Source organism: Nocardioides marmoraquaticus, from assembly GCF_054777915.1.
Genome location: NZ_BAAHAA010000003.1, coordinates 57,672 through 111,790 on the forward strand (window position 1 = coordinate 57,672; position 54,119 = coordinate 111,790).

General features: G+C 72.7%; 58 protein-coding genes and 4 tRNA genes (2 of these 62 cut by a window edge). 30 read left to right on the forward strand and 32 right to left on the reverse strand.

Annotated elements, in window-relative coordinates:
* The 5 genes from ACYU8I_RS03115 to ACYU8I_RS03135 form a co-directional block, all read left to right on the forward strand.
* Positions 1 to 359: the 3' portion of a hypothetical protein gene (locus ACYU8I_RS03115; RefSeq protein ID WP_460837342.1), read on the forward strand. The gene continues 25 nt to the left of window position 1, outside the view; the window shows 359 of its 384 coding nt (coding positions 26-384); its start codon lies off the left edge, out of view; the stop codon is at positions 357 to 359.
* The gene (locus tag ACYU8I_RS03120; protein ID WP_460837343.1) at positions 356 to 808 is read left to right on the forward strand and encodes a hypothetical protein; all 453 of its coding nucleotides are present in this window, start codon (positions 356 to 358) and stop codon (positions 806 to 808) included. Before ACYU8I_RS03115 ends, ACYU8I_RS03120 begins: the two co-directional genes overlap by 4 nt.
* A gap of 110 nt (positions 809 to 918) precedes the next feature.
* A complete protein-coding gene (locus ACYU8I_RS03125; RefSeq protein WP_460837345.1) occupies positions 919 to 2,835 on the forward strand; it encodes a phage tail protein in 1,917 nt (638 codons plus the stop codon).
* A gap of 40 nt (positions 2,836 to 2,875) precedes the next feature.
* Positions 2,876 to 3,685: a hypothetical protein gene (locus tag ACYU8I_RS03130; RefSeq protein WP_460837346.1), complete on the forward strand. Its 810-nt coding sequence runs from the start codon at positions 2,876 to 2,878 to the stop codon at positions 3,683 to 3,685.
* Between the two features lie 190 nt (positions 3,686 to 3,875).
* Positions 3,876 to 4,385, forward strand: coding sequence for a hypothetical protein (locus tag ACYU8I_RS03135; protein WP_460837348.1), 510 nt, complete (start codon positions 3,876 to 3,878; stop codon positions 4,383 to 4,385).
* An 8-nt stretch (positions 4,386 to 4,393) separates the two neighbouring features.
* Here the strand turns inward: ACYU8I_RS03135 and ACYU8I_RS03140 are convergent, their stop codons facing one another.
* The 4 genes from ACYU8I_RS03140 to ACYU8I_RS03155 all read right to left on the reverse strand — a co-directional run bounded on the left by ACYU8I_RS03140 (position 4,394) and on the right by ACYU8I_RS03155 (position 5,643).
* On the reverse strand, positions 4,394 to 4,660 hold the full coding sequence (locus ACYU8I_RS03140; RefSeq protein ID WP_460837350.1) for a hypothetical protein: 267 nt from the start codon (positions 4,658 to 4,660) through the stop codon (positions 4,394 to 4,396).
* A gap of 44 nt (positions 4,661 to 4,704) precedes the next feature.
* Positions 4,705 to 4,977 (reverse strand): hypothetical protein, encoded by a 273-nt coding sequence (locus tag ACYU8I_RS03145; protein WP_460837352.1) that lies wholly within the window; start codon positions 4,975 to 4,977, stop codon positions 4,705 to 4,707.
* A 163-nt stretch (positions 4,978 to 5,140) separates the two neighbouring features.
* A complete protein-coding gene (locus ACYU8I_RS03150) occupies positions 5,141 to 5,464 on the reverse strand; it encodes a hypothetical protein (protein ID WP_460837355.1) in 324 nt (107 codons plus the stop codon).
* A gap of 107 nt (positions 5,465 to 5,571) precedes the next feature.
* Positions 5,572 to 5,643 (reverse strand) — tRNA-Val (locus tag ACYU8I_RS03155).
* A gap of 343 nt (positions 5,644 to 5,986) precedes the next feature.
* On the opposite strand from ACYU8I_RS03155, the gene ACYU8I_RS03160 reads away from it, so the two are divergent.
* On the forward strand, positions 5,987 to 6,415 hold the full coding sequence (locus ACYU8I_RS03160; protein WP_460837358.1) for an SsgA family sporulation/cell division regulator: 429 nt from the start codon (positions 5,987 to 5,989) through the stop codon (positions 6,413 to 6,415).
* 143 nt (positions 6,416 to 6,558) lie between these two features.
* Here the strand turns inward: ACYU8I_RS03160 and ACYU8I_RS03165 are convergent, their stop codons facing one another.
* Positions 6,559 to 7,398, reverse strand: a complete 840-nt coding sequence (locus ACYU8I_RS03165) for an aminotransferase class IV (RefSeq protein WP_460837361.1) — start codon at positions 7,396 to 7,398, stop codon at positions 6,559 to 6,561.
* Between the two features lie 138 nt (positions 7,399 to 7,536).
* Here ACYU8I_RS03165 and ACYU8I_RS03170 point away from each other — a divergent pair.
* The 3 genes from ACYU8I_RS03170 (at position 7,537) to ACYU8I_RS03180 (ending at position 7,798) form a co-directional block, all read left to right on the forward strand.
* A tRNA-Gly gene (locus ACYU8I_RS03170) sits at positions 7,537 to 7,609 on the forward strand.
* 29 nt (positions 7,610 to 7,638) lie between these two features.
* Positions 7,639 to 7,709, forward strand: a tRNA-Cys gene (locus tag ACYU8I_RS03175).
* A 14-nt stretch (positions 7,710 to 7,723) separates the two neighbouring features.
* Positions 7,724 to 7,798: transfer RNA gene (locus ACYU8I_RS03180), tRNA-Val, on the forward strand.
* A gap of 164 nt (positions 7,799 to 7,962) precedes the next feature.
* Here the strand turns inward: ACYU8I_RS03180 and ACYU8I_RS03185 are convergent.
* A complete protein-coding gene (locus ACYU8I_RS03185; RefSeq protein ID WP_460837363.1) occupies positions 7,963 to 8,220 on the reverse strand; it encodes a hypothetical protein in 258 nt (85 codons plus the stop codon).
* Positions 8,221 to 8,374: 154 nt separating this feature from the next.
* Between ACYU8I_RS03185 and ACYU8I_RS03190 the strand changes: the two genes are divergently transcribed.
* Complete coding sequence (locus ACYU8I_RS03190; protein WP_460837366.1) at positions 8,375 to 8,749, forward strand: lipopolysaccharide assembly protein LapA domain-containing protein; 375 nt, start codon at positions 8,375 to 8,377, stop codon at positions 8,747 to 8,749.
* Between the two features lie 20 nt (positions 8,750 to 8,769).
* Here ACYU8I_RS03190 and ACYU8I_RS03195 read toward each other — a convergent pair whose 3' ends face one another.
* The 7 genes from ACYU8I_RS03195 to ACYU8I_RS03225 all read right to left on the reverse strand — a co-directional run bounded on the left by ACYU8I_RS03195 (position 8,770) and on the right by ACYU8I_RS03225 (position 14,551).
* Complete coding sequence (locus ACYU8I_RS03195) at positions 8,770 to 9,117, reverse strand: hypothetical protein (RefSeq protein WP_460837367.1); 348 nt, start codon at positions 9,115 to 9,117, stop codon at positions 8,770 to 8,772.
* 103 nt (positions 9,118 to 9,220) lie between these two features.
* The gene (locus ACYU8I_RS03200; RefSeq protein ID WP_460837369.1) at positions 9,221 to 10,549 is read right to left on the reverse strand and encodes an AI-2E family transporter; all 1,329 of its coding nucleotides are present in this window, start codon (positions 10,547 to 10,549) and stop codon (positions 9,221 to 9,223) included.
* A gap of 72 nt (positions 10,550 to 10,621) precedes the next feature.
* Entirely contained in the window at positions 10,622 to 11,317 is a 696-nt protein-coding gene (locus ACYU8I_RS03205; protein WP_460837370.1) for a maleylpyruvate isomerase N-terminal domain-containing protein, read from the reverse strand.
* Positions 11,314 to 11,820, reverse strand: coding sequence for a PGPGW domain-containing protein (locus ACYU8I_RS03210; protein ID WP_460837372.1), 507 nt, complete (start codon positions 11,818 to 11,820; stop codon positions 11,314 to 11,316). The genes ACYU8I_RS03205 and ACYU8I_RS03210 overlap by 4 nt, the downstream gene beginning before the upstream one ends.
* Before the next feature lie 79 nt (positions 11,821 to 11,899).
* Positions 11,900 to 12,982: a potassium channel family protein gene (locus ACYU8I_RS03215; RefSeq protein ID WP_460837374.1), complete on the reverse strand. Its 1,083-nt coding sequence runs from the start codon at positions 12,980 to 12,982 to the stop codon at positions 11,900 to 11,902.
* A gap of 45 nt (positions 12,983 to 13,027) precedes the next feature.
* Positions 13,028 to 13,309, reverse strand: coding sequence for a hypothetical protein (locus tag ACYU8I_RS03220; protein ID WP_460837375.1), 282 nt, complete (start codon positions 13,307 to 13,309; stop codon positions 13,028 to 13,030).
* 96 nt (positions 13,310 to 13,405) lie between these two features.
* Complete coding sequence (locus tag ACYU8I_RS03225; RefSeq protein ID WP_460837377.1) at positions 13,406 to 14,551, reverse strand: YihY/virulence factor BrkB family protein; 1,146 nt, start codon at positions 14,549 to 14,551, stop codon at positions 13,406 to 13,408.
* A 20-nt stretch (positions 14,552 to 14,571) separates the two neighbouring features.
* Between ACYU8I_RS03225 and ACYU8I_RS03230 the strand changes: the two genes are divergently transcribed.
* On the forward strand, positions 14,572 to 16,218 hold the full coding sequence (locus tag ACYU8I_RS03230) for an acyl-CoA dehydrogenase family protein (RefSeq protein WP_460837379.1): 1,647 nt from the start codon (positions 14,572 to 14,574) through the stop codon (positions 16,216 to 16,218).
* Between the two features lie 250 nt (positions 16,219 to 16,468).
* The gene (locus tag ACYU8I_RS03235) at positions 16,469 to 16,774 is read left to right on the forward strand and encodes a GIY-YIG nuclease family protein (protein ID WP_460837382.1); all 306 of its coding nucleotides are present in this window, start codon (positions 16,469 to 16,471) and stop codon (positions 16,772 to 16,774) included.
* A 260-nt stretch (positions 16,775 to 17,034) separates the two neighbouring features.
* On the opposite strand, the gene pgm is transcribed toward ACYU8I_RS03235, so the two are convergent.
* Positions 17,035 to 18,672: a phosphoglucomutase (alpha-D-glucose-1,6-bisphosphate-dependent) gene (gene pgm, locus ACYU8I_RS03240; protein WP_460837385.1), complete on the reverse strand. Its 1,638-nt coding sequence runs from the start codon at positions 18,670 to 18,672 to the stop codon at positions 17,035 to 17,037.
* Positions 18,669 to 19,916: a glucose-1-phosphate adenylyltransferase gene (gene glgC / locus ACYU8I_RS03245; RefSeq protein ID WP_460837386.1), complete on the reverse strand. Its 1,248-nt coding sequence runs from the start codon at positions 19,914 to 19,916 to the stop codon at positions 18,669 to 18,671. The genes pgm and glgC overlap by 4 nt, the downstream gene beginning before the upstream one ends.
* Positions 19,917 to 19,989: 73 nt before the next feature.
* On the opposite strand from glgC, the gene glgA reads away from it, so the two are divergent.
* A complete protein-coding gene (glgA, locus tag ACYU8I_RS03250) occupies positions 19,990 to 21,177 on the forward strand; it encodes a glycogen synthase (protein ID WP_460837388.1) in 1,188 nt (395 codons plus the stop codon).
* 1 nt (position 21,178) lies between these two features.
* Here glgA and ACYU8I_RS03255 read toward each other — a convergent pair whose 3' ends face one another.
* Positions 21,179 to 21,613, reverse strand: a complete 435-nt coding sequence (locus ACYU8I_RS03255) for a MarR family winged helix-turn-helix transcriptional regulator (protein WP_460837390.1) — start codon at positions 21,611 to 21,613, stop codon at positions 21,179 to 21,181.
* 58 nt (positions 21,614 to 21,671) lie between these two features.
* Between ACYU8I_RS03255 and ACYU8I_RS03260 the strand changes: the two genes are divergently transcribed.
* On the forward strand, positions 21,672 to 22,898 hold the full coding sequence (locus tag ACYU8I_RS03260) for a phosphotransferase (protein ID WP_460837392.1): 1,227 nt from the start codon (positions 21,672 to 21,674) through the stop codon (positions 22,896 to 22,898).
* An 80-nt stretch (positions 22,899 to 22,978) separates the two neighbouring features.
* Here the strand turns inward: ACYU8I_RS03260 and ACYU8I_RS03265 are convergent, their stop codons facing one another.
* On the reverse strand, positions 22,979 to 24,352 hold the full coding sequence (locus tag ACYU8I_RS03265; RefSeq protein ID WP_460837396.1) for a cation:dicarboxylate symporter family transporter: 1,374 nt from the start codon (positions 24,350 to 24,352) through the stop codon (positions 22,979 to 22,981).
* A gap of 131 nt (positions 24,353 to 24,483) precedes the next feature.
* Between ACYU8I_RS03265 and ACYU8I_RS03270 the strand changes: the two genes are divergently transcribed.
* The 3 genes from ACYU8I_RS03270 (at position 24,484) to ACYU8I_RS03280 (ending at position 27,581) form a co-directional block, all read left to right on the forward strand.
* Positions 24,484 to 26,061: a sensor histidine kinase gene (locus ACYU8I_RS03270; protein ID WP_460837398.1), complete on the forward strand. Its 1,578-nt coding sequence runs from the start codon at positions 24,484 to 24,486 to the stop codon at positions 26,059 to 26,061.
* Positions 26,058 to 26,741 carry a response regulator gene (locus tag ACYU8I_RS03275; RefSeq protein WP_460837400.1) on the forward strand — a complete coding sequence of 228 codons (684 nt, stop codon included), beginning with the start codon at positions 26,058 to 26,060 and terminating at the stop codon, positions 26,739 to 26,741. The genes ACYU8I_RS03270 and ACYU8I_RS03275 overlap by 4 nt, the downstream gene beginning before the upstream one ends.
* Before the next feature lie 168 nt (positions 26,742 to 26,909).
* The gene (locus ACYU8I_RS03280; RefSeq protein ID WP_460837402.1) at positions 26,910 to 27,581 is read left to right on the forward strand and encodes a GNAT family N-acetyltransferase; all 672 of its coding nucleotides are present in this window, start codon (positions 26,910 to 26,912) and stop codon (positions 27,579 to 27,581) included.
* A 3-nt stretch (positions 27,582 to 27,584) separates the two neighbouring features.
* Here ACYU8I_RS03280 and ACYU8I_RS03285 read toward each other — a convergent pair whose 3' ends face one another.
* Positions 27,585 to 28,775: a RimK family alpha-L-glutamate ligase gene (locus ACYU8I_RS03285; protein ID WP_460837405.1), complete on the reverse strand. Its 1,191-nt coding sequence runs from the start codon at positions 28,773 to 28,775 to the stop codon at positions 27,585 to 27,587.
* Between the two features lie 29 nt (positions 28,776 to 28,804).
* On the opposite strand from ACYU8I_RS03285, the gene ACYU8I_RS03290 reads away from it, so the two are divergent.
* Both ACYU8I_RS03290 and ACYU8I_RS03295 read left to right on the forward strand, forming a co-directional pair.
* Complete coding sequence (locus ACYU8I_RS03290; protein ID WP_460837408.1) at positions 28,805 to 29,299, forward strand: ATP-dependent zinc protease family protein; 495 nt, start codon at positions 28,805 to 28,807, stop codon at positions 29,297 to 29,299.
* Position 29,300: 1 nt separating this feature from the next.
* Positions 29,301 to 30,269, forward strand: coding sequence for a succinylglutamate desuccinylase/aspartoacylase family protein (locus ACYU8I_RS03295; protein ID WP_460837411.1), 969 nt, complete (start codon positions 29,301 to 29,303; stop codon positions 30,267 to 30,269).
* Here the strand turns inward: ACYU8I_RS03295 and ACYU8I_RS03300 are convergent.
* Entirely contained in the window at positions 30,211 to 31,446 is a 1,236-nt protein-coding gene (locus ACYU8I_RS03300) for a fatty acid desaturase family protein (RefSeq protein WP_460837414.1), read from the reverse strand. The two genes, ACYU8I_RS03295 and ACYU8I_RS03300, sit on opposite strands and share 59 nt — an antisense overlap.
* Positions 31,447 to 31,526: 80 nt before the next feature.
* Entirely contained in the window at positions 31,527 to 32,984 is a 1,458-nt protein-coding gene (locus tag ACYU8I_RS03305) for a glycine hydroxymethyltransferase (protein ID WP_460837416.1), read from the reverse strand.
* A gap of 339 nt (positions 32,985 to 33,323) precedes the next feature.
* Here ACYU8I_RS03305 and ACYU8I_RS03310 point away from each other — a divergent pair, with 339 nt between their 5' ends.
* The 4 genes from ACYU8I_RS03310 to ACYU8I_RS03325 all read left to right on the forward strand — a co-directional run bounded on the left by ACYU8I_RS03310 (position 33,324) and on the right by ACYU8I_RS03325 (position 36,824).
* A complete protein-coding gene (locus ACYU8I_RS03310; protein ID WP_460837419.1) occupies positions 33,324 to 35,069 on the forward strand; it encodes a nitrite/sulfite reductase in 1,746 nt (581 codons plus the stop codon).
* Entirely contained in the window at positions 35,066 to 35,266 is a 201-nt protein-coding gene (locus ACYU8I_RS03315; RefSeq protein WP_460837421.1) for a hypothetical protein, read from the forward strand. Before ACYU8I_RS03310 ends, ACYU8I_RS03315 begins: the two co-directional genes overlap by 4 nt.
* A complete protein-coding gene (locus tag ACYU8I_RS03320; RefSeq protein WP_460837422.1) occupies positions 35,263 to 36,009 on the forward strand; it encodes a phosphoadenylyl-sulfate reductase in 747 nt (248 codons plus the stop codon). Before ACYU8I_RS03315 ends, ACYU8I_RS03320 begins: the two co-directional genes overlap by 4 nt.
* 71 nt (positions 36,010 to 36,080) lie before the next feature.
* Entirely contained in the window at positions 36,081 to 36,824 is a 744-nt protein-coding gene (locus tag ACYU8I_RS03325; RefSeq protein WP_460837425.1) for a sirohydrochlorin chelatase, read from the forward strand.
* Between the two features lie 354 nt (positions 36,825 to 37,178).
* Here ACYU8I_RS03325 and ACYU8I_RS03330 read toward each other — a convergent pair whose 3' ends face one another.
* From ACYU8I_RS03330 to ACYU8I_RS03340, 3 genes are read right to left on the reverse strand one after another with little or no spacing between them, the layout of a single operon-like run.
* Positions 37,179 to 37,598 (reverse strand): DUF3037 domain-containing protein, encoded by a 420-nt coding sequence (locus tag ACYU8I_RS03330; RefSeq protein WP_460837427.1) that lies wholly within the window; start codon positions 37,596 to 37,598, stop codon positions 37,179 to 37,181.
* Positions 37,586 to 38,350, reverse strand: coding sequence for a HipA family kinase (locus tag ACYU8I_RS03335; protein ID WP_460837428.1), 765 nt, complete (start codon positions 38,348 to 38,350; stop codon positions 37,586 to 37,588). The genes ACYU8I_RS03330 and ACYU8I_RS03335 overlap by 13 nt, the downstream gene beginning before the upstream one ends.
* Positions 38,347 to 39,210 carry a PPK2 family polyphosphate kinase gene (locus ACYU8I_RS03340; protein ID WP_460837430.1) on the reverse strand — a complete coding sequence of 288 codons (864 nt, stop codon included), beginning with the start codon at positions 39,208 to 39,210 and terminating at the stop codon, positions 38,347 to 38,349. Before ACYU8I_RS03340 ends, ACYU8I_RS03335 begins: the two co-directional genes overlap by 4 nt.
* A 40-nt stretch (positions 39,211 to 39,250) precedes the next feature.
* On the opposite strand from ACYU8I_RS03340, the gene ACYU8I_RS03345 reads away from it, so the two are divergent.
* Genes ACYU8I_RS03345 through ACYU8I_RS03355 form a run of 3 tightly spaced genes read left to right on the forward strand, consistent with a single transcriptional unit; the run spans position 39,251 to position 41,268 of the window.
* Complete coding sequence (locus tag ACYU8I_RS03345) at positions 39,251 to 40,354, forward strand: ATP-dependent DNA ligase (protein WP_460837432.1); 1,104 nt, start codon at positions 39,251 to 39,253, stop codon at positions 40,352 to 40,354.
* Positions 40,355 to 40,375: 21 nt separating this feature from the next.
* Positions 40,376 to 40,900 (forward strand): hypothetical protein, encoded by a 525-nt coding sequence (locus ACYU8I_RS03350; RefSeq protein WP_460837434.1) that lies wholly within the window; start codon positions 40,376 to 40,378, stop codon positions 40,898 to 40,900.
* Entirely contained in the window at positions 40,900 to 41,268 is a 369-nt protein-coding gene (locus tag ACYU8I_RS03355) for a hypothetical protein (RefSeq protein WP_460837437.1), read from the forward strand. Before ACYU8I_RS03350 ends, ACYU8I_RS03355 begins: the two co-directional genes overlap by 1 nt.
* Before the next feature lie 597 nt (positions 41,269 to 41,865).
* Here the strand turns inward: ACYU8I_RS03355 and ACYU8I_RS03360 are convergent.
* From ACYU8I_RS03360 to ACYU8I_RS03380, 5 genes are all read right to left on the reverse strand, one after another.
* Entirely contained in the window at positions 41,866 to 42,942 is a 1,077-nt protein-coding gene (locus ACYU8I_RS03360; RefSeq protein ID WP_460837439.1) for a DNA polymerase domain-containing protein, read from the reverse strand.
* A gap of 9 nt (positions 42,943 to 42,951) precedes the next feature.
* Positions 42,952 to 44,130: a heparan-alpha-glucosaminide N-acetyltransferase domain-containing protein gene (locus ACYU8I_RS03365; protein ID WP_460837442.1), complete on the reverse strand. Its 1,179-nt coding sequence runs from the start codon at positions 44,128 to 44,130 to the stop codon at positions 42,952 to 42,954.
* Positions 44,131 to 44,194: 64 nt separating this feature from the next.
* A complete protein-coding gene (locus tag ACYU8I_RS03370; protein WP_460837444.1) occupies positions 44,195 to 44,593 on the reverse strand; it encodes a hypothetical protein in 399 nt (132 codons plus the stop codon).
* A 58-nt stretch (positions 44,594 to 44,651) separates the two neighbouring features.
* Positions 44,652 to 45,851: a fatty acid desaturase family protein gene (locus ACYU8I_RS03375; RefSeq protein ID WP_460837446.1), complete on the reverse strand. Its 1,200-nt coding sequence runs from the start codon at positions 45,849 to 45,851 to the stop codon at positions 44,652 to 44,654.
* An 88-nt stretch (positions 45,852 to 45,939) separates the two neighbouring features.
* Complete coding sequence (locus ACYU8I_RS03380; RefSeq protein WP_460837448.1) at positions 45,940 to 47,019, reverse strand: ferredoxin reductase; 1,080 nt, start codon at positions 47,017 to 47,019, stop codon at positions 45,940 to 45,942.
* Positions 47,020 to 47,175: 156 nt separating this feature from the next.
* Between ACYU8I_RS03380 and msrB the strand changes: the two genes are divergently transcribed.
* Entirely contained in the window at positions 47,176 to 47,595 is a 420-nt protein-coding gene (gene msrB, locus ACYU8I_RS03385; protein ID WP_460837449.1) for a peptide-methionine (R)-S-oxide reductase MsrB, read from the forward strand.
* Positions 47,596 to 47,675: 80 nt separating this feature from the next.
* Here msrB and hemQ read toward each other — a convergent pair whose 3' ends face one another.
* The gene (gene hemQ, locus ACYU8I_RS03390; protein ID WP_460837451.1) at positions 47,676 to 48,383 is read right to left on the reverse strand and encodes a hydrogen peroxide-dependent heme synthase; all 708 of its coding nucleotides are present in this window, start codon (positions 48,381 to 48,383) and stop codon (positions 47,676 to 47,678) included.
* A complete protein-coding gene (hemG, locus tag ACYU8I_RS03395; protein WP_460837453.1) occupies positions 48,380 to 49,810 on the reverse strand; it encodes a protoporphyrinogen oxidase in 1,431 nt (476 codons plus the stop codon). Before hemG ends, hemQ begins: the two co-directional genes overlap by 4 nt.
* Positions 49,811 to 49,867: 57 nt before the next feature.
* Here hemG and ACYU8I_RS03400 point away from each other — a divergent pair, with 57 nt between their 5' ends.
* Positions 49,868 to 50,791: a DUF4349 domain-containing protein gene (locus ACYU8I_RS03400; RefSeq protein ID WP_460837455.1), complete on the forward strand. Its 924-nt coding sequence runs from the start codon at positions 49,868 to 49,870 to the stop codon at positions 50,789 to 50,791.
* Between the two features lie 4 nt (positions 50,792 to 50,795).
* Here the strand turns inward: ACYU8I_RS03400 and hemE are convergent, their stop codons facing one another.
* Positions 50,796 to 51,860 (reverse strand): uroporphyrinogen decarboxylase, encoded by a 1,065-nt coding sequence (gene hemE, locus ACYU8I_RS03405; protein WP_460837457.1) that lies wholly within the window; start codon positions 51,858 to 51,860, stop codon positions 50,796 to 50,798.
* A 69-nt stretch (positions 51,861 to 51,929) separates the two neighbouring features.
* Between hemE and ACYU8I_RS03410 the strand changes: the two genes are divergently transcribed.
* Positions 51,930 to 52,541, forward strand: a complete 612-nt coding sequence (locus tag ACYU8I_RS03410; protein WP_460837459.1) for a DUF3000 domain-containing protein — start codon at positions 51,930 to 51,932, stop codon at positions 52,539 to 52,541.
* Positions 52,541 to 53,866, forward strand: coding sequence for an HRDC domain-containing protein (locus tag ACYU8I_RS03415; RefSeq protein WP_460837461.1), 1,326 nt, complete (start codon positions 52,541 to 52,543; stop codon positions 53,864 to 53,866). Before ACYU8I_RS03410 ends, ACYU8I_RS03415 begins: the two co-directional genes overlap by 1 nt.
* Here the strand turns inward: ACYU8I_RS03415 and ACYU8I_RS03420 are convergent.
* Positions 53,863 to 54,119, reverse strand: partial view of an ABC transporter substrate-binding protein gene (locus tag ACYU8I_RS03420; RefSeq protein ID WP_460837462.1) — the end only. 1,171 nt of this gene lie beyond the right edge of the window; only the last 257 of its 1,428 coding nucleotides appear in the window; the start codon falls outside the window, past its right edge; its stop codon occupies positions 53,863 to 53,865. The genes ACYU8I_RS03415 and ACYU8I_RS03420 overlap by 4 nt on opposite strands.

The following is a 54,119-nucleotide window of genomic DNA, read 5'->3' on the forward strand; positions in this document are numbered from 1 at the left end:
TCGAGGGTCTGTCTCGCGTCGTACGCGAGCTCAAGGCCCTCGGCCTCGACGTCGACGACCTCAAGAACGCCTTCTCGAAGCTCAGCGCCCTGGGTGCCGAGACAGCCGCACGCCACGCACCGAAGAAGTCCGGACGCCTGTCCGGATCGGTGCGCGGCAACCGCGCCCAGTCGAAAGCCGTCGTCGTCGCCGGCCGCGCAGCGGTGCCGTACGCCGGGCCCATCAACTACGGCTGGCCCGCCCGCAACATCAGCGCCTCCGGCTTCATGCAGAAGACGGACGAGGAGCTGCGCCCCCAGGCGGTGCAGCTCCTGCAAGACGAGATCAACGCCGCAGCCCGTAGGAGGGGCCTCACATGACCGAGCACTTCGACCCGACCGCACCCCAGCCGTACGGCGGGTTCACCGCCCCGCCCGTCGACCCCGCCACGGGCGCACAGCCCGACCCTGCCCCGGCATCGCTGGCGACGCCGGCGACCTCGGCGAAGCTGACCGGCCAGGAGGTCGCCAACAGCCTCACCGGCTTCGACGAGATCGCCATCAAACAGGCGTTCGGCAACAGCCTCGACCAGCTCGACCCCATCACCGTGGCCCGCGCCTGCGGGTTCGTGCTGATGCGCCGCAGCGGCCAGGGCGACCGCGACGCCTACCACAGCGTGATGAGCATGACCCAGGGCTCGCTGCAGGACCTCTTCGCCGTCGAGGACGACGTCGACGACCGCGACCCCTTCGCCGAGAGCAGCGCCTTGGGAAAAGAGCCGCAGCCCAGCGCGACGCCGATGACGAGTTCGCCGCCTTCTGCCTCGTGACCGGCGTCTCGCCCCGGGACTACCCCCACCTCACCCGGGGCGAGCGCCAAGCGTTCCTACGCGCCGCCCGCCGCATCCGCCGCTGACCACCAAGCCGAGAGGACCCCGCGATGAGCAACGCGATCACCATCGCGATCCTCGCCAACGGCAAGCAGGCCCGCGCCGAGTTCGAGCAGACCGCCACCGCCGCCCAGAAGATCGGGGGCGGCTTCAAGAAGGCCCTCGTGCCCGCCCTCGCGGTCGGGGCGGGCATCGGTGCCATCGGTGCCGGGGCGCTCAAGGCCGTCTCCAACGTCGAGCGCATCAACGCCCAGACCCAAGCGGTCGTGAAGTCCACCGGCGGCGCAGCCGGCGTCACCGCCAAGCACGTCGAGAACCTCGGCAACAAGCTCGAGGGCCTCACCACCACCGAGGCCGAGGCGACCCAGGAGGGCGCCAACCTCCTGCTGACGTTCACGAACATCCGCAACGAGGCCGGCAAGGGCAACGCGATCTTCGACCGGACCACCGGGGCGATGGTCGACCTGGCCCGCGCCATGGGCACCGAGCCGAAGGCCGCCGCGATCCAGCTCGGCAAGGCCCTCAACGACCCCATCAAGGGCGTCGGCGCGCTCTCCCGGGTCGGCGTGTCCTTCACTGAGCAGCAGAAGAAGACCATCAAGTCCCTGGTCGACGGGGGCAACGTCATGGGCGCGCAGAAGATCATCCTCAAGGAGCTCGAGAAGCAGTTCGGCGGCTCCGGCGAGGCGTTCGCGAAGACCACCGAGGGCAAGACCGAGCGGATCAAGAACGCCTTCGGCACCGTCACCGAGGGTCTGGTGGTCGGGCTGCTGCCCACCTTCACCAAGCTCGCGGACGCGGGCGTAAAGGGCCTCGCGTGGGCCGAGGAGAACCAGGGCAAGGTCAAGACCTTCGCGGTCGCCGTACTGGCCCTGGTCGGCGCCGTGGTGGCCGTCAACGCGGTCATGGCCGTCTCGGGCGCCGTGATGGCCACCTACCGCGGCATCGTCACCACGATCAGTGTCGTCACCAAGGTGTGGGCCGGTGTGCAGTGGCTCCTCAACGCAGCCCTGACCGCCAACCCCATCGGCCTCATCGTGCTCGCCATCGTGGCGCTAGTCGCGATCTTCGTGATCGCGTGGAAGAAGTCCGAGACCTTCCGCAACATCGTCACCGGGGCATGGAACGGCATCAAGACCGCCGCTGTCGCCGTGTTCGGCTTCCTCCGCGGCTACCTGGCCTTCATCTGGGGCGCGATCAAGACCGTCGTCACCACCCAGGTGCGGATCGTGCTGGCCGTCGTCCGCGGCGTCTGGAACGCCGTGAAGGCGGTGACCTCAGCGGTGTGGCGCGGCATCAAGGCCGTCGTCTCAACCGTCATCAGGGTCGTCGTCACCGTGGTCCGCACCCAGGTGACCATCGCCAAGACCGTCCTGCTCGCCGCTTGGAACGCCGCCAAGTCCGGCACCACCCGGGTGTGGAACGGCATCAAGAACGGCGTACGGACCGCCATCACCGCCCTGGTCGGTTTCGTGCGCGGCATCAAGGCCAAGGTCACCGGCGTCTTCTCCGCCGCCGGCTCCTGGCTCCTCTCGGCCGGCCGCCGCATCGTGCAGGGCCTCATCGACGGCATCACCGGGATGATCGGCACCGTCCGGTCCAAGCTGAGCGAGCTGACCAACCTCATCCCGGACTGGAAGGGCCCCGCCCAGCGCGACGCGAAGCTGCTGCGCCCCGCTGGCGAGCTCATCATCGGCGGCCTCGTCGACGGCTTCGACCGCCAGACCCCCAAGGTCAAGCGGTTCCTCGGGGACCTGTCCAAGGAGATCTCGACCTTCGACGCCGCTCCCCGCGGCGAAGTCCAGCTCTCCGCCCGCAGCGTCCACGCCTCCGTGACCGCCGCCAGCGCCCAAGACCGCACCATCACCGTCAAGCTCACCGCCGAGCAGATGACCGCCGTCCAGCGCGGACGAGCCCTCACGCTTGACCTCCGCGAGTACCAACGCGCGGGAGGCAGGACGCCGTGACCAACGTTGAGCAGCAGTCCCCGACCGGCAAGGAGCAACGATGACGTCCCTCGCGAAGACCGCCACGCTCACCCACGGATACACCCTGGACGACGTTGATCGGGCCACCCGCATCGCCCAGACCAAGCACAAGCGCTCGCTCGGCGTCATCGACAACGGCGACCGCTACGAGATCGCATGGGGTGCGATCGTCGAGCGGTTGTACGAATGCGGCTGCGGCCGAGGCCAGTGCACGCGCAACTACGACGTCACTTTCGGCGAGCTCCTCATCGTCGCTGCCAGGGCCCTAGACGAGGAGGTCAACGCCGAACGCCGAGACTCGGGCCACGACCCCGTCACAGGGGACGAGCGGCCTTCTTTCGTCGAGTACTGGCTGCCCGTGCGGAAACCGAAGCACCACAGTGACGACGGCTTCAGCGACAGGATGTGCGACCGCCTGATGCTGCGACACGCTCTCAGCACGCTGTCAGGGGAGCAGTACGAAGCGCTCGCCGCCCTCGCGGCGTTCGACAACGTGCAGACCCAGGCGGCTGAGGCACTAGGGCTTACCCGAGATGCATACCGAGGGCGCGTGACAAGAGCCCGGGCCCAGTTCAGGGAGGCGTGGCTAGGCGAGGTGCCGCCGACCCGCGACCCGTCGGTCGAGTGCCAGCGCGGCCACCTGTGGGCAGAGCACGGCGAAGCGAGGGTCGACGGCAAAGGCAAGTCCTACACCGGCTGTCGGAAGTGCAAGGACGAGCGGGAGATCATCGCGCAGCGTCGCCGGCGCTCCATGGCTCGAATGCAGGCGCAGCAGGAGGCCGAGGCCGCGCTGCTGGGCATCGAAGAGACCGCCACACCGGCCGCGTGATGGGAGAGCCACCCACACCTGCTCGGCGTCAACGTCACCCGATCGCGGCAGGACACCACCGCGGTACGGGATCGATGGCAGCGAGGGCCCTCCTCCTTTCACGGCCCAGAGACCTGACCAGCGTCGAGTCCAGTGAGACCCCGCCCGCGTGACCATCCCGCCGGCGGGGTCTCTGACGTACGGTCCCGGCATGAACGAGTCTTCGCTGAGGCAGGCGCGCGACCGATGCAAGTCCTATGAGGGCTCGACCGCGCCCGTGCAGGTGATCGGCGGCCTCGCCGCTCTCGTCGAGCCGTCCAAGGTCACGTCCTGGCTCGCGATCAAGGCGCAGATCAACAAGGACGAGGATCACGGAAGTGGTGGCACCAAGGCGATGACCTGGTCGGTCACGTGGCTGACGGACGACCACATCGCTCACGCCACGGCTCGACGATCTGGCGACGCGGATTGGACGTTGCGAGACTCTCGCAACAAGGTCGCTGACGAGCTCGCCGTCTCTGTCTGGCCCATCGGTGACCTGAGCCGAGTCTCGGTGACCCAGGTAGACGCCTACTACAACTACGAGGAGTGGTCGGTCTACCCCGTCTACGAGGCCCACCTGCGAGACGGGACAGTTATCGCCATCCCGTCACTCGCCGAGTCCGCTGAGCAGCCTTTCGTGAAGGCACTGCTGGCAGTGCTCGGTCGTCAGTCGTCCTAACGGCCGCATCACGGCTGCGCCTCGAGCCACGCGATGGCCTTCTGCACGTCCTGGGCCAGCTCCCGCAGCTCGGCGGTCGACAGCTCGGGGTCGGTGTCGGCGTACAGCGACACGATGGGCCGCAGCGGCTGCTCGGCGCTCTCGTCGGCCTGGGCTCGGAGGAACCTCCCGAACTTCGGGCCCTCGTGGAGCCGGTACGTGGACCCGGGCAGCCACTCCCTGTCGTGGTCGCGCGGCAGGGTGCAGTAGCTGGGGCACGTCGGCAGGGTCGTCACGAGAGCGGTGACCGGCTTGGAGGCCCCAGGAGACGCTGGGCGCCTCACGCGACTCGCCGCCGCGAGCGCGCGTCACACGACGGGCAGGTGTGCAGGCTGCCAACGATCCCCGCCAGCGCTGGGACCGGTGGGATCGGGGTCCCGTCGATCAGGTTGCGGCGCGTCAGCCCGTGGTCGAAGTCGTCGGAGTAGGGAGCGATGCTCCACCCTCGGGGCAGGTCAAACAGGGTCAGCCGCGGGCCGTGATCGAGACGGTCGCGGCGACCGGTCGACCGCCGGCCACAGCGGCTGACCTCGCCGGTGATCGGGTTCGTCACCGGGTCGTCGCACTCGACGTACGGCCGTCCGGTCGGGGTCGTGTAGTTGCTCATGCCGCACCCTCCACAGCATCCGTGGCGTTGACGAGGCGCTCGATGCCCTGCCGCATCGCGCGCAGCTCCAGGTGCAGGTCATGGTTGGAGACGGCCTCGGTCTCGGCGCTCACTTCTGTGCTCGCAGCCACTCGGCGGCCTTGCGGGCGTCGTCGGCGAGCTGGTCGAGCTCGTCGGCCGTCACCTCGACGCTGTCGTTGCCCGTGACGACGTCCACGCCGGTGATGAGCGTGCCGGGCGCTGCGGCGTACTCCTCCGCCCACCCGTCGAGGAACCGGCCGAACTTCGGGCCGTTGTGGATCCGGAACCCGCCCTTGCCGTCGAGCGGCTGGTTGTCGATCGGGTGCATCGGCGGCAGGTCGCAGTAGTCCGGGCAGGGCGTGGCGATGTAGGTGACGAGCTCGGTCACCACACGGGGGTCGGGGTTGGTCATCGTGCTGGTCCTCTCGGTGAGGCCCGTGCTGCACGCTGTGGCACGTACAAGGCACAGGGCCGGTTTCCTTGTTCTGGAAACCGGCCCTGACCTGGTGTTTCTTCGGGTGGGCGATACTGGGTTCGAACCAGTGACCTCTTCGGTGTGAACGAAGCGCGCTACCACTGCGCCAATCGCCCCGAGCCGGCGCCGGCGGACCATCCCGCACGGCTGCTCAGGCGACGTGAACTGTAGCGCAGGCGACCGGTCCGGCCGAACCGGGGGGACCCGTCGGTCGGCCCGCCCGCTGCATACCGCGGAACGACGACATCGGGTGCAACTGGTCCACTCGCGACTAGACCACCGACGCCCCGAAATAGACCACCCCAGGTCAGGGAGTAGACCACCTGGAGGATAAAGCGGATATTTCGGAAGATCAGCCGACGCTCAGTCTTGATTGCGGGCACTCTTTCCCCATCGCGTTGAGGGGCGCGAGGAGGTCCCGTGGAGGGGGCCTCAGGGAGATCTACGAAGGACACCGAGATGAGCAAGCAGACCCGCACCGCCCAGGCCGTCACCGAGAACGTCGAGCTGGAGTTCGTCGACCAGCAGGGCGAGGCCACCGCGCTGGAGGCCGACCTGGTCTTCGACCCGGCCGACCCGTTCGCCGTGACCATGGTCTTCCGCAACTCCACCCAGGAGGTGCGGTGGACCTTCGGCCGCGAGCTCCTCGTCGAGGGCCTCTACGAGCCCACCGGTGACGGAGACGTCCACGTCTGGCCCTGCCTCAGCTCCAACGGCACCGCCGTGGTGATCATCGAGCTCTGCTCCCCCGACGGCGAGCTGCTCGTGCAGGCCCACTCGCGGGTGGTCAACCAGTTCGTCACCCGCATGCTGGCCGCCGTCCCCGACGGCCAGGAGAGCGCGTTCGTCGACTTCGACGGCGAGCTCGCCCGCATCCTCAGCGTCTGACCCGAGCACCCGACCGGCCTCCCGGTCGACCCGCTCGGCGGGAGGTCGCGCCCTGCGGGGGTCCCTTCTGCGACCAGCACCACCGCTTCGCCCGAACGCCCGGTCCTCCGCCAGGACCGGGCGTTCGCGCGTGTCCGGCGCGTTCACGGGTCGGCGTGCTCGGCCTCGCGCTCGCGCCACAGCCGCTGCAGCCCGCGGGTGACGGGCCCTGGAGCGGGCAGCTCCCGGCCAGCCCAGCGGCGTACGGGCTGCACGTCGCGGGTGGTCGACATCAAGAACACCTCGTCGGCGCCGGCCACCACCTCGAGCGGCTCGTCGACCTCCACCACGTCGCCCCACTCCAGGACGAGCTCGCGCGTGATGCCCGCGAGGCAGCCCGACGCCAGCGTCGGCGTCCGCGCCTGGCCGTCGACGACGTAGCCGACGTTGGACCCCGTGCCCTCGCACAGGTGGCCCGCGAGGTTGCCGAGCACGGCCTCCTGGGCGCCGTGCCGCGCCGCCTCTGCGAGCGCGACGACGTTCTCGGCGTACGACGTCGACTTCACGCCGGCCAGCGCCCCCCGCTCGTTGCGGGGGAACGAGACCACGTGCACGTCGACCGCCTCCGCGGCCGGCGCCAGGTCGGACACCGCGACCACGAGCGTCGGTGAGTGGTCGCCGCGTCCCGACCCCATCGGTGCGGGGCCGCCGGTGAAGGTGATCCGCAGCCGCCCGGTCTCGCGCCGCTCCGCGCCGAGCACGGCGGCGACCCCCTCGCGCACGAGCGCGTCGTCGGGCTCGGGCAGCCCCAGCGCCGTAGCCGACCTCGCGAGGCGGCGCAGGTGCCGCGTGAGCGCGAACGGCTCGCCCCGGACCACCTTGACCGCCTCGAAGACTCCGTCGCCGACCGTGAACCCGTGGTCGGCGACGCTGATCGCCGGCGCCTCCGGGTCCTCCAGCAGCCGTCCGCCCGCGCCGTCGCCCGCACTCACCCACACCTGCATCCGGCGACCCTAGCCCCCGCGACGGACGTCGCCGGGCCACCTCCCGGCCGGTGCCGCACCCCCGAATTTGTGCTCCCGGCAGGGTCCGCTATGGTTCTGTTCGCACCGAGGGAGACCCCCGAGTCACCCAGGTCGCAAGCGGACGTAGCTCAGTTGGTAGAGCGCAACCTTGCCAAGGTTGAGGTCGCGAGTTCGAGCCTCGTCGTCCGCTCGGGGAAGCCCCGTCTGCCGGGACTCCACGGTGGGTTGGCCGAGAGGCGAGGCAACGGACTGCAAATCCGTGTACACGGGTTCGAATCCCGTACCCACCTCAAACTCAACACACGGGCGATTGGCGCAGTGGTAGCGCGCTTCCTTGACACGGAAGAGGTCACTGGTTCAAACCCAGTATCGCCCACCAACGTTCCAGCAGGTCAGACCCCGTTTTCGACGTCGTCGGAGACGGGGTCTTCCGCTCTCCCTCTCCTGCAGCACCGGACCGCGACGCGAGGGACGGATCGCGGACGTCGTGCGGTGCGGTCGCCCGAGCGACCGGAAACGATGACGTTCCGCTGGTGACCGCGCTCAGCTGGGGTCGTCGGCGCCCGCGTGGTCGTCGGTCGTGAGGGCGACCCGTCGGGGCGGACGGGGCCGAGGAGCCTCCTCGGTGTCGCGCAGCCGGAACACCCCGCTCCGGACGCCGTCGAGGTCGGCGCGGTGCACGGGGACGTCTTCCAGGCGCCTGACCGCCCGGTCGACCTCGTCGGCCGCGGCGGCCTCGCCGCGCGCCCGGAGCGCGGCCGCGCTCCGGCGCAGCAGCGCGAGGTCGCGGCTCGAGGACATGGCTGCAGCGTAGTCGCGAACTCGGACGTTGCCCACTCGGACGCGCACAACCGGTCGCCCCGCGCCACTCCGGGGCACGCATCCGCCCGCACGGGGGTACAGGTCGGTGAGACGCTGCCACCGACGCGTCCCGACCCGACGAGGAGCACACCCCGTGACCAGCCAGCAGCCGGTGCCCACCAACACCCCCGACGACGAGCCCGGTGCGTCGGCGGGCGCTCCCGCCGAGGAGCGGTCGCCGCAGCAGCGTGCCGCCGGCAGCAGCAAGGACCCGCTGCGCGGGTCGCGCACGAGCGGCATCTGGGTCGCGGTGATCGCCCTGGTGCTGGTGCTCATCCTCACTGCCGTGTTCATCCTGCAGAACACCCAGGAGACCGAGGTCAACTTCCTCGGCTGGAGCGGCACCGCGCCCGTGTCGGCCGCGTTGCTCATCGCCGCCGCCGGCGGGGCGCTGATCGTCGCCGCCGCGGGCATGCTGCGCATCCTGCAGCTGCGTCGCCGCGTCAAGAAGGAGCGCAAGCGCCGCTGACCGGCCGGTGACGGGTCGGCCTAGGACAGGCCGAACGGCGGCGGGTCGTGCGTCGGCCCGAAGCCGTTATGGCCGTCGACGCGCGGGAAGAGGTCGATGACGTCGGCCTGCTCACCCACGGTCGCGGCCGGACCCGGTCGCTGGTCCTCCACCGAGACCACCCTGACCCGAGCGCCCTGACCGTGGGGCTCGATGGACGCCTCGAGGCGAGCCGGGCCCCGCGCGCCCTGGTCGACCTCCCAGATCACGCAGTCGCCGGCCTCGGAGACGTGCACGAGGTGCCACCCCGCCGACTCGATGGCGTGCGACAGCACCGCCGCGACGACCCCAGGGGGCTCGTCGAACATCTCGTCGAGCTGCACGGACACCGGGCGCTCCGTTTCATCGGGTCGCCTCCTTCGTGCCCGATGCTGCGCCGCACATGCGGCACACGGCGACCGGGCTCAGTCCGACCTGCTCAGTCCGACTTGCTCAGTGCGACCTGCCCGAACCCTGCTGGTCCTCGTCGCGCACGACGTGCTCCGCGACGTCGTGCCGGTCCTGCTCCACCGGGTCGTCGGCGTCGACGTCGCGCAACGGCCGCTCGGCGTGCACGGCCGGCGGCCGCTCGTTGTCAGCGAGCCCGTCGACGTACGGCGGGTCGACCGCCGGGCGGGTGCGGGCGGTGACCACCTCGTCGAGGTAGCGCAGCACCACGGCGGCGACGGCGACCACGGGCACCGCCAGGAAGGCGCCCGTGATGCCGAACAGCGTCGAGCCGAGCGTCACCGACAGCAGTACCACGGCCGGGTGGAGCTGCATCGTCTTGGACTGCAGCCACGGCGAGAGCACGTTGCCCTCGAGCTGCTGCACCGCCACGATGATGGCGAGCACGATGAGCGCCCCGGTGATGCCGTTGGAGACCAGCGCGACGAGCACGGCCAGCGCGCCCGCGGTGATGGCACCCACGATCGGGATGAAGCCCGCGAAGAACGTCAGCACCGCCAGTGGGATCGCCAGCGGGACCCCGAGCACGAGCAGGCCCGCACCGATGATCACGGCGTCGATCAGCGAGACCAGCGCCTGCGTGCGGATGAAGCCGCCCAGCGTGCGCCAGGCCCGGATGCCGACCTCGACGAGGTGGTCACCGGCGTGGGGGCCGGCGACCCGGCCGACCCAGGGCAGGAAGCGGCGACCGTCCTTGAGGAAGAGGAACGTCAGCACGAGCGCGATGACCAGCGTGATCAGCGCGTTGGTGACGGCCGAGACCCCGACGATCAGGCCGGAGGCGATCGAGCTGGCCGAGCCCGTGACGACGTCCTGCAGGCCCTGCACGGCAGCGTCGATCTGGTCGGCGCTGACGAACTCCAGGCTCTGCACGAAGTCCTGCACCTGCTGCAGACCGGTGTTGACGTCCTGGGCGATCTCGGTGGACTGCCCGGCGACCTGGGGCGCGACGGCGAACCCGGCGCCCACCACGACGCCGATCGCCCCGAGCAGCGCGAGCCCGGCGGCGAGCCCGGCCGGCAGCCCGAGCCGCTCGCGCAGCACGAACCCGACCGGTGCCAGCACCGTCGCGAAGATGAGGGCCAGCAGGACCGGGAAGATGACGTACCAGCCGTACTTGACCAGCAGCCCCAGCACGACCGCGCCGGCCGCGATGAAGACGAACCGCAGGCTCCAGGTGGCGACCCACGTCAACCCGTGTCCGATCACCTCGGCCCGGGCAGGCGGCGCGTCGCGCTTCGTCGGCGCCGCGGGGTCCGGAATCGCCTGCGCCCGCGTGCTGACGGCGGCGGGGTCGCGGGAAGCGTCACTCATGGCGGCCAGCCTGTCAGTTGTCGTCGGTCGCGCCCAACTCCGCGGGCTCCTGGCCCCGAGCTCGCCGGATCGTCACTCGGGCAGCGGCTCGAGCGGGAGGGCGCCGAGGCCGGCGAACGCGTCGAGGTAGGGCTCGACGTCGCCGCGCGTCACCCACGACCGCAGCTGCTCCGCCGTACGGCGGGACGTCAGGGCACGACCGAGGTCGTAGTCGCCGGCCGACAGCACCGTCTCGGCGTCGTCGACCGGCCCCTCGGAGCACCACTGCCAGTCGGCACCCACCAGCGCGATCGGCGGCCGCCCCTCGACCGCGGTGCCGAAGCGACCGGCCATCCGCTCGCGCACCAGGGCGAAGCCCTCGGTGTCGCGTGCACCGGCGCGGCCCAGGGCGCTGCGGAGGTCCTGCTCGTGGATGACCAGGTCGCCGAGCGGACGGGTGCCGTGCTCCAGCATCCACCGCACCAGGTCGTCGGCGAGGTCGTCCCACTCCTGGAGCACCTCGTCGGCCGGGCTCTCCTGCCGGCGGTCGACGTGTGCCTGGGTCCAGCTCGGATCGTGGTCGTCGGGCTCGTCGCCGCCGAGCACGTCGGCTCCCAGCCCGACCACGTGCCGCACGAGGTCGAGGCAGGTCCAGTCGGGACAGGCCGGCACGGGCTGGTGCAGCTCGCTGTCGGAGGCAGCCCTCACCAGCTCGGCCACGCGGGCGCGGGCGGCGGCCCACTCCCGCACCTCGACGGGCGCGTCGGCGCCGCCGCCGGCCGCGCTCACGAGCTCGCCCGCTCGCTGTGCTCGTCGGTGTGCTTGTCGGGGGTGTTGGCCTCCGCCTCGACGTCGCTCTTGAAGTCCTCGACGTCCTTGCCGCGGAGCTTGACGAAGCTGTAGACGATGAGCGCGAGCGCCACGGCACCGGAAAAGATCAGCGTGCCGCCGACACCCCAGCCGCCGTAGAGCCACAGCGTCTCCGAGACCGGCCACCAGCCGGGGGCCGGGGGCTGCAGGCCCCACACGACGCCGAGCCCGACGACCCAGACCACGCCCAGCAGCGACAGCGCGACGCGGGGCCAGGTCTCGACGCTCTCGGCCGCGCCCTTCAGCGCCCAGACCTTGACGCGCTCGAGGCGCTGCTCGGCCCACTCGTACTGCGTGGAGAGCACGAACATGGCCAGCAGGATGATCATGGCGCCGGGGCCCGGGGCCGGAAGCGCGACGATGCCGCCGACCAGGAGCACCCAGCCGAGGACCTTCAGACCGACGTTCTTGGCCGTTTCCACGGGCCCACTCTACGGAAGCGACCCCGCCGAGGGCACTGATCGCGCACAACGGGAGATGACCGCGCGGTGAGCAGCGGGTTCAGTCGTCCTCGTCGGCCAGGGCCTCGTTGTGGGTGCCGGGCCGCGGCGCCCACGGCAGCTCCTTCGACGGGCGCACCACGATGAGCTCGTCGCCGCGCGCCAGCAGCGTCACGGTCGGGTCGAAGTAGCGGTAGACCTTCTCGTCGCGCACCACGGCGATGACCTGGTCGGGCAGCGACTGCGGGGCCTTGCCGACCTCCGTGACCAGCAGGTCGCGCTGCGCGACCTCGAGGCCGTCGCCGTACGTCAGGAGATCCTCCATCACCGCGCCGAGGTTGGGCGAGAACGACGCCAGGCCGAGCAGGCGGCCGACGGCCTCGCTGGAGGTGATGACCGAGTCGGCACCGCTCTGGCGCACCAGGGGAACGTTGTCCTGCTCGCGCACCGAGGCGACGATGTAGGCGTCGGGGTTGAGCTGGCGGACGGTGAGCGTCGCGAGCACCGTGGTGTCGTCGCGGTTGGCCGTGATGATCACCTGCTGCGCCTGGTCGACCCGGGCACGGCGCAGCACCTCGCGACGGGTCGCGTCGCCGGTGACCACGGCGAGGCCGTCGGCGTGCGCCTCCTCCTGCCCCGCGGTGCTCGGGTCGACGACCACGACCGACTCGCGCGACAGGCCGTTGCTCACCAGGGTGTCGACGGCGCTGCGGCCCTTGGTGCCGTAGCCGATGACGACGACGTGCTGCTGCATGTTCTTCCTCCAGCGCGCGTTGCGGAACATCTCGCGGCCCTGCGCGGCGAGCACCTCCAGAGTGGTGCCGATCAGCAGCACCAGGAAGGCGATGCGCAGCGGCGTGATGACGAAGGCGTTGACCAGCCGGGCCGTGGGCGCCTGGGGCGCGATGTCGCCGTACCCGGTCGTGCTGAGCGTGACGGTCGTGTAGTAGATCGCGTCGAGCAGCGTGACCTCGTTGTCGGGGTCGGTCTGGTCGATGTAGCCGTCGCGGTCGAAGTAGACCAGCGCCACCGTTAAGACCAGGATGCCGACGGCCAGCAGCAGCCGCTTCCCGAGCTGCCACCACGGCGACCGCGTGGTCGCCGGAAGTCGGAGGAGCCCGAAGGCGCGGGGCTCGTCTGCCACGGGCGGAAGCATCGCACGCACGGGGGCGCGCGGGTGGGACGACCCTCAGGGCCGTCGCAGGGGCAGCACGCGGGCCGACGACGCCTCGGGCGCGGTGGGTCGTGGCCCGAGCCGCCGGTCGACCGTCACCGGGCCGTCGGGCCACCAGGTCATGGCGACCCAGTCCCCCACGACCGGGCGCTGCCGGTCGTCGCGCGCGACACGGGCGAGCAGCGCCCCGCCGAGACCGGCCACGACCCGACCCCGGTCGGTGAGGACCTCCAGCAGGCCGTCGGCCGCGACCAGCACGCACCCCACGCCGGCGTGGGAGCGGGCGGCGGCGCTCACGGCAGCGCCGAGGCGGGCGGGCAGGGCCTCATCGCACGAGCGTACGTCGCCCTGCCGCGGCGCCGCAGTGGGTTATCGCGGGGGTGCTCGTGGTGGTCATCGGCGGCCGCCGGCGGCGTCGCGCGCCGGGACCTCGTCGACCAGCCCGTCGTCACGCCCGTCGTCAGGCCCGTCGGCAGCCCCAACGTCGGGCCCGTCGTCGCGCTGGTCGACGGGCTCCTGGGGGGCTCGGGCCGCGCGCCCGGGCACGACGCTGCGCCAGTCGGGCAGCGGCAGCGCGGTCAGCGAGAGCCGCCGCGCCCGCTCCTGGCGGGCGGTGGTGAGCTCGACCTGCGGCCACACCTGGTCGATGGCGGCGTTGACCGCCGCGCCGATGAGCAGCGTGATGGAGACGAGGTAGAGCCACAGCAGCACCGCGATGGGCGCCGCGAGCGGCCCGTAGATCGAGGTCGACGAGGCGGCCGTCTCGACGAGCACCAGCCGCAGGAGCGCGGAGCCGAAGACCCAGCAGACCATCGTGAAGACCGCGCCGGGCAGGTTGTAGCGCCAGCGCGTGCGCACCGGGACCGACAGGTGGTAGAGCAGCGCCAGGAAGCAGATGCCGAGCACCAGCACGGTGGGCCAGTAGGCCAGCCCGACCCAGTCGAAGCGCGGGGGCAGCCAGCGGGCGATCAGGGTCGGGCCGGCCACGACCAGCGGCACCATGACGACGCCGACGACCATCCCGACGACGTACAGCAGGAACGACAGCGCCCGCGTGGCGACGATGCCGCGCTGGTCGCCGAGGCCGTACATGATCGTGATGGTGTCGAGGAAGACGTTGAGCGCGCGCGAGCCCGACCACAGGGCCAGCACGAAGCCGATCGAGATGACGTCGTAGCGACCGCCCGCCAGCACCTCGTCGAGCGTGGGGCGGATGATGCTGTCGACCGCCTGCTCGGTCAGCGCCTGGCTCGCCAGGCCGATCACCGTCTCGCGGACCTCGTCGATCTGCGACTCGCTGAACTGCTCGAAGACATAGCCGATCGACCCGGCCAGCGCGAAGATCAGCGGCGGCAGCGAGAGCACCGCGAAGAACGCCGCCTCGGCGGCGAGACCGGTAACGCGGTTCTGCATGCACGTGTGGACGGTGCTCACGACGAGCCGCCACACCGACTCGATGAACGTGCGCCACGAGAGGCCGCGCAGCTGACGGCGGGGGCTGCCCGCCGCCGCGCGCTCCGCCACCGTCTCCCCGGGCATGCCCACTACGGTAAGGCCCCATGACGCCTGAGACGGCCGCCACGCGCGTCGCCCCCAACCAGGCCCCGCCGCTCGTCGGCCACGACGTCGTCGGCGGCGACGCCGCACTCGTCGACGCCGTGCGACGCCACGCCTCAGAGGACGCGCTCGCGTCGCTGTCGGCGCTCGGCCGGGAGGCCGGGTCGGCCGAGGCGCGCGAGCACGGCGTGCTCGCCAACCGCCACCACCCCGAGCTGGTCACGTTCGACCGCTACGGCAACCGGGTCGACGAGGTGACCTTCCACCCGTCGTGGCACTGGCTGATGGAGCGCGGCGTCGGCCACGGCCTGCAGGCGGCGCCGTGGGAGAGCGACGACCCCCACGCGCACGTCCGCCGCGCCGCCGGCTTCCTCGCCTGGTCCCAGACCGAGCCCGGCCACGGCTGCCCGATCTCGATGACGTACGCCGCGGTGCCCGCGTTGCGCGCCGACGAGGTGCTGGCCAAGGAGTGGGCCCCGCTGCTCGCCTCGACCCGCTACGACCCCGGCGTGCGGCCGCTCGCCGACAAGGCCGGCGCCCTGGCCGGCATGGGCATGACCGAGAAGCAGGGCGGCTCCGACGTCCGGGCCAACCTGACCGCGGCCACGCCGACCGGCGTCGACGGCGAGTACACCCTGGAGGGCCACAAGTGGTTCACCTCCGCGCCGATGAACGACGTCTTCCTCGTGCTCGCGCAGGCCCCGGGCGGACTCACCTGCTTCCTGCTCCCCCGGGTGCTGCCCGACGGCACCCGCAACCGCCTCGACGTCGTCCGCCTCAAGGACAAGCTCGGCAACCGCTCCAACGCCTCCTCCGAGCTCGAGCTGCACGGCACCTGGGCGCAGCGCCTCGGCGACGAGGGTCGGGGCGTGCGCACCATCATCGAGATGGTCGCGGCGACGCGGCTCGACTGCGTGCTCGGCTCCGCCTCGCTGATGCGGCGGGCCGTGGCCGAGGCCTCCTGGCACGTCGCGCACCGCGCGGCGTTCGGGGGCGTCCTGGCCGACAAGCCCCTGATGCAGAACGTCGTCGCCGACCTCGCCGTCGAGTCCGAGGCCGCCACCACCCTGGCCCTGCGGCTCGCCGCCGCGGTCGACCGTCGTACGGACCCCCACGAGGCGGCGTTGCGCCGGATCGCGCTGCCGCTCGCGAAGTTCTGGGTCTGCAAGCGCACCCCGATGATGGTGGCGGAGGCGCTGGAGTGCCTCGGCGGCAACGGCTACGTCGAGGAGTCCGGCATGCCGCTGCTGTTCCGCGAGTCGCCGCTGAACTCGATCTGGGAGGGCTCCGGCAACGTCAACGCGCTCGACGTGCTCCGCGCCCTCGGCCGCGAGCCCGAGGTGCTCGACGCGTGGCTCACCGAGGTCGGCCTCGCGGCCGGCGCCGATCCGCGCCTCGACCGCGCCCTCGAGTCGGTGCTCGCCCTGCTCGGCGACACCTCCGTCCTCGAGCAGTCGGCCCGACGCCTCGCCGGTCAGATGGCCGCCGTGCTGCAGGCGTCCCTGCTGGTCCGCTTCGCTCCCCCCGCCGTCGCCGACGCCTTCTGCGCCACCCGGCTCGGCGGCGACTACAACGGCACCCTCGGCACCCTGCCCCCCGGCACCGACCTGTCGACGATCCTCACCCGCACCACCCCCACCCCCGCCTAGCCCCGTCGCTGGTCGAGCCTGTCGAGACCATCCCGCTCGCCGCTGGTCGAGCCCGTCGAGACCACCCCGCCCCCCGTGGGTCGAGCCCGTCCAGACCACCCCGCTTGTCGCTGGTCGAGCCTGTCGAGACCATCGCGTCGTGCCCGCGCCGGCCGACCCTCTGGCTTCCACAAGCCGCAGGTTGCGGCGTGTCGTCCACAGCCGTGCGGACGATGCGGTCGTGCAGCACGGTTGACCCCAGGCTCGACCCATGAGCGCCTTCGTCTACATCGTCGAGTGCTGCGACGGCTCCTTCTACGTCGGGAGCACTCGCAACGTCGAACGCCGCGTCTGGGAGCACAACCATGCGCCCGTCGCTGCCGAGTACACCCGCCACCGCCGGCCGGTGAGTCTTCGGTGGGCCACCGAGTGCGAGCACATCGGCCAGGCGTTCGCCCTGGAGAAGCAGATCCAGGGGTGGAGCCGCGCCAAGCGATTGGCGCTCATCGAGGGCCGCTTCGGGGACCTACCGGCGTTGTCACGCAACCGAGAGACGCGCCAGCCACCAACGTCGTAATGGTTCGTGGTCTCGACAGCTCAACCAGCGAGTACGCGGCCATGGTCTCGACAAGCTCGACCAACAGACGGCCCGAGCTCAATCAACGAGAACGCAGCCATGGTCTCGACACGCTCGACCAACAGACGGCCCGAGCTCGACCAACGAGAACGCAGCCATGGTCTCGACACGCTCGACCAACAGACGACCCGAGCTCGACCGACGAGAACGCAGCAGTGGCCTCGACGAGCCCGACCGCCGGTTGTGCCTGGTCTCGAGCGTCAGCCGCCGAGGGCGGCGGAGACGACGTCGCGGGCCTCGGCCTGGACCTGGGCGAGGTGATCGGGGCCGCGGAAGGACTCGGCGTAGATCTTGTAGACGTCCTCGGTGCCGCTGGGGCGGGCGGCGAACCAGGCCGACTCGGTGGTGACCTTGAGTCCGCCGATGGCCGCGTGGTTGCCGGGCGCCTCGGTCAGGCGGGCGGTGATCTCCTCGCCGGCGAGCGTCGTGGCGGTGACGTCGGCGGGCGCGAGGGCAGCGAGCTTGGCCTTCTGCGCCCGGTCGGCGGGGGCGTCGACGCGGGCGTACGCCGGGTCACCGTGCTGGGCGACGAGGTCGGCGTAGTGCTCGCTGGGGCTGCGACCGGTGGCCGCGAGGATCTCGGAGGCGAGCAGGCACAGCAGGATGCCGTCCTTGTCGGTGGTCCAGGTCGAGCCGTCGCGCCGCAGGAAGGACGCTCCGGCCGACTCCTCGCCCCCGAAGCCGAACGACCCGTCGATGAGCCCCGGCACGAACCACTTGAAGCCCACGGGGGTCTCGACCAGCGGCGCACCGACCGCGGCGGCGACCCGGTCGATCATCGACGACGACACCAGCGTCTTGCCGATGCGGGCGTCGGCGGGCCAGTCGGGCCGCGCGCCACCGAAGAGGTAGCCGATGGCGACGGCGAGGAAGTGGTTGGGGTTCATCAGCCCGGCGTCGGGCGTGACGATGCCGTGCCGGTCGGCGTCGGCGTCGTTGCCGGTGGCGACGTCGTAGTCGTCCTTGCGGCCGATGAGCGAGGCCATCGCGGAGGGCGACGAGCAGTCCATCCGGATCTTCTCGTCCCAGTCGAGCGTCATGAACCGCCACGTCGGGTCGACCAGCGGGTTGACCACCTCGAGCGCGAGCCGGTGGCGCTCGGCGATCTCGCCCCAGTAGTGGACGCTGGCGCCCCCCAGCGGGTCGGCGCCGATGCGTACGCCGGCCTCCCGGACGCGGTCGAGGTCGAGCACCGACGGCAGGTCGTCGACGTAGCGGCCGAGGAAGTCGTACGCCACCGTCTCGCCGCGCGCCTTCGCGGGCGAGGTGCGGCGCACCCCCTGCAGGCCGGCGCGCAGCAGCTCGTTGGCGCGCGTCGCGATGGCCTTGGTGGCGTCGGAGTCGGCGGGGCCGCCGTGGGGCGGGTTGTACTTGAAGCCACCGTCGGCCGGCGGGTTGTGCGACGGCGTCACGACGATGCCGTCGGCCAGGCCGGAGCCCGCGGTGCGGCCCTCGTTGGCGGCGATGATCGCGTGCGAGACGGCGGGGGTCGGGGTGTAGCCGCCGCGGTCGTCGACCATGACCGTGACGTCGTTGGCCACGAGGACCTCGACGGCGGTCGCCCAGGCCGGCTTGCTCAGGGCGTGGGTGTCGGCACCGAGGAACAGCGGGCCGTCGTACCCCTGCTCGCGGCGGTACTCCACGATCGCCTGCGTGGTGGCCAGGATGTGCGCCTCGTTGAAGGACGTGCGCAGCGACGAGCCGCGGTGGCCGCTGGTGCCGAAGGCGACCTGCTGGTCGGGGTCGTCGGGGTCGGGCTGCTCGGTGTAGTAGGCGGTGACCAGGGCGGGGACGTCGACGAGGTCCTCGGCGCGGGCCGGGGTGCCGGCGCGCGTCACAGCCGGACCTCCTGGTCCTTGGCCAGCACCGTCAGGCCGTCCTCGACCATGAAGCCGCGCGCACGGTCGGCCTCCTGGTCGACGCCGACCTGGGCGCCGGGCGGCACCACGACGTTCTTGTCGATGATGGCGTTCTTGACGACGGCGTTCTCGCCGACGCGCACGCCGTTGAGCAGCACGGCGCCGTCGATGCGGGCGCCGGACTCCACGCGGACCGCCGGGGACAGCACCGACTCACGCACCGCGCCGCCGGTCACGACGACCCCGGGCGAGAGGATGGAGTTGTAGGCGGTCACGGGCGACATGCCGTCGCCCTCGACGAGCTTGGCCGGGGGCTGCGGGCCGTACGTCGTGTAGATCGGCCACTGCTGGTTGTAGAGGTTGAAGACCGGCAGGTGGGCGACGAGGTCCATGTGGGCGGCGTAGTAGGAGCCCAAGGTGCCGACGTCGCGCCAGTAGCCGCGGTCGCGGTCGTTGGAGCCCGGCACGACGTTGTCCTTGAAGTCGTAGACCGCGGCCTCGCCCCGGTCGACGAACGACGGGATGATGTCGCCGCCCATGTCGTGCTTGGTCTCCTCGTCGGCGTCGCGGGTGACGGCGTCACGCAGGGCGTCGGCGTCGAAGACGTAGTTGCCCATCGAGGCGAGCACCTCGTGGGGGCTGTCGGGCAGGCCCTCGGGGTCGGTCGGCTTCTCGAGGAAGGCGCGGATGCGCGACGGCGAGGTGGGGTCGACGTCGATGACCCCGAACTGGTCGGCCAGGCCGATCGGCTGCCGGATCGCCGCGACCGTCGCTCCCGCGCCCGACTGCACGTGGGCGTCGACCATCTGCGAGAAGTCCATGCGGTAGACGTGGTCGGCGCCGACGACGACCACGATGTCGGGGCGCTCGTCGTTGAGCAGGTTGAGCGACTGGTAGATCGCGTCGGCGGAGCCGAGGTACCAGCGCTTGCCGACGCGCTGCTGCGCCGGCACCGGGGTGACGTAGTTGCCGAGCAGCGTCGACATCCGCCAGGTGGTGGTGACGTGCCGGTCGAGGCTGTGCGACTTGTACTGCGTCAGCACGACGACCTGCAGGTAGCCCGAGTTGACGACGTTGGACAGCGCGAAGTCGATGAGCCGGTAGATGCCGCCGAACGGCACCGCGGGCTTGGCGCGGTCGGCGGTCAGGGGCATCAGCCGCTTGCCCTCCCCACCTGCGAGGACGATCGCGAGCACCTTCTTGCGGCCGGTCGACGAGGTCATGGGACGAACCTAGTGGTGAGCCAGGTCACGACGCGAGGGGCGGGCCCCGGGCCACGGGGGTAGGTTGCGGCGCATGCGCATCGACGTGCTGTCCAGGGAGTACCCGCCGGAGGTCTACGGCGGGGCCGGCGTCCACGTGGCCGAGCTGGTGCGGGCGCTGCGTGCCGTCGACGGCGTGGAGGCCCGGGTCCACTGCTTCGGCGCGCCGCGCGACGAGCCGGGCACCACGGCGTACGCCGACCCGGCCGGCCTGGCCGGCGCCAACGCCGCGATCCGGACCCTCGGCGTCGACCTCGAGATGGTCGGCGGCTGCGCCGGCGCCGACCTGGTCCACTCGCACACCTGGTACGCCAACACGGCCGGCCACCTGGCCTCGCTGCTGCACGGCGTGCCCCACGTCGTCTCGGCGCACAGCCTCGAGCCGATGCGGCCGTGGAAGGCCGAGCAGCTGGGCGGCGGGTACGCCGTCTCGAGCTGGGCCGAGCGCAGCGCCTACGAGGCCGCCGCCGGGGTGATCGCCGTCAGCGCGGCGATGCGCGACGACGTGCTGCGCAGCTACCCCGCCGTCGACCCCGACCGCGTGCACGTCGTGCACAACGGCATCGACACCGACGACTGGAGCCCGGTCGTCGACCCCGACCGCGTGCGCGAGCTCGGCGTCGACCCCGACCGGCCGAGCGTCATCTTCGTCGGCCGCATCACCCGCCAGAAGGGCCTGCCGCTCTTCCTGCGCGCCGCGGCCGAGCTGCCGCCCGAGGTGCAGCTGGTGCTGTGCGCGGGCGCGCCCGACACCGAGGAGATCATGGCCGAGGTGAGCGGCCTGGTCGACGGCCTGGCCGCCCACCGCGACGGGGTCGTGTGGATCCCCGAGATGCTGCCGCGCCGCGACGTCTGCGCACTGCTGACCGCCGCCACCGTCTTCGCCTGCCCCTCGGTCTACGAGCCGCTCGGCATCGTCAACCTCGAGGCGATGGCGTGCGAGACCGCCGTCGTCGCCACCGCGACCGGGGGCATCCCCGAGGTCGTGGTGCCCAGCGAGACCGGCTGGCTGGTGGCGATCGAGCAGCTCGACGACGGCACCGGCACGCCGGTCGACCCCGACCGCTACGTCGCCGACCTCGCCGCCGCCCTCGTCGACGCCGTATCCGACGCCGAGCGCGCCGCGGCGTACGGCGCCGCCGGGCGCACCCGCGCCCAGCAGCACTTCAGCTGGCCCGCCATCGCCGGGCGGACGCTGGACATCTACCGCTCGCTGGTCTGACTCAGGGCGAGGCGAGCGCCAGCTCGGCGAGCACCGCTCGGAACTCCGCGTAGCGGCGCTCCCCCACCTGAGCGGCCCACCCGGCCTCGATGTCGGCGACCTGGCGGCGCACGTCGGCGTAGAACCGGTCGCCCGACGGCGTGCGTCGCAGCACCCGGACCCGGCCGTCGGTCGGCGACTGCTCGACCCGCAGGTGCCCCGCCTCGACCAGCGGCGTCACGAGCTGCCCGCAGGCCTGCTTGGTGACGCCGACGCGCTCGGCGACCTCGGTGACGCTCGCGCCGTCAGGCGGGACGCACGCGAGGACGCGGAAGTGCGACTGGCGCAGCCCCTGCCAGTCACGGGCGTGCACGGCCTCCCCCAGCCGCCGGAAGAGCAGGCCGACGAGGACCGGGGTGTGCACCTCGTCGTCACGGAAGGGCTTGACCGTAGTCATAAAGCGACTTTACCTTCGTGGAGCCAATCGTAAAGCCGCTTGTCGATCGGACCCGACCATGCCCGACCTCTCCGCCCTCGGAACCGCCGCCGTCGACGACACCGTCCTGGCCCGCATGGTGGGCGATCTCCTCGGCGTCGCCGACCCGGTGCTGCGCGACGTCCGGGTCGAGGACGTGGCGTACGACGTCCCGGCGATCACCACCGCGGGCCGGCACTGGGTGCGGGGGCGCGCGGTGGTCTCGACAGGCTCGACCAACGAGGACGGCTCTACCAGCGAGGACGGCTCGACCAACGAGGACGGCTCGACCAACGAGGACGGATCGACCAAGGGCGTCACGTCGACCGGCGACCGGCCGTTCTCGCTGTTCTGCAAGCGGGTGCAGTCGTGGGAGCGGCACCCGTTCTTCGCGTTCCTACCCGAGGAGGTCCGGGCGTCCGCCGCCGAGGGGGTGCCGTGGCGGGCCGAGCCCGCGGCGTACCGCTCCGATATGGCCGACCACCTCCCCGACGGGCTGGCCATGACGCGGGCGCTCCTCGTGAGCGACCTCGACGAGCTCTCGGCCGCGGTCTGGCTGCGCGAGCTGACCGTGCACGAGACGCCGTGGGACCTCGACCGCTACCAGCGTGCGGCCGGGCTGCTGGGGCGGTTCGCCGCGTCCGGGGAGGTACGCCGCGTGGTCGGCGAGGTCGGGCACCGGCTGACGCCGTGGCACTACCTGCACGGGCGCCTGGCCCACCAGGTGCTGCCCGCGCTCGCCGACGATGCGACGTGGCAGCACCCGCACGTCGCGGGCGCGTTCGACGCCACGCTGCGCGACCGGGTGCGGGCCGCGGCGGCGCGGGCGGAGCAGCTGACCGCCGAGCTCGTCGGCCTGCCGCTGCTGGCCAGCCACGGCGACGCGTGCCCGGGCAACCTGCTCGACACCGGCGACGGTGCGCTGACGATGATCGACTTCGGCTTCCTCGGCCCGATGCCGGTCGGGTTCGACCTGGGCCAGCTGCTGGTCGGCGAGGTTCAGCTGGGACACGACCCCGGGACCGACCTGGCCGACCGCGGCGCGGCGTGCGCAGCGGCGTACACCGCGGGGCTCGCCGAGGAGGGGGTCGAGGTCCCGCTCGCGACGGTGCTGCGCGCCCACGCGCTGCAGGTCGTGCTCTACGCCGGGCTCTCCGCCCCGCTGCTCGACCCGCCCACGACGTCGGGCAGCGAGGGCACCACCCCTGCGGCACGGGCCCGACTGGCGACGTACGCCCTCGACCTGCTCGACGCCACCGAGCCCTGACCCGGGGGCCGGGGGACGGGAGAGCGCGACGGAGCCCCGGACCGCGAGAGGTCCGGGGCTCCGTCGTGCGTCGCGTCCGCTCAGGAGGTGGCGGACTCGACCTCCTTGGCCCGCGGGCCCTCGGAGTGGTCGTCGTCGAGCATCGTCGTCTCGTCGAAGGGGTCCTGGCCCGACAGCACCGCGTCGAGCTGGGTGCGGTTCAGGGTGCCGGTCCAGTGGCCGACGAGGACGGTCGCGACCGAGTTGCCGGCGAAGTTGGTGACCGCGCGGGCCTCCGACATGAACCGGTCGATGCCGACGATGAGGCCGACGCCGTCGAGCAGCTCGGGACGGTGCGAGGACAGGCCGCCGGCCAGGGTGGCCAGGCCGGCGCCGGTGACGCCCGCGGCGCCCTTCGAGGCGATGACCATGAAGACCAGCAGCGAGATCTGCTCGCCGATCGACAGCGGCTTGTTGAGCGCGTCGGCGATGAAGATCGAGGCCATCGTCAGGTAGATCGCGGTGCCGTCGAGGTTGAACGAGTAGCCGGTCGGCACCACGACGCCGGTCGTGGACTTGTCGACGCCCGCGTGGTTCATCTTGGCGATCAGGCGCGGCAGGGCCGACTCGGACGACGAGGTGGAGACGATGAGCAGGAACTCGCGACCGAGGTACTTCAGCAGGCTGAAGAGGTTGACGCCGGTGGCGAGCTTGAGGATCAGGCCCAGGACGCCGAACACGAAGACGGCGCAGGTGATGTAGAAGGCGATCATGATCGTCGCGAGCGCCTTGAGGGCGTCGAGGCCGGTCTCGCCGACGACGGCCGCGATGGCCGCGAAGGCGCCGATCGGGGCGAGCCACATGATCATGGCGAGCACGCGGAAGACCAGGCGCTGCACGTGCCCGATGCCGACGAGGATCGGCTCGCCGGAGCGCCCCATGGCCTGCAGCGCGAAGCCGACGAGCAACGCCACGAGCAGGGTCTGCAGCACCTCACCGGACGTCAGCGCGGACAGCAGCGAGTCGGGGACGATGCCCTGCACGAACTCGACGGTCGAGCCCTTGCCCTCGGCCGCCTGCTCCTGGCCGACACCGGCGACCTCGTCGGTCAGGTTGAGCCCCTCGCCCGGGTCGAGCAGGTTGCCGACGACCATGCCGATCGCGAGCGCGAAGGTCGACATCGTCAGGAAGTAGCCGAGGGCCAGCCCGCCGACCTTGCCGACGCTCGCGGCGTTGCGGACCGAGCCCACGCCCAGCACGAGGGTGCAGAAGATGACCGGCTGGATCATCATCTTGATCAGGTTGACGAAGGTCTCGCCGATCCACTTGATGGAGACCGCGAAGCCCGGGAAGAGGAAGCCGACGACGATCCCGAGGATCACCGCGACGATCACGCCGATGTAGAGGTAGTGGGTGCGGTCCCTCTTGACCGTCTGCCCCTGGTCGGTGTCGCTGTCGCTGTCGCTGCTGCTCATCACGCCTCCTGTGCTGCGGGCACGGATGTGCCGCCGACCACATCCTGGCCCCGTCCTGTGAGCGCGGTCACCCTTTCGTGCGTTGTGTTCGCCGTCACGACCACCGGCACCGCGCGTGGCACCATGCGGCCATGCCACCTGGGGCCGCACGGCGCGACGAGAGCCCCGTCGCACGGCAGATCCTGCTGCTGCAGGTGGTGGTCGTGGTGGTGCTCGTCGTGGTGGCGGTGAGCCTGGCGGCGTACGACGCCCGCTCCGACAACCGCGAGGTGGCGCGGCAGCAGGCGCTCGGCGTGGCCACCTCGATGGCCGACTCCCCCGCGGTCCGCGAGGCCGTCGACGACGCCGAACCGCCGGCCGTGCTGCAGCCGTACGCCGAGGAGGTGCGGCGCGACACCGGCACCGACTTCGTGGTGGTGATGGCGCTCGACCGCACCCGCTTCAGCCACCCCGACCCGTCGCTGATCGGCGAGCCCTTCATCGGCGACCTCGGCACCGCGCCCGAGGGCCGCCCCTTCACGCAGGTCTTCACCGGCACCCTCGGCCCGTCGGTGCGGGCCGTGGTGCCCGTCGTCGACGGCGGGCAGGTCGTGGCGCTGGTCGCGGTCGGCATCACCGTGGAGCGGATCGACCAGGCGCTGCTCGGCGACGTGCCGTCGATCGCCCTCGCCGCGCTCGGCACCCTCGTCGCGGGCCTGCTCGGCGCCTGGCTGATCTCGCGGCGGCTGCGCCGGCAGACCCACGGGATGGGCGAGCGCGAGATCACCCGGATGTACGAGTACTACCGCGCTGTCCTGGGAGCGGTGCGGGAGGGCTTGCTGCTGGTCGACGAGGACGACCGGGTCCAGCTCGTCAACGACGAGGCGGTGCGCCTGCTCGCCCTCCCCGACGACGTCGTCGGCCGCCGGCTCTCCGACCTCGGCCTCCCACCCGCGCTGGTCGAGGCCGTGGGTGCCGAGGCGACCGAGACCGACCTCTCCTACGTGCTGGGCCCGCGGGTGCTCGTGCTCAGCACCGCCCCGGCCTACTGGGGCGGGCGCGACGTCGGCGCGGTGCTGACCGTGCGCGACCGCACCGAGCTGCAGACCGTCACCGGCGAGCTCGACCTCGTCAAGGACCTCACCGAGTCGCTGCGCGCCCAGAACCACGAGGCCGCCAACCGGCTGCACACCGTGGTCTCCCTCGTCGAGATGGGTCGGCCCGAGCAGGCCGTCGAGTTCGCGACCTCCGAGCTCGAGGTGGCGCAGGCGCTGGCCGACGAGGTCGTCGGCGCCGTCGAGGAGCCCGTGGTCGCCGCGCTGCTGCTCGCCAAGACCGCGCAGGCCGCCGAGCGCGGCATCGACCTGCACATCGAGGGCTCGCTCGACGACGAGCTGCCGATCGCCGCGCGCGAGCTGGTCACCGTCGTCGGCAACCTGCTCGACAACGCCTTCGACGCGGTCTCCGAGGCCGAGCGCCGTACCGTCGTCGCCCGCTTCTCGGGCGACCGCCGCGAGCTCGTCGTCGAGGTCGAGGACAGCGGCCCCGGCGTCCCGCCCGACGACGTCGCCCACGTGCTCGAGCGCGGCTGGTCGACCAAGGCCTCCGGCGGGCGCGGCCTCGGGCTCGCGATCGTCGCCCAGACCGTGGCGGCCCACGGCGGCGAGCTCGAGGTCGGCGGGTCGCCGCTGGGCGGCGCGCGCTTCACCGTGGAGGTGGTCGGCTCGTGACGGTCCGGGTGCTGGTCGTCGAGGACGAGGAGCACGCCGCGGAGGCCCACGCGGCGTACGTCGCCAAGGTGCCGGGGTTCGCCCTGGCCGGCGTCGCCCGCTCGGCCGGCGAGGCGGTGCGGCTGCTCGAGCGCGACCCCGACGTCGACCTGCTGCTGCTCGACATGCACCTGCCCGACGGCCACGGCCTGGGGCTGCTGCAGCGGCTCCGCGCGACCGGCAACACCGCCGACGTCATCGCGGTCACCTCCGCCCGCGACGGCGACGTCGTGCGACGCGCGGTGTCGCAGGGCGTCGTGCTCTACCTGCTCAAGCCGTTCAGCTTCGCGGCGTTCCGCGGCAAGCTCGAGCAGTACGCCGAGTACCGCCGCCGGCTCGCCGCCACCGAGACCGGCGTCGTGCAGGACGACGTCGACCAGCTCTTCGGCTCGCTCCGCGCCCGCCCCACCGGCGAGGCCCTGCCCAAGGGCATGAGCCTCGACTCGCTGCGCCAGGTGACCGACGCCCTCCGCGCCAGCCCCGACGGCCTCTCCGCCTCCGAGACGGCCTCCGCCGTCGGCGTCTCGCGCGTCACCGCCCGGCGCTACCTCGAGCACCTCGCCGACGACGGCGCCGTCGCCCGCTCCCCCCGCTACGGCGGCACCGGTCGGCCCGAGGTGGCGTACGTCTGGCAGCGGTGAGTGGGTGGCGAGATCCCCGGCCAGCCGGGGAATTCCTCACTTGTGCACCGTGATCTCGGGCCACGACTGACGAAACACCCCACCCAGTGGGACGCGTGTGACCACATCGGGTTGCGAGGACCGGCCGGCTGACCCACGCTGGCCGTCCCGAGCCGCCAGGAGCCACCCGTGTTCTCACCCGTCGTGACCGACCACTGGCTCGCGGGCCACGCCCTGCCGGAGGGGGCGTACGCCGTGGTGGTCGAGGAGGTGCCGCCGCTGCGGCAGTCGCTGCAGCTGCTCGAGGTCGGCGACGGCGGGCTGCTGCGGCTGACCCCGGAGCGGGCACGACAGGTCGGAGTCGAGCCCGGTCTGACGACCCGGACCGAGCTGGACGCCGCGCTGGCGGGGGCGGGCCTCGCGCTCGGCAGCCCCGACCAGCTCCACTACCTCCCGCACGGGGCGGCGCCCGGGCCGAGCGGCGCGCGAGTGCTGGGCGCCGACGACGCCGACGCCTTCGCCGCGCTGGTCGACGGCTGCAGCCCCGACGACGTCGAGGAGGCGTACGTCGAGCTGGGTCACGACCTGGTGGTCGGCACCGTCGACGGCGACCGGCTGGTGAGCGCGGCGAGCGCCTACCGCTGGCACGACACGCCGTTCGGCGACATCGGGATCCTCACCGCCCCCGACGCACGGGGTCGCGGCCACGGCGCCGCGACCGTCCGGGCCATGGCCAGGGAGGTCGCGGCGGCGGGCCTCGAGCCGCAGTACCGCTGCGACGACACCAACGCCGCCTCGGCCGCGTTGGCCGCCCGCGTCGGCTTCCGCCTGTTCGCCCGCTGGGCGCTGCTGGAGGACTGAGCCTCAGGCCTCGTGGATCGGGTCGGCGGGCAGCTTGCGCACCTTGCGGGTGCGGCGCCGGCGGCTCGGGATCATCGAGCGCATCTCCTCGAGCTTGCCGAAGCACACCAGCCGGTCTCCGGCCTCGAGCACGTGGCCCCGGCGCGGGTTCGGGATGACGCTGGTGCCGCGCTGCAGCGTGAGCACCGAGATGTCGCGCTCGCGCAGCCCCGAGTCGCCGATCGGAGTGCCGACGAGGTCGGAGGCGGCCTGCACGAGCAGCTCGGCGACGCCGTACCCGGTCGACACGGTGAGCCGCTGGCGCACGTCGATCTCGGGGAAGGCGACCTGGTTGTCGATGTGGTCGATGATCGCGCCGGCCACGTCGAGGTTGGTGGCGGTCTCGATGCCCTCGAGGCCCGGCGAGGAATTGACCTCCATCACGAGCGGGCCGTCGTTGCCCTCGAGCATGTCGACGCCGGCGACGCGCAGGCCCATGATCTGCGCCGACCGCACGGCGGCCTCCTCGAAGGCGGGGTCGAGGGTGACCTTCTCGACCGAGCCGCCCCGGTGCACGTTGGAGCGGAACTCGTCGCCCTTGGCCACGCGCCGCATCGCGGCGACCACCCGGTCGCCGACGACGAGGGCCCGGATGTCGCGGCCCTTGCTCTCGCTGACGAAGCGCTGGATCAGCACGTTCTGCCGGGTGCTCTGCAGCGTCTCGATGATCGCCTCGGCGACCTTGATGTCGGGGGCGAGGATCACGCCGATGCCCTGCGTGCCCTCGAGCAGCTTGATGACGACCGGCGCGCCGCCGACCCGCTCGATGGCGGGCAGCACGTCGGCCCGGTCGCGCACGAAGGTCGTCGCGGGCATGCCGATGTTGTGCCGCGAGAGGATCTGCGTGGCCCGCAGCTTGTCGCGGCTGTTGGCGATGCCGTACGACGTGTTCGGCGTGAAGACGTCCATCTGCTCGAACTGCCGCACGACAGCCGTGCCGAAGTACGTGATCGAGTTGCCGATCCGCGGGAGGATCGCGTCGTAGTGCGACAGCCGCTTGCCGCGGAACTGCAGGTCGGGCTCGTCGCCCGACAGGTCGATGCCGAACCGCAGCGTGTTCAGCACCTTGACCTCGTGGCCGCGGTCGAGCGCGGCGGTGCGCAGGCGCTGCGTACTGTACGCACGCGGCGCACGGGACAGGATCGCGAGCTTCATCTCACCAACAGATCTAGGAGTGGACGACGTTGGACGGACCTGGCGGGAACGACCCCCACCCTGGCGCACGGACCCGGGTCGGGTGGCGCGAATGGGTGAGCCTGCCCGCCGTCGGCGTCGACTGGGTCAAGGCCAAGATCGACACCGGGGCACGCACCAGCTCGCTGCACGCCTTCGACCTCGAGCACGAGCGTGACGGCGGTGAGCCGGTGGCACGCTTCACCGTACGCCCCTGGCAGGGCAGCGAGAGCGACCCGGTGCCCGTCACCTGCCCCGTGCTCGACGCGCGCGCGGTGCGCAGCAGCTCCGGCCACGCCGAGACCCGCCTCGTGGTCGGCATGCGCGTGCGCCTCGCCGGGCGCGAGGTCGACGCCGAGGTCACGCTCAGCCGGCGCGACGAGATGGACTTCCGGATGCTCGTCGGCCGCGAGGCCCTCGCCCAGGGCTTCCTCGTCGACCCGTCCGCGTCGTACGTCGGGGGCCGGCCGCCGCTCGCCGTGCGACGCCGCAACCGGGGGCGCTGAGGTGGCCCGTCCCTCCTTCGAGATCGGCCCGGTCAGGGTGCGACCCGGTCGGGCCCAGTCGTTGTCGCTGCCGATCATGCGCCTGGTCACCGGCGCCGACGTCGACCTGCCGCTGCGCGTGCTGCACGGGCGCGAGGACGGCCCCACGGTCTGGGTCGACGCCGCCATCCACGGCGACGAGGCGGTCGGCGTCGAGGTCGTGCGGCAGGTGCTGGCCGGGCTCGACCCCAAGGCGATGCGGGGCACGCTGATCGCGGTGCCGATCGTCAACGTGCTCGGCTTCATGAACGGCGACCGCTACCTGCCCGACCGGCGCGACCTCAACCGGTCGTTCCCCGGCTCGCCGCGGGGCTCGCTGGCCGCCCGCATCGCTCACCTGATGATGACCGAGGTGATCAGCAAGTGCGAGGTCGGCGTCGACCTGCACACCGCCGCCGACCGCCGCACCAACCTGCCGCAGGTGCGCGCCGACCTCGACGACCCCCGCACCCGCGAGCTGGCGCTCGCCTTCGGCGCGCCGCTGATGCTCCACGCCCCGCTGCGCGACGGCTCGCTACGCCAGGCCGCGCGCGAGCAGGGCGCCAAGGTGCTGCTCTACGAGGCTGGCGAGGCGTGGCGCATGGACCACTGGGCGATCGACGCCGGTGTGCGCGGCGTACGACGCGTGCTCGCGCTGCTCGGCATGGCCGAGCCCCTGGAGGGTGACGGGCCGACTGCGGTGGCCGAGTCGCGCCGCAGCGGGTGGGTGCGCTCGCGCGGCACCGGGCTGCTGCACCTCGAGGCCGAGCTCGGACAGGTCGTGGCCAGGGGCGACCGGCTCGGCGGCCTCTTCGACGGCTTCGGCAAGCGGGTGCGGCTGGTGCACGCCGACGGCGACGGCATCGTCATCGGCCACTCCACCGCGCCGGTCGTCAACCGTGGCGACGCGGTCGTCCACCTCGCCGAGGTCGCCGACCCGTCCGCCCGCTGACCCGGGCCCCGACCCGCACCCGCACCTCGTGGGCCGCCTCGCGCCACCCGCCCTCGGGCAGCGAGAGCCGCACCACCTTGTGCCAGGCCGAGCCGACCTGCTGGAGCAGCGGCGCCGAGTGGTAGCGCAGCCCGTGCCGCTCCATGACGTCGCGCACCGCGGGGGCGATCTGGGCGTAGCGGTTGCTCGGCAGGTCCGGGAAGAGGTGGTGCTCGATCTGGTGCGACAGGTTGCCGGTGAGCAGGTGCAGCAACGGGCTGCCGGAGATGTCGGCCGACCCGAGCATCTGGCGCAGGTACCACTCCCCCTGCGTCTCGTGCTCGGGCACGTGGTCGATCTCGAAGGTCTCGACGCCCTCCGGGAAGTGCCCGCACATGATCACCGAGTGGCTCCACACGTTGCGCACGACGTTGGCGACCACGGTGCCGAGGAGCGCGCGACCGGCGTAGCGGCCCGAGAGCGCGGGGAACAGCACGAAGTCGCGGGTGACCTGCCGACCGGCCTTGCGCAGCGTCGCGGCCCCACGGCGGCGCTGGTCGGCGGTCAGCGGCGTGCCGCTGCGGAAGGAGTCGCCGTACTCGAGGTCGTACATCGCGATGCCGTACTCGAAGACGCAGGCCGTGACGGCGTTCCACAGCGGCTGCACCAGGTGCCGCGGCCGCCACTCCTGCGACTCGTCGACGCGCAGGATGCCGTAGCCGAGGTCGTTGTCCTTGCCGAGCACGTTGGTGTGCACGTGGTGGGTGTTGTTGTGGCTGCGCTTCCACTCCGACGCGGGCGAGACGTGGTCCCACTCCCAGGTCGTCGAGTGGATCTTGGGGTCGCGCATCCAGTCCCACTGCCCGTGCAGGACGTTGTGGCCGATCTCCATGTTCTCGAGGACCTTCGACAGGGTCAGCGCGACGGTGCCGACCACCCACGCGGGGCGGTGGCGGCTGGCGAGCAGGCAGGCCCGCCCCACGAGCTCGAGCCGTCGCTGCGTCGCGATCACGCGCCGGATGTACGCCGCGTCGGCGGCACCGCGGCTGTCGACGACTCGCTGCCGGATCGCGTCGAGCTCGCGTCCGATGCGCTCGACGTCGGCCGGCGTCAGGTGGGCGGTGGGTCCGGCGAGCGGCGGCCGCGGGTGCGGCACCGGCGGTGTCGTCTGCGCGCGGGTGTGCGTCAGCACGGTCATGTCGGAGGTCCTCCGGGCAGGGGTCGGGGCGCGACGGTGGCCCTCGACCGCGATCCCCCGTCGGCCCCGGGCCAAACCGCTCAGGCCAGGTCGAGGCCGGGGTAGAGCGGGTGGGCGTCGAGCATCTCGGCCGCGCGGTCGTGCACCCGGGCCGCGACGCCGTCCTCGGTGGCGTACGTCGCCTTGGACGGCTCGCCCGCCTTGGTGGTGCCGGGCTGCGTCCTGGAGAGCACCTCGACGACGAGGTCGGCGACGGTGTCGAACTCGTCGTGGCCGAAGCCGCGCGTCGTCAGCGCCGGGGTGCCGAAGCGGATGCCGGAGGTGTACCAGGCGCCGTTGGGGTCGCCGGGCACCGAGTTGCGGTTGGTGACGATGCCGGCGTCGAGCAGCGCCGACTCGGCCTGGCGGCCGGTGAGGCCGAACGAGGAGACGTCGAGCAGCACGAGGTGGTTGTCGGTGCCCCCGGTGACCAGGGTGGCGCCGCGCGAGAGGAACCCGTCGGCCAGGGACTTCGCGTTGTCGGCGATCGACCGGGCGTAGGCCTGGAACGCGGGCTGACGGGCCTCGGCCAGCGCCACGGCCTTGGCGGCCATGACGTGCGAGAGCGGGCCACCGAGCACCATCGGGCAGCCGCGGTCGACGTCGCCGGCGAACTCCTCCTGCGCCAGCACGATGCCGCCGCGCGGGCCGCGCAGCGACTTGTGCGTGGTGCTGGTGACGAGGTGGGCGTGGGGCACCGGGTCCTGGTCGCCGGTGAAGACCTTGCCGGCGACCAGGCCGGCGAAGTGCGCCATGTCGACCATGAGCACGGCGCCGACCTCGTCGGCGATCTCGCGCATGGTGGCGAAGTTGACCCGCCGCGGGTAGGCGGAGTAGCCGGCGACGAGCACCAGCGGCTTGAACTCCTTGGCCTTGGCCCGCACCGCGTCGTAGTCGAGCAGCCCGGTCTCGGGGTCGGTGCCGTACTGCTGCTGGTGGAACATCTTGCCGCTGATGTTGGGCCGGAAGCCGTGCGTCAGGTGACCGCCGGCGTCGAGGCTCATGCCGAGCAGCCGCTGCTCGCCGAAGGACTTGCGCAGCGTCTCCCAGTCGGCCTCCGACAGCTCGTTGACGCTGCGCAGGCCCTTCTCGGCCAGCGCTGGGCTCTCGACCCGGTTGGCGAGGACCGACCAGAAGGCGACGAGGTTGGCGTCGATGCCGGAGTGCGGCTGCACGTAGGCGTACGGCGCCCCGAACAGCTCGCGGGCGTGCTCGGCCGCGAGCGCCTCGACGGTGTCGACGTTCTGGCAGGCGGCGTAGAACCGGTGCCCGACGGTGCCCTCGGCGTACTTGTCGCTGAACCACGTGCCCATCGTCAGCAGCACGGCCGGCGAGGCGTAGTTCTCCGACGCGATGAGCTTCAGCGACGAGCGCTGGTCGGCCAGCTCGGCGCGTGTGGCCTCGGCCACACGGGGCTCGACGGCGGCGATCACCTCCAGGGCCGCGTCGTACGCCGCCGAGACGGTCTTGCCGAGGGGCTCACTGGGGGTCGCGCTCATGGGGCCAGCGTAGGAGCCCCCGGCCCTCCTGGTCACCCCGCACCGTGGCCATCCGCCATGTGGACACACGTCTCACACCATGAGATCTGCGTTTGTGGTCGAGGTGTCCACGCCGTGAGACTCAGGGTCATGAGCAGTGCTGCGCCCGCCCTCCACCTCGTGACGCGACGTCACGTGGACCTCGGGCGCACCCGCAGCATGATGTGTCGCTCCCGCTGACCGAACGCTGACCAGTGCACCGTCCGGGGTACGTCCCGGACAACCCGCCCAGCGGCTCCCCGAGCGCGACACCGCCGTCGCCCTCCCGTGCGCCGCGCGTCGTACGAGGACAGACACTCGATGAGCTCCACCACCAGCCCTGCTCCCTCCTCCGGCCCCGCCGGACCCGCGGGCCGCGTCGGCCGCTCCGGCCGGGCGCGCCCCAAGCGCGGCGAGGGGCAGTGGGCGCTCGGCTACACCGAGCCGCTGAACAAGAACGAGCAGTCCAAGAAGGACGACAACCCCCTCAACGTCCGCGCCCGGATCATCAACATCTACTCCAAGCGCGGCTTCGCCAGCATCGACCCCGCCGACCTGCGCGGTCGGTTCCGGTGGATGGGCCTCTACACCCAGCGCGCGCCCGGCTTCGACGGTGGCAAGACCGCGATGCTCGAGGAGGAGGAGCTCGACGACGAGTTCTTCATGCTCCGGGTGCGCAGCGACGGCGAGCTGCTCGACGCGGCCAAGCTGCGTGCGCTGGGCAGCATCGGCACCGACTTCGCGCGCGGTACCGCCGACATCACCGACCGCCAGAACATCCAGTACCACTGGATCCAGGTCGAGGACGTGCCCGCGATCTGGGAGCGGCTCGACGAGGTCGGGATGACGAGCCTCGAGGCGTGCGGCGACAGCCCGCGCCCCTTCCTCGGCTCGCCGGTCGCCGGCGTCGCGGAGGCCGAGATCATCGACGCCACCCCGGCCCTGGAGGAGATCAAGCGTCGCTACATCGGCGACCCGGCCTTCTCCAACCTGCCGCGCAAGTTCAAGACGTCCGCCAGCGGTCACCCGGGCCACGACTGCGTGCCCGCCGTCAACGACATCTCCTTCGTCGGCACCGAGCACCCCGAGCACGGTCCCGGCTTCGACCTGTGGGTCGGCGGCGGGCTCTCGACCAACCCGATGCTCGCCCAGAAGCTCGGCGTCTGGATCGCCCTCGACGACGTCCCCGACGTGTGGGCCGGTGTCGCCGGCATCTTCCGTGACTACGGCTACCGCCGGCTCCGCTCGCGCGCCCGGCTGAAGTTCCTCGTCGCCGACTGGGGCGTGGAGCGCTTCCGCGAGGTCCTCGAGACCGAGTACCTCCACCGCGAGCTGGTCTCCCTGCCCTCCCCCGAGCCCGTGCCCGGCCTCGCCGACCACGTCGGCGTGCACCCCCAGAAGGACGGCCGCCACTACGTCGGCGTCGCCCCGGTCGCGGGCCGCATCGACGGCGCCACCCTCACCGGTGTCGGCGACGTCGTCGAGCGGTACGGCGCCTCGGGCGCACGGCTGACGGCGCACCAGAAGCTGGTCGTCCTCGGCGTCGAGGAGCAGCACGTCGAGTCCGTCGTCGAGGACCTCCGCGCCCTCGGCCTCGAGGCCCGACCGTCGGGCTGGCGCCGGGCGACCATGGCCTGCACCGGCATCGAGTTCTGCAAGCTCGCCATCGTCGACACCAAGCAGCGCGCCATCGACCTCGTCGCCGAGCTCGAGCGCCGCTTCCCCGACCTCGACACGGAGATCTCGGTCAACGTCAACGGCTGCCCCAACGCCTGCGCCCGCACGCAGGTCGCCGACATCGGCCTCAAGGGCATGCTCGTGATGGACGACGACGGCCAGCAGGTCGAGGGCTTCCAGGTGCACCTCGGAGGTGCGCTGGGCCTCGAGGCCGGGTTCGGCAAGAAGCTGCGGGCCCACAAGATCACCAGCGCCGGGCTCGACGACTACGTCACCGTCGTGGTCGGCAACTACCTCGCCGACCGCGAGCAGGGCGAGTCGTTCGCCCGGTGGGCCACCCGCGCCGACGAGGTGCTGCTGCGCGGCGAGAAGTCCCTGGAGGGGGCATGAGCGGCCGCAGCGTGCCCTTCCACTGCCCCTACTGCGCCAGTGAGGACCTCCGTCCCCACGAGGTCGACCCCGCCGAGGGCTCCGGCCACGGCGCCTGGGAATGCCACGCGTGCCTGCGGGCGTTCCGCGTCAGCCTGATCGGCCAGCTGCGACCCCCGGCCTCGGTGGCCGCCTCACGCGAGGAGCGCACCCGATGACCGCCCTGTCCACCATGACCGCCCGGGCCAACCGGGGCTCGGAGACCGAGGGCCGCTCGCCCGAGGAGCTCCGCGAGATCGTCAACGTCGTGGGCGCCGAGCTCGAGCTCGCCCCGGCCGAGGACATCATCGAGTGGGCCGTCGCCACCTTCGGCGAGCGCTTCTGCGTCACCTCCTCGATGGGCGACGCCGTGCTGTCCCACCTCGCCTCCCGGGTCGCGCCCGGTCTCGACGTCGTCTTCCTCGACACCGGCTACCACTTCGCCGAGACCATCGGCACCCGTGACGCCGTCGAGGCGACGATGCCGGTCAACGTCGTCTCGCTGACGCCCGAGCAGACCGTCGCCCAGCAGGACGCGGCGTACGGCAAGGACCTCTTCGCCCGCGACCCCGACCTGTGCTGCGCCCTGCGCAAGGTCGAGCCGCTGCGCGAGGGACTGTCCGGGTACGACGCCTGGGCCACCGGCCTGCGTCGAGCCGAGACCCACGACCGCGTCATCGCGCCGGTCGTCGGGTGGGACGAGCGCAAGCAGAAGGTCAAGGTCTCCCCGCTCGCGCGCTGGAGCGACGACGACGTCGACCGCTACGTCGCCGAGCACGGCGTGCTGGTCAACCCGCTGCAGTACGACGGCTACCCCTCGATCGGGTGCTGGCCCTGCACCCGTCGGGTCGCGCCCGGCGACGACCCGCGCAGCGGCCGTTGGTCCGGCACCAACAAGACCGAGTGCGGCATCCACCTCTAGTCCAGCCCGTTCCTCCGCGCGTGACGACGACGTCCGCGCTCCCTGCTCCACCGCCCGAAGGGAGTCGGCCCATGACCGCCCCAGCCCTGCTGACCGTCGCGCACGGCAGCCGTGACCCCCGTTCCGCCGCCACCGTCCAGGCCCTCACCGCCCAGGTCCGCGAGATGCGGCCCGACCTGCGGGTCGAGGCGGCGTTCCTCGAGCTCTCCTCCCCCGGCGTGCTCGAGGCCGTCGACCGGCTCGTCGCCGAGGGTGTCGAGGAGGTGGTGGTGGTCCCGCTGCTGTTCAGCGAGGCCTACCACGCCACCGTCGACGTGCCCCGCGTCGTCGAGGCCGCCATGGCGCGCCACCCCGGCCTCAAGGTCCGAGCCAGCCGGATCCTCGGCCACGAGCCCGCCTTCCTCGGCGTGCTCGACCAGCGGCTGCGCGAGGCGCTGTCGCAGGCTCGGGTCCGCGAGCTCGACGCGCTCGTGCTCGCCACCGCCGGCTCCAGCGACCCCGTCGCCAACCAGGCCGTCGCCCGGCTCGCCCGCGTCTGGGGCGCCCGCCACCGGCTGCCCGTGACCGCGGCCTTCGCCTCGGCCGCTCCCCCGGCCACCGGCGAGGCCGTCCGGGCCTTCCGGCGCGAGGGCAAGCGCCACGTCGCGGTCGCGTCGATGTTCCTCGCCCCGGGGTTCCTGCCCGACCGGGCCGCCGAGCTCGCCCTCGAGGCCGGCGCCGTCGCCGTCTCTGACCCCCTCGGCCCCGCCCCCGAGGTCGCCCGCACCGTCCTCGCCCGCTACCTCGTCGGCGCCCTGGAGCTCGTGCCGGTCTGAAGGTCTGCCGCCCCCGAGCGTTGCTTTTCGAACGAAACGCACCCGACACGCCGATGACCCGGGGTGCGGATCGGTCGGAACGTGCCGGACGCGGTGCTTTTCGATCGAAAAGCGCCAGTGGGGGCCAGGTCTGGTGGTCCTCCGACCGAAACGCACCCGACACGCCGACGGCCAGGGTGCGGATCGGTCGGAACGTGCCGGACGCGGTGCTTTTCGATCGAAAAGCGCCAGTGGGGGCCAGGTCCGGTGGTCCTCCGACCGAAACGCTCCCGACACGCCGACGGCCAGGGTGCGGATCGGTCGGAGCTCGCGCGACGGGGTGCCTTTCGTTCGAAAAGCACGCGTTGCACCGGCCTACCCGACGTACGCCGCGAGCAGGCGGGTGAGCTCGGCGGCGGGGTCGGCGGTGACGCCGGAGTGCACGGGCGAGGGCTGCAGCACCGTGCTGCGCGGGGCCTTGAGCAGGCCGAAGCGGGTGCTGAGGGTGTCGGCGACCTCGCGGGTGCCGTACGCCGTGGCGCGTGAGCCGACGCTGAGGTCGAGGTGGGCGCCGCCACGGCACACCTCGGCGACCCCGGCCAGCGCGCGGCGCACCGAGTCCAGGTCTATCGACGGGTCGACCGCCCGCAGGCGAGCGTCGTCGACGTGCGCGGCGCAGTCGAGGAAGCCGGCCGACTCGCAGTGGACGACCACGCCGACGTTGAGGAACTCCTCGCGCTCGACGCGCGGCACGCACCGCAGCACGAGGTACTGGTAGGCCATCACGGCAGCCACCCCCGCTCCCCCGAGGCGTCGCCCGCCACCCGCGCGTGGAGGAAGTCGACGTAGCGCTGCCTGACCGCGTCGGGCGTCTCGGCGCCCGGCACCGGCTCGAGCCAGCCGTCGGGCACCTCGGCCAGCACGGCCTCGAGGGCCGAGCGGCTCAACCGGCCGGCGAGCGCGCCGTCCTGGGCCCGGGCCGAGGCGGCGTACCGGCCCAGGATGTGCTCGCCGGCGTCGTACGGCTGGTTCGCGAAGCGCTCGGGCGAGCCCGCACCTCCGGGCCACGAGTAGTGGAAGTACAGCGATGCGCCGTGGTCGATCGCCCACAGCCCGCCGCCCCAGAGCAGCAGGTTGGGGTTGCGCCACGAGCGGTCGACGTTGGCGGTGAGCGCGTCGAGCCACAGGATCCGCCCGGCCAGGTCGGGGTCGGGCTCGTAGGAGGCGTCGTAGCCGAAGGCGCGGTGCAGCCAGTCGACACCGAGGTTCGAGCCGAGGCTGGCGGTCAGCAGGTCCTGCACCTCCTCGTCGGCCTCGTAGCGGGCGATGTCGCGTGGCAGGTCGACCTCGACGAGCTCGGGCACCGGCACGTCGACCAGCCGTGCGACACCGGCGACGACCACCTCGGCCACCAGCACCCGCAGGCCCTGGCCGGCGCCGCGGAACTTCACGACGTAGGTGCCGAGGTCGTCGGCCTCGACCACGCCTGGCAGCGACCCTCCCTCGCGCAGCGGGGTGACGTAGCGGGTCGCCCGGACCTGCCTCACGCGTCGTCCTCCTCCAGCCGGGCGCGCTGCTCGGCGACGTCGTAGTCGGGCTCGGGCCACTCCAGGCGCATGCCGCGCAGCCCCTCGAGGAGCAGCTGGGCGACGGCCCAGTTGCGGTACCACTTGGTGTCGCTCGGCACGACGTACCAGGGCGCCTGGTCGTGGCTGCAGCGCTCGAGCGCGGCGGCGTACGCCGACTGGTACGCCGCCCAGTGGGCCCGCTCGTCGATGTCGCCGGGCTTGAACTTCCACTGCTTGAGCGGGTCGTCGAGCCGGGCGAGCAGCCGCTCGCGCTGCACCTCGGCCGAGACGTGGAGGAAGCACTTGAGCACCAGCGTCCCCTGCGCGACCAGGTCGCGCTCCCAGTCGACGATCGCGGCGTAGCGGCGCTCGAGCTCGTCGGCGTCGACGTGCTCGTGCACGCGCGGCACCAGGACGTCCTCGTAGTGCGAGCGGTCGAAGACCCCCACCTGACCCGCTGCGGGCAGCGCCCGGTCGATGCGCCACAGGAAGTCGTGGGCGAGCTCCTCCTCGGTGGGCTTCTTGAACGACGTGAGACGCAGCGCCAGCGGGCTCAGCACACCGAGCGACTTCTCGACCACCCCGCCCTTGCCGGCGGTGTCCATGCCCTGCAGCACCACTAGCACCCGACGGGTGCCGCCGGTGTAGGCGTCGGCGTAGAGCCGCTCCTGCAGGTCGACCAGCTCGTCGCGCAACGCGCGCAGCGCCTGCTGGCCCTCCCGCTTGTTGGGCGGCCCGACAGGTTGGCGACCGGTCGGCAGCGCCGCCAGGTCGACCGGGCCCGGGCCCAGTCGCAGCGCGTCGGTGAGGTCGTACGACGGGGCCGAGGGCTCGCTCATGGTCGCGAGTATGTCCTAGGCGTCGCGTAGGTTCGCCCCCGTGGACCTGCCCGTCATGCCGCCCGTGCGCCCGATGCTCGCCAAGTCGGTCAAGGGCGTGCCCGACCCGGCGAAGGTCGACGGTGGCGTGCTGTTCGAGCCCAAGTGGGACGGGTTCCGCTGCCTGGTGTTCCGAGACGGCGACGAGGTCGAGCTGACCTCGCGCAACACCAAGCCGCTGACGCGCTACTTCCCCGAGGTGGTCGTGGCGGTGCGCGAGCAGCTGCCCGAGCGCTGCGTGCTCGACGGCGAGCTCTTCGTGGCGATCGGCGACCGGCTGGAGTTCGAGGTGCTGCAGGAGCGCATCCACCCGGCCGCGTCCCGCATCACCATGCTGAGCGAGAAGACGCCGGCGTCGTTCGTGGCGTTCGACCTGCTCGCGATCGGCGACGAGTCCCTCGTCGACGCCTCCTTCTCCGAGCGCCGCGCCCGCCTGGAGGCGGCCCTGGGCGACCTCGACGGCCCGTGCTACCTCACCCGGGTGACGGGTGAGCGCGAGGAGGCCGAGCGGTGGTTCGAGCAGTTCGAGGGCGCGGGGCTCGACGGCGTCGTCGCCAAGCCGCTCGCGGCGCCGTACGTCGAGAACGCCCGCACCATGCTGAAGATCAAGCACGCCCGCACCGCCGACGTGGTCGTCGCCGGCTACCGGCTGCACAAGACCTCCACCCCCGAGCGGCCACTGCTCGGCTCGCTGCTGCTGGGGCTCTACGACGGCGACGCGCTGCAGCACGTCGGCGTCGCGGCGTCCTTCACCGAGAAGCGCAGGGCCGAGCTGCTCGAGGAGCTCCGTCCGCTCGAGGTCGACGTCGCTGACCACCCGTGGAAGGCGTGGGCGGGCGACGCGATCGCCAACCCCGACCGGGTGCCAGGCACCCAGAGCCGCTGGAGCCAGGGCAAGGACCTCTCCTTCACCCCGGTGCGCCCCGAGCGCGTGCTCGAGGTCGGCTACGAGCACATGGAGGGGCGCCGCTTCCGCCACACCGCGCAGTTCAAGCGCTGGCGCGACGACCGCGACCCCGCGTCGTGCGGCTACGAGCAGCTCGAGGAGGTCGCGTCGTACGACCTCGGCTCGGTGCTCGGTGCCGGCCGGGTCGACGGTTCCTGACGGGCGCGGCATCCTGGGGCCATGGCCGACGACGGTGGTGACGAGGTGACCCGCTACGAGGTGGTGGTGCTCGTCGAGCGCGCCCTCGACCCGACCGACGCCGCCCGGTTGCAGTCGCTGCACGAGGGCGTCGACGCCCCGGTCCGCTACCACCTGCTGCTGCCGGTCGAGGACGCCGCGCGCGGTGTCGACGGGGCGATGACCCAGCTCTCGTCGGGCGAGGTGTTCAGCGCACCGGCCGTGACCGTGCCGCCGGAGGTGACCGAGGAGGTGCGCCGCGACCTGCTCGCCGCGTGCCGCGCCCGGGTCGACGCCTCCGTGGACGCGCTCGAGGCCGCCGGCGCGGAGGCCGTCGGTCGTGCGGCCTGCGAGGAGCCCCTGCAGGCGCTGACGGCGACCGTGCGCGACGTCGACGCCCGCGAGGTGATCATCGTGACCCGTCCGCACGTGGTGCAGGAGTTCTTCCACGTCGACTGGACCTCGCGCGCCGAGCGTCGTCTCGACGTCCCCGTGCTGCACCTGCTCGGCCACGCGAGCGAGCGCTGATGGGTCTGTTCCGCCGCCGCGGGCCGGAGCCGCGGCCACCGGTGGCCGACCTGTCCGAGGTGCTCGACGTCCAGGGCGAGTCCTGGCCGCTGGCCGACCTGCTCGTCGCCGCCCGCGTCGACGCCGGACGGCTCTCGGTGGAGCTCTACCACCCGTCGTTCGCCGACCCGCGGTTCCCGACCGAGACCCGGCTCGCGGTCGCGCAGGAGCTGCTCGTCGCCGTGCTCGGCGAGCGGGGGGCCCGCCAGGTCGTGCACCGGCTGACCGCTGTCACCTTCGCGCCCATCGACGCGTTCAGCGCCGAGGCACTGAGAGCCTTCGCCCGCTCCCTCGGCGCCGACGTCGACCCACCGGCCGCCGAGGCCTGAGGCCTCATCCCACGGGTGCGGTGGCCGCCCCTTCGTGGCTCGCTCCGCTCGCACCTCAGGGAGCAGAAAGTGGTTCGCTCCGCTCGCACCTCAGGGAGCAGGAAGTGGTTCGCTCCCTGAGGAGCGCCGCGAGGGACGAGCGGGGCGTCACGAAGGGCGCGGCACCATCGGCCCGCGGCGGTGTGGGCCTTCGCCCTTCGTGGCTCGCTCCGCTCGCACCTCAAGGAGCGGTACTTGGTCGCTCCGCTCGCACCTCAGGCAGCAGGAAGCGGCCCGCTCCCTGAGGAGCGCCGCGAGGGACGAGCGGGGTGTCACGAAGGGCGCGGCACCATCGGCCCGCGGCGGTGTGGGCCCTCGCCCTTCGTGGCTCGCTCCGCTCGCACCTCAGGGAGCAGGAGGCGGTTCGCTCCCTGAGGAGCGCCGCGAGGGACGAGCGGGGCGTCACGAAGGGCGCGGCACCAGCGGCCCGCGGCGGTGTGGGCTTCGCCCTTCGTGGCTCGCTCCGCTCACACCTCAGGGAGCGATGCGGGTCGCTCCGCTCGCACCTCAGGGAGCGGTGCCTTGTCGCTTCGCTCGCACCTCAGGGAGCGGGGGCGGTCAGCCGTCGACGCGGTTGCCGTGCTCGTCCCAGTGGGAGGCGACCTTCTTGGAGGGCTGCACACGGGGCGGCTCGCCGGGCATCTTGGGGTGGTCGGGCGGGTAGTTGGCCTCGCCCTCGGGCGACTCGTCGTAGAGCCGGATCAGCGACTCGATCGAGCCGGGGGTGTCGTCGATGCCCGCCCACGGGTCGCCGTCGGCGAGCCGCTCGGGGACGGTCCACAGGTTGAGCTCGGAGGGGTCCTGGAGCGCCGCCAGGTCGTCCCACGACAACGGCGTCGAGACCGGGGCACCCGGCTTGGGTCGCAAGGAGTACGCCGAGGCGATGGTGCGGTCGCGGCAGTTCTGGTTGAAGTCGACGAAGATGCGCTCGCCGCGCTCCTCCTTCCACCACGCGGTGGTGACGCCGTCGTCGCGCTGCTCGAGGGCCCGGCCGAACCCGAGCGCGGCGTGTCGCACGTCGACGAAGTCCCAGCGCGACTCGATGCGCACGTAGACGTGGACGCCACGGTTGCCGCTCGTCTTCACCCACCCGGTGAGCCCGTGCTCGGCCAGCAGCTCGCGGGCGACGCCGGCGACCCGCACCGCGTCGCGGAACCCGGTGCCGGGCTGCGGATCGAGGTCGATCCGCAGCTCGTCGGGATGGTCGTTGTCGTCGCGCCGCGTCGGCCACGGGTGGAACGTGATGGTGCCCATCTGGGCGCACCAGCCCACGGTCGCGAGGTTGGCGACGCAGACCTCGTCGGCAGGCCGGCCGCTGGGGAAGACGACGCGCGCGGTCTCGACGTACGGCGGCGCCCCCTTCGGCACGCGCTTGGAGTAGAACGCGTCGCTCGGGTCACCGCGCCCCGTGGCCAGGGTGATCCCCGGCAGCACGCCCGTCGTCCAGCGCTCCAGCGCCGTCGGGCGGTCGCGCAGCGCCCGCATGACGCCGTCCTGCACCGAGAGGTAGTAGGCGACGACCTCGCGCTTGGTCGCCTCGGGCGTGGTGTCGGTGGCGGGGTAGATCACCCGGTCGGGGCTGCTCACGCGCACCTCGAGCCCGTCGGCCTCCAGCATCACGGGCTTGGTCGCCATGGGCCGACCCTACGGCGCGGCACCGACGGGTGCCGCGGGCCCGGTGACGGCGCGCCGCACGAGACGGCTCGCGAGGGCGACGACCGCCTCGAGCGGGCCCCGCCGACGCACGAGCGCGAACACGGCCCCGACGACCAGCGCGAGGCTCACGTGCTGCAGGTAGGTCGTGGTGTCGGGGTCGTCGAGCAGCGAGGCACGGAGCACGACGTGCGCCGTGTAGAGGCTCAGCGTCATCGCGCCCGCGCCGAGGACGACGGCGGCCACGCGGGGGGCGAGGTTCCCGGCCACGAGCGCCACCGCCAGCACCAGGCAGGCGGTGCCGGCGGTGCCGGCGAGGTCGAGGGGTGTGCCCGAGTGCGGGGCGTCGACCGCGAGCCACCACCACGACCCGGGTGGGGTCGTGCCGTAGAACCCGGTGCTGAGGCGGCCGGCCGCGCTCTCGAGCGGGCCGAAGCGCAGCTCGAGCAGCTCGCGTGCGCCTGGCTGCGCCAGCAGGGAGCGCGAGGTGGCCGACGCCATCATCGCGGTCCCGAGCCCGATCAGCCCGAGCACGAGCGGCAGGGTCCGCGCACGCAGGTCGCACCGACCGATGGCCATGCCGAGCAGCACGTAACCGAGCCACGGCAGCGCCGGGTAGTACCCGGTCAGCAGGAGCGTCCAGGACAGTCCGCCTGGGTCAGCGACCAGCGTGCCGAAGGTGGGGTTCTCGAAGCCGGACGCCGGGAGCCCGGCACGCACCAGGTGCGAGACGACCGGGGCCAGCAGCAGCCACGGCACGGCGAGGGCGAACAGCACGCCCGCGCGCAACGTCAGGAACGGCAGCGCGAGCAGGAAGAACAGCCCGTAGTAGACGAGGATCACCGCGATGCCCGACTCGAGCTCGCCGAGCCCGAGTCCGACGGCCGCCACGAGCACCGCACGCACCGCGAGCGCGGCTGCCGCGCCCGCGAGCGGACGTCCGGCGAGGGGCTGGCGGCCACCGCTGGTCAGGGCGATGCTCACACCGGCCAGGACGGCGAAGAGTGCCGAGGCGCGCCCGCCGGCGATCGCGTGCGTCATCGTCTCCCGCTGCGTCACCGGGTCGAGCCCGGGCAGCACGTGGACGGCCATCATGCCGAGCAGCGCGACGCAGCGCGCCACGTCGACCCCGACGACCCGGCTGCTCGCTGGTGCGGTCCCGAGGATCACGAGGGCGATGCTCCCCCGGGCCCGGTGGCGGCGAGGAGGCGACCCGCCGTACGGCGAGGCGCGCTCACGCCGGCGGGGTGAGCTCCTCGAGGACCTCGTGGGGCTCGAAGGTGGGGCGCCGGTCGTCGACGTCACGGTTCTTGCGCACGAACTCGAAGCCCGAGCAGGTCACCATCACCCAGCGCTCGGGCGGCCCGGACTGGCCGAGCCACACGGGGTGGTCGGGGGCCCAGGTGCGCAGGGCGTGCTCGGCGCACTCGCGGTGCACCGGCGGGAAGAGGAAGGAGTTGCGCGCCTGCTCGTCGACCGTGCCGATGATCACGAGCGGACGGCCGAGGGTGCTGGCGCACACCCCGCAGATGCGGCTCAGCGCGCACTGGGTGACCCGGGCCTTGTGCAGGCCCAGGTCGCCCGCGCTGGCGAAGGGGACGGCGCCGATCCCGACGCGCGGTTGGTCGATCACGGCTGCTGCCGCCTCCCTCGTCGTGCTGCTCGTCGTGCTGCTCGTCGTACGTCGCGGATCAAGCGGTCTGCCGCGAGGTCCAGTTGCCCGTCTCGAGCCGCTTGGACTGCCGCGCGACCTCGGCCACCCGGCCCCGCGGGACCTCCATGTCGACGACGGGGGTCGTCGGCTTGTCGGAGGAGGTGTACTTGTTGGGCAGCGACAGCTTCATGATCGTGCGCAGCGTCTGGCCGTACTGCCGGTGGAGCGGACCCGTGGTGTACGGGATGCCGTACTTCTCGCACAGCGGCCGCACCCGCATCGAGATCTCGGGGTAGCGGTTGCTCGGCAGGTCGGGGAACAGGTGGTGCTCGATCTGGTAGCCGAGGTTGCCGCTCATCACGTGCAGGAACGGACTGCCGGTGAAGTTGGCCGCGCCCAGGATCTGGCGCAGGTACCACTCGGCCCGGGTCTCGTCCTCGATCTCCTCCTCGGTGAAGTGGAGCGCACCGTCGGGGAAGTGACCGCAGAAGATGATCATGTAGGACCACAGGTTGCGGGTGAGGTTGGCCGCGGCGTTGGCCTGCAGCGTCTGCTTCCACCCGGGGCCGGCGAGGGCCGGGAAGACGACGTAGTCCTTCAGCACCTGCTTGCGGACCTTGCGGCCGATCTGCAGCAGCTGCTTCTTCATCACCTCCGGGTCCTTCTCGAGCTTGCGGATCGCCTCGATGTCGAGGTCGTGGAGGGCGACGCCCCACTGGAACAGCGTGGCGAGCATGAAGTTGTAGACGGGCTGGCCGAGGTTGGCGGGGTGCCACTTCTGCTCGCGCGCCATGCGGAGGATGCCGTAGCCGATGTCGTTGTCGTGGCCGAGCACGTTGGTGAACTGGTGGTGCACGTAGTTGTGGCTGTGCTTCCACTGCTCGGCGGGCTGGGTGGTGTCCCACTCCCAGGTGCTGGAGTGGATCTCCGGGTCGTTCATCCAGTCCCACTGGCCGTGCATGACGTTGTGGCCGATCTCCATGTTCTCGAGGATCTTGGCCGCGCCGAGCATGGCGGTGCCGGCGACCCAGGCCGGCTTCCAGCGGCTGGCGAACAGCGCCACACGCCCGCCGGCGGCGAGGCCGCGCTGGATCTTGATCAGGCGGTGGATGTACGCCGCGTCCTGGTCGTTGCGCGAGGCCTCGATGTCGGCCCGGATCTGGTCGAGCTCCTTGCCGAGCTCCTCCACCTGCTCGGGCGTGAGGTGGGTGTACTCCTTGACGTCCGCGATGGCCATCGGCGGACTCCCTTCGGTCGGGTGCTGGATGGTGCTGCTGGGTCGTGCCGGTCGTGCCGGTCGTGCGGGTCGTGCTGGTGGAGCGGGGTCAGATGTCGAGCTGGCAGTCGCCGGCGAGCGCGGTCACGCACGTCTGGATCTGCTCGTTGGGGCCGGAGAACTCCTCGCCGCTGCGCAGGTCGCGCACGGTGCCCTCGACGAGGGTGAGGGTGCAGGTGTGGCAGATGCCCATCCGGCAGCCGTAGGGCATGCCGACGCCGGCGGCCTCGCCGGCCTCGAGCACGGTCTCGGCGCCGTCGGCCTCGTAGGACTTGTTGGTGTTGGTGAAGGTGAGCGTGCCGCCCTCCGCGCCGTCGCCCCCGAGGTCGAGGGTGAAGCGCTCGAGGTGCAGGGAGTCCTCGATCCCGGCGGCCTCCCAGCACTCCTCGCACGCGTCGAGCATCGGGGCCGGGCCGCAGGCCCAGGTCTCGCGCTCCTGCCAGTCGGGGCACAGCTCGGCGAGGTCGTCGGGGAAGGTGACCATCCCCATCGTGTCGGTGTACTGCTCGTGGACGCTCAGGCCGTCGTGCTCGGCGGCCAGCGCGCGCAGCTCGTCGCGGAAGATCATCCGCTCCTCGCTGGTCGAGCTGTAGACCACCCGGACGTCGGGCACGCTGTCGCGTCGGTCGAGCGTGCGGAGCATCGCCATCACCGGCGTGATGCCGCTGCCGCCGACGAGGAACAGCATCTTGGCGGGCGGTGGGTCGGGCAGCACGAAGTCGCCCTTGGGCTCGGCGAGCCGGATGATCGTGCCGGGCGCCAGCCCGGAGACCAGGTGCTCGGAGAGGAAGCCCTCCGGCATCGCCCGCACCGTGATCGCGATGTGGCGGCCCTCGCGCTTGGGCGGCGACGACACCGAGTAGGAGCGCCAGTGCCACTTGCCCTGCACCTGCACCCCGATCCCGACGTACTGGCCGGCCTTGTGGTCGTGGCGCCACCCCCAGCCCGGGCGGATGACGATCGTGGCCGCGTCGTCGGTCTCCTGCTTGACCCGCGTGATCCGCCCGCGCAGCTCACGTGAGGTCCACAGCGGGTTGACCAGCTTGAGGTAGTCGTCGGGGGCCAGCGGTGTCGTCAGCCGCGAGCCGACGCGACGTACCCGCTCCCACGACACCCGCTCGGCGACCATGCACCCTCCTGAGGACTTTGGGTGAACGCCTGTCCACCCTGCACTGTGAGTTACCCAACAACCCGTCACCCAACCAGCGCAAGGGGCTCGTGTCCGGCGATCCGGACAGCCGACCGCTCCCCCGGCGCCCTTGGGCCCGAGAACTACGCTGGGGACATGGCTTACGAGGTGCAGAAGACCGACGCTCAGTGGCGCGAGGAGCTCTCGGCCGAGGAGTTCCACGTGCTGCGGCAGGCGGGCACGGAGCGTCCCTTCACCGGCGAGTACACCGACACCAAGACCGAGGGCGTCTACTCCTGCCGTGCGTGCGGGGCCGAGCTGTTCCGCTCGGAGACCAAGTTCGAGTCGCACTGCGGCTGGCCGTCGTTCTACGCCCCGCTCGCCGGCGATTCCGTCGAGTACGTCGAGGACAGGTCCTTCGGCACCGTCCGCACCGAGGTCCGCTGCGCCCGCTGCGGCTCCCACATGGGCCACGTCTTCGAGGGCGAGGGCTACGGCACGCCGACCGACCAGCGCTTCTGCATCAACAGCATCTCGGTCAAGCTCGAGCCCGTGACGGCCGACGCCGAGGGCTGATCCCCCACCGCACGACGACGGAGGCGTCCGCGATCACCGGGTGATCGCGGACGCCTCCGTCGTGTGGAGGGGTGCGCGCGTCAGGGCAGGGAGGCGAGCAGCTCGGCTGGGGCGCGCCGGCGGCCGGTGTAGAACGGGATCTCGTCGCGCACGTGGCGGCGGGCCTCGGAGCCGCGGAGGTGGCGCATCAGGTCGACGATGCGGTGCAGCTCGTCGGCCTCGAAGGCCAGCAGCCACTCGTAGTCGCCCAGCGCGAAGCTGGCGACCGTGTTGGCCCGCACGTCGGCGTAGTCGCGCGCCATCCTGCCGTGCTCGGCGAGCATCGCGCGACGCTCGGAGTCCTCGAGCAGGTACCACTCGTAGGAGCGCACGAAGGGGTAGACGCAGACGTAGTCGCGAGCGTCCTCGCCGGCCAGGAAGGCCGGGATGTGGCTCTTGTTGAACTCGGCCGGGCGGTGCAGGGCGACCTGCGACCAGACCGGGTCGAGCCGGCGGCCGAACCGCGTGGCGCGCAGCTGGTGGTAGGCCGCCTGCACCTGCTCGACGGTGGCGGCGTGCCACCAGACCATCACGTCGGCGTCGGCGCGGAGCCCGGCCACGTCGTAGATGCCGCGGGTCAGCACGTCGTCGGCCTCGAGCTTGGCGACGAGGTCGGCCACCTCGGCTGCCTCGGCGTCGCGGTCGGCCTCAGGGCCGAGGAGGTCGCGCAGTCGGAAGACCGACCACATGGTGTAGCGGATCGTGTCGTTGAGCTCCTTGGCCCGCTTGCCGACGCTCGTGCTGCTCATGCCCCCATTGTGGCAAGCGACCCCAGCACCTGGCGCACCGCCAGGTCGGCCGAGGCGATGCACGCCGGCACGCCGACACCGTCGTACGCCGCTCCGCACACGGCGAGCCCGGCATGGCCCGCCACGTCGCGCCGGACGAGGTCGACCCGGTCGAGGTGGCCGACGGCGTACTGGGGCAGCGCACCGCCCCAGCGCTGCACGTGCGTGGCCACCGGGCGGACGGGCGCGCCGAGGGCCCGGGCGAGGTCGGCGGTGGCGAGGTCGACGAGCTCGCGGTCGGTGCGCTGCAGCGCGCGCTCGTCGCGGTGGCGGCCGAGCGAGCAGCGCAGGAGCAGCAGGCCGCGCCCCCGCTCGCGCACCCAGCCCCACTTGGCGAAGGAGAAGGTGGCGGCCTTGACGTCGCGCTTCTCGACCGGTGGGACCAGGAAGCCCGAACCGGTCGTGCGGGGCATGCCGGGCACCGGGACGGCCAGCGTCACGACCACCACGGAGGCGCTCTCGACGCGGCCCAGGGTGAGCGCCGCTGCGGGCGCGACGTCGCTGAGGAGCCGGGCCGTGGCCCGCGCGGGGGTGGCGAGCACCACCCCGTCGGCCTCCAGCAGCTCGGGATCGTCGGCCGAGCCGACGACCAGGCGCCAGCCCCCACCGGGGCGGTGCGCCAGGTCGCGCACGGTGGCGCCCGTGCGCACCTCGACGCCGAGGTCGCCGAGCCGGCGCGCGAGCTCGACCGGGAGGCGGCCGACGCCGCCTCGTAGCCCGGCGAAGACGGGCGCGCCCGTCCTGGGCGGAGGCAGCGCCTCGGCGACGGCGCGCGACAGCGAGCGGTGGCCCTGCAGCAGGCGCACCAGCTGCGGCACCGCCGCGCGGGCGGAGAGCTCGCGCGCGTGTCCGGCGTACACCCCGCCGAGCAGCGGCTCGACCAGCCGGTCGACCACCTCGGCCCCCAGCCGCTCCTCGACCAGCGCCCCCACGCTGACGTCGCGGTCGCCCAGCTCGGTCGCGGGCAGCACGTGGTCGAGCGCGGCGCGCGCCAGCCCGCGCTGCGAGAGCACCGGCTCGAGGTCGCCCACGTCGGCCGGGACGCCCATGAGGGTGCGCGGCATGGGGACGAGGCGGCCCCGGTTCCACAGGTTGGCCGCGGTCGTGGCGGGGTTCACCACGTCGTCGGCCAGGCCGACCTCGTGGGCCAGGGCGACCCCCTCGGGCCGACGCTGCAGCATCGCCTCGGCCCCGACGTCGACGCCCACCCCGCCGACCTCGGCGACGCGCAGGCTGCCGCCGACGCGGGACGACGACTCGAGCACGGTCACCCGCACGTCGGCGGGACCGTCGTGCCGCAGCCGCCACGCGGCCGCGAGCCCGGCGACGCCGGCGCCCACCACGACGACGTGGGGCCCGGCGGTCGCGGGCTGCTGCTGATCGTTCACCGCTCCCAGGTTGGCACAGCGGTGGAACCATCCCGCGGCCGGCGGCGTCGGACCCGCATGGACACCACGCCCCGGCTCCGCCTCCTCCACCTCGCGCTCCTGCTCGTCGCCCTGCTGCTCGCGCTCGCGGGCTGCAGCGGAGCCGGCGGTGCGGGCGGGGGCAGCGACAGCGCAGTCGACTCGTCGGGCGGGTCCGTCGCCGAACCTGCTCCCGAGGTCGCCGACGAGGGTGCCGACGACGCAGGGGCACGCGGGGAGCAAGCCGGGGGTGCGGCGGGCCGGGCGACCGCGATGGAGCGGGCCGTCGTCTCGACCGGGGAGGTGCAGCTGCAGAGCGGCGACGTCGGCCGCGCCCGGGCGGAGGTGCTGCGGCTCACCCGGGGCTGGGGCGGTGTGGTGGCCGACGAGCAGTCCAGCAGCGACGACGAGGGGCGGACGACGTACACGTCGATGACGCTGCGCGTGCCGACCGCCCGGTTCGACGCCGCCATGGAGGCGCTCGGCGAGGTGGCCACGCTCGTCGACCGCAGCCGGACCAGCGAGGACGTCACCACCCAGGTCGTCGACGTCTCGGCCCGGGTGCGCGCCCAGCAGCAGTCCGTACGCCGCATCGAGGCGCTGCTGGCCGAGGCCGAGGACCTGCGCGACGTCGTCTCGATCGAGGGTGACCTCGCGCAGCGCCAGGCCGAGCTCGACTCGCTGCGCTCGCAGCAGGCCTACCTCGACGACCAGACCTCGCTGTCGACCATCGGCGTCGTGGTCGACTCCCCCGCCACCGCCAGCCCCGACGAGGAGCCGGGCGGGTTCGTCGGCGGCCTCCGCAGCGGCTGGACGGCGCTGGGGGCCAGCGTCGCGGTGCTGCTCACCGCCGTCGGCGCCGTGCTCCCCTTCGCGGTGCTGCTGGGCGTGGTGGCGGTGCCCGCCGCGGTCGTCGTACGGCGCCGCCGCTCGCGGCCGGCGACGGGCGGCGTCGCGGCCTGAGCCCTCAGCGCGCGGTGGTCTCGTGCACGAAGTCGGTGAGCCGGGCCAGCTGGTCGGGGTCGGTGTCGGGGATGACGCCGTGGCCGAGGTTGAAGACGTGGCCCGGGGCCGCCTCGCCGTCGCGGAGCACCTCGGCGGCGCGCTCGAGCATCACCTCGGTGGGCGCGAACACCAGTGCCGGGTCGAGGTTGCCCTGCACGGCGCGGCCGCCCACGCGGCCGATGCCCTCGGCGAGCGGCACCCGCCAGTCGACGCCGACGACGTCGGCGCCCGCCTCCCCCATCAGGTCGAGGATCTCGCCGGTGCCGACCCCGAAGTGGGTGCGCGGGACGCCGCGCGTGCCGACGCGCTCGAGGACCTGCGCCGACCACGGGGCCACCGACTGCCGGTAGTCGGTGCGCGAGAGCGCCCCCGCCCAGGAGTCGAAGAGCTGCACCGCCGACGCACCGGCGTCGACCTGCACCTCGAGGTAGGTCGCGGAGATGCCGGCGATCTTGTCCATCAGCGCCCGCCAGACGTCGGGGGCGCCGAGCATCATCGCCTTGGTGCGGGCGTGGTCCTTGGACGGCCCGCCCTCGACGAGGTAGGAGGCGACGGTGAACGGCGCGCCCGCGAACCCGATCAGCGGCGTCGCGCCGAGCTCGGAGACCAGCGTGCGCACCGACTCGGTGACGTAGTCGACGTGGCCGGGCTCGAGGTCGGGGATCGCCTCGACGTCGGCGAGGGTGCGCACGGGGTGCTCGACCACGGGGCCGACCCCCGGCTTGATGTCGAGGTCGACGCCGACGGCCTTGAGCGGCAGCACGATGTCGGAGAAGAAGATCGCGGCGTCGACGCCGTAGCGGCGCACGGGCTGCAGCGTGATCTCGACGACCAGCTCGGGCCGGGTGCACGACTCGAGCATCGAGACGCCCTCGCGCACCCGGCGGTACTCGGGCAGCGAGCGGCCCGCCTGCCGCATGAACCACACCGGCACGTGCGGGCCCCGCTCGCCGCGGACCGCGGCGAGGTAGGCGGAGTCGCGCAGCGCGGGGGCCGCCGAGGCGGTGGTCGGGGTGCTGTCGGGCATGCTCCGATCCTCCCAGGTCAGGCGGCGAGTCGAGGCCCCGGGATCGGACCCCCGTCCTAGTCTGGCGCCATGGCGGCACCCGACCACCCCTCGCGCGAGGCGCGCCGTGACCACGCGGCAGCGCCCCCCGAGTTCACCCGCGCGGTGGCACAGATGCAGGCCGCCCCGACGCGGCCCGAGGTCCTCGTCGAGCGCATGCCCGCACCGCAGCGCATCGCGCCCTTCGCCTCGGCCCTCAGCGCCGACGTGGTCGTCGACGGCGACGAGGTCGGCTCCGGGCGCCTGGTGCTGCTGCACGACCCGGCCGGCAACGACGCGTGGGAGGGCACCTTCCGGTGCGTCGCCTACGCCCGCGCCGAGATCGACCCCGAGCTGGTGCAGGACCCCATGCTCGCCGAGGTCGGGTGGAGCTGGCTGCTCGAGGCGCTCGAGGCCCACGGCGCCGAGCACGTCGCCCCGTCGGGCAGCGTGACCTGCGTGGCCTCGCAGGGCTTCGGGGGCATGGCTGACGAGCCCGCCACCGCCCAGCTCGAGATCCGCGCCTCCTGGTCGCCGACCGGTGACCTCGGCCCCCACGTCGAGGCGTGGTCCGAGCTGCTCTGCACCGCGGTGGGCCTGCCCCCGGTGCCGCCGGGCGTGGCCGTCATGCCGGCCCGGCGCGGACACCGCGGCCCGGCCTGATGACGGGTCCCGAGACCGAGCCGCAGGAGCCTGCTCCCGAGCTGCCCCTGCTCACCCTGCGCGACGGCCTGCCCGACGTCACCGACACGCCTGAGGCCCTGGCCGAGGTCGTGGCTGCGGTCGCCGGAGGCTCCGGCCCGGTCGCCATCGACGCCGAGCGCGCGTCGGGCTACCGCTACAGCTCGCGCGCCTACCTCATCCAGCTGCGCCGCGAGGGCGCCGGCACTGCGCTGGTCGACCCGGTCCCCTTCGCCGACCTGACCGACCTCGACGGAGCCATCGGCGACGCCGAGTGGATCCTGCACGCCGCCACCCAGGACCTCCCGTGCCTGCGCGAGGTGGGCCTGCGCCCGCGCGCGCTCTTCGACACCGAGCTCGCCGCCCGCCTGCTCGGCTACCCGCGCGTCGGCCTCGCCACCCTGGTCGAGGCCATCGTCGGGCGACGGATGCGCAAGGAGCACAGCGCCGTCGACTGGTCGCGCCGACCGCTGCCGCAGCCGTGGCTCGAGTACGCCGCCCTCGACGTCGAGGTCCTCGTCGAGCTCCGCGACACCCTGCACGCCGAGCTCGTCGCCGACGACAAGATCACGTGGGCCGAGCAGGAGTTCACCCACCTGCTCGACTTCGCCGCGGCACCCCGCGTCGACCCGTGGCGGCGTACCTCCGGCATCCACAAGGCCAAGGGCCGCCGGGCGCTCGCCGCCGTGCGCGAGCTGTGGACGGTGCGCGACGCCCTGGCCCGCGACCGCGACACGACCCCGGGCCGGCTGCTGCCCGACAGCGCGCTCGTGGCCGCCGCCAACGCCATGCCGCAGAGCACGCGGGCGCTGCTCGACACCCCGGGGTTCCACGGCCGGGGCGCCCGCCGCCACGGCGACGCCTGGATCGACGCGCTCACCCGCACCCGGGCGCTGCCCGAGGCCGAGCTGCCGCCCATGACGTTGCGCACCGACGCCCCGCCACCGCCGCGCACGTGGGCCGACCGCGACGCCGAGGCCGCCGCCCGGCTCGCGCAGGCCCGTGAGGAGGTGGCGGCCTTCTCCGAGACTCGCTCGGTCCCGGTCGAGAACCTCCTCACCCCCGACTACCTCCGGCGGGTGCTCTGGCGGCCCCCGACCCCCGCCGACGGCGAGACGCTCCTCGAGGCCGTCGGCCGTGCGCTCGGGGCGCTCGGGGCCCGGCCGTGGCAGGTCGACATCACCGGTCCGATCATCGCCTCGGCGATCGCCGACGCCGCCGCGCAGACGGCCGCGGCCCGGACGACCACGACCACGTCCCAGGACGACGACGCACCCTCCGACGACGGTGGGGCGGACCCGGCCTAGTCGCCGGTGCTGCTCGGCGAGGGGCTGCTGCTCTCCTCGTCGCCCCCGTCGCCGCCCCCGTCGCCCCCGTCACCGCTGTCTCCCTCGTCGGTGGCGAGGAGCGGCTGGGAGGCGGAGTCGATCGCGGCCAGCCGCTCCTCGAGCGGGCCGATGAGCGGCTCGTAGAACAGCTGGGCCAGCTGCCGCGACGCGACCGCGGCCACGGGCCGCCAGTTCTCGCTGACCGGGGTCCGCTGGATGTCACGCAGCTCGC

Excerpts from the sequence above, each read along its gene's own strand:
- ACYU8I_RS03120 (WP_460837343.1), top strand. The coding sequence starts at position 356 with ATGACCGAGCACTTCGACCCGACCGCACCCCAGCCGTACGGCGGGTTC.
- ACYU8I_RS03125 (WP_460837345.1), top strand. The coding sequence starts at position 919 with ATGAGCAACGCGATCACCATCGCGATCCTCGCCAACGGCAAGCAGGCC.
- ACYU8I_RS03130 (WP_460837346.1), top strand. The coding sequence starts at position 2,876 with ATGACGTCCCTCGCGAAGACCGCCACGCTCACCCACGGATACACCCTG.
- ACYU8I_RS03135 (WP_460837348.1), top strand. The coding sequence starts at position 3,876 with ATGAACGAGTCTTCGCTGAGGCAGGCGCGCGACCGATGCAAGTCCTAT.
- ACYU8I_RS03150 (WP_460837355.1), bottom strand. The coding sequence starts at position 5,464 with ATGACCAACCCCGACCCCCGTGTGGTGACCGAGCTCGTCACCTACATC.
- ACYU8I_RS03160 (WP_460837358.1), top strand. The coding sequence starts at position 5,987 with ATGAGCAAGCAGACCCGCACCGCCCAGGCCGTCACCGAGAACGTCGAG.
- ACYU8I_RS03165 (WP_460837361.1), bottom strand. The coding sequence starts at position 7,398 with ATGCAGGTGTGGGTGAGTGCGGGCGACGGCGCGGGCGGACGGCTGCTG.
- ACYU8I_RS03185 (WP_460837363.1), bottom strand. The coding sequence starts at position 8,220 with ATGTCCTCGAGCCGCGACCTCGCGCTGCTGCGCCGGAGCGCGGCCGCG.
- ACYU8I_RS03200 (WP_460837369.1), bottom strand. The coding sequence starts at position 10,549 with ATGAGTGACGCTTCCCGCGACCCCGCCGCCGTCAGCACGCGGGCGCAG.
- ACYU8I_RS03225 (WP_460837377.1), bottom strand. The coding sequence starts at position 14,551 with ATGCCCGGGGAGACGGTGGCGGAGCGCGCGGCGGCGGGCAGCCCCCGC.
- ACYU8I_RS03230 (WP_460837379.1), top strand. The coding sequence starts at position 14,572 with ATGACGCCTGAGACGGCCGCCACGCGCGTCGCCCCCAACCAGGCCCCG.
- ACYU8I_RS03235 (WP_460837382.1), top strand. The coding sequence starts at position 16,469 with ATGAGCGCCTTCGTCTACATCGTCGAGTGCTGCGACGGCTCCTTCTAC.
- glgC (WP_460837386.1), bottom strand. The coding sequence starts at position 19,916 with ATGACCTCGTCGACCGGCCGCAAGAAGGTGCTCGCGATCGTCCTCGCA.
- glgA (WP_460837388.1), top strand. The coding sequence starts at position 19,990 with ATGCGCATCGACGTGCTGTCCAGGGAGTACCCGCCGGAGGTCTACGGC.
- ACYU8I_RS03255 (WP_460837390.1), bottom strand. The coding sequence starts at position 21,613 with ATGACTACGGTCAAGCCCTTCCGTGACGACGAGGTGCACACCCCGGTC.
- ACYU8I_RS03260 (WP_460837392.1), top strand. The coding sequence starts at position 21,672 with ATGCCCGACCTCTCCGCCCTCGGAACCGCCGCCGTCGACGACACCGTC.
- ACYU8I_RS03265 (WP_460837396.1), bottom strand. The coding sequence starts at position 24,352 with ATGAGCAGCAGCGACAGCGACAGCGACACCGACCAGGGGCAGACGGTC.
- ACYU8I_RS03270 (WP_460837398.1), top strand. The coding sequence starts at position 24,484 with ATGCCACCTGGGGCCGCACGGCGCGACGAGAGCCCCGTCGCACGGCAG.
- ACYU8I_RS03285 (WP_460837405.1), bottom strand. The coding sequence starts at position 28,775 with ATGAAGCTCGCGATCCTGTCCCGTGCGCCGCGTGCGTACAGTACGCAG.
- ACYU8I_RS03300 (WP_460837414.1), bottom strand. The coding sequence starts at position 31,446 with ATGACCGTGCTGACGCACACCCGCGCGCAGACGACACCGCCGGTGCCG.
- ACYU8I_RS03305 (WP_460837416.1), bottom strand. The coding sequence starts at position 32,984 with ATGAGCGCGACCCCCAGTGAGCCCCTCGGCAAGACCGTCTCGGCGGCG.
- ACYU8I_RS03310 (WP_460837419.1), top strand. The coding sequence starts at position 33,324 with ATGAGCTCCACCACCAGCCCTGCTCCCTCCTCCGGCCCCGCCGGACCC.
- ACYU8I_RS03315 (WP_460837421.1), top strand. The coding sequence starts at position 35,066 with ATGAGCGGCCGCAGCGTGCCCTTCCACTGCCCCTACTGCGCCAGTGAG.
- ACYU8I_RS03320 (WP_460837422.1), top strand. The coding sequence starts at position 35,263 with ATGACCGCCCTGTCCACCATGACCGCCCGGGCCAACCGGGGCTCGGAG.
- ACYU8I_RS03325 (WP_460837425.1), top strand. The coding sequence starts at position 36,081 with ATGACCGCCCCAGCCCTGCTGACCGTCGCGCACGGCAGCCGTGACCCC.
- ACYU8I_RS03340 (WP_460837430.1), bottom strand. The coding sequence starts at position 39,210 with ATGAGCGAGCCCTCGGCCCCGTCGTACGACCTCACCGACGCGCTGCGA.
- ACYU8I_RS03350 (WP_460837434.1), top strand. The coding sequence starts at position 40,376 with ATGGCCGACGACGGTGGTGACGAGGTGACCCGCTACGAGGTGGTGGTG.
- ACYU8I_RS03355 (WP_460837437.1), top strand. The coding sequence starts at position 40,900 with ATGGGTCTGTTCCGCCGCCGCGGGCCGGAGCCGCGGCCACCGGTGGCC.
- ACYU8I_RS03360 (WP_460837439.1), bottom strand. The coding sequence starts at position 42,942 with ATGGCGACCAAGCCCGTGATGCTGGAGGCCGACGGGCTCGAGGTGCGC.
- ACYU8I_RS03375 (WP_460837446.1), bottom strand. The coding sequence starts at position 45,851 with ATGGCCATCGCGGACGTCAAGGAGTACACCCACCTCACGCCCGAGCAG.
- ACYU8I_RS03380 (WP_460837448.1), bottom strand. The coding sequence starts at position 47,019 with ATGGTCGCCGAGCGGGTGTCGTGGGAGCGGGTACGTCGCGTCGGCTCG.
- msrB (WP_460837449.1), top strand. The coding sequence starts at position 47,176 with ATGGCTTACGAGGTGCAGAAGACCGACGCTCAGTGGCGCGAGGAGCTC.
- hemQ (WP_460837451.1), bottom strand. The coding sequence starts at position 48,383 with ATGAGCAGCACGAGCGTCGGCAAGCGGGCCAAGGAGCTCAACGACACG.
- ACYU8I_RS03400 (WP_460837455.1), top strand. The coding sequence starts at position 49,868 with ATGGACACCACGCCCCGGCTCCGCCTCCTCCACCTCGCGCTCCTGCTC.
- hemE (WP_460837457.1), bottom strand. The coding sequence starts at position 51,860 with ATGCCCGACAGCACCCCGACCACCGCCTCGGCGGCCCCCGCGCTGCGC.
- ACYU8I_RS03410 (WP_460837459.1), top strand. The coding sequence starts at position 51,930 with ATGGCGGCACCCGACCACCCCTCGCGCGAGGCGCGCCGTGACCACGCG.
- ACYU8I_RS03415 (WP_460837461.1), top strand. The coding sequence starts at position 52,541 with ATGACGGGTCCCGAGACCGAGCCGCAGGAGCCTGCTCCCGAGCTGCCC.